This is a genomic window from Nitrospirota bacterium, from assembly GCA_030645475.1.
GTDB lineage: Bacteria > Nitrospirota > Nitrospiria > Nitrospirales > Nitrospiraceae > Palsa-1315.
Genome location: JAUSMA010000040.1, coordinates 1 through 42,662, shown reverse-complemented (window position 1 = coordinate 42,662; position 42,662 = coordinate 1). Strand labels below are relative to the sequence as shown.

General features: G+C 56.6%; 48 protein-coding genes. 29 read left to right on the top strand and 19 right to left on the bottom strand.

The window, feature by feature from the left end; genetic code table 11:
- Positions 1–1,860: 1,860 nt before the first annotated feature.
- The 3 genes from Q7U76_08700 (at position 1,861) to Q7U76_08690 (ending at position 4,861) form a co-directional block, all read left to right on the top strand.
- Entirely contained in the window at positions 1,861–2,418 is a 558-nt protein-coding gene (locus tag Q7U76_08700) for a hypothetical protein (protein MDO8356452.1), read from the top strand.
- 222 nt (positions 2,419–2,640) lie between these two features.
- Complete coding sequence (locus tag Q7U76_08695) at positions 2,641–3,063, top strand: hypothetical protein (GenBank protein MDO8356451.1); 423 nt, start codon at positions 2,641–2,643, stop codon at positions 3,061–3,063.
- A 796-nt stretch (positions 3,064–3,859) separates the two neighbouring features.
- Positions 3,860–4,861: a phytanoyl-CoA dioxygenase family protein gene (locus Q7U76_08690; GenBank protein ID MDO8356450.1), complete on the top strand. Its 1,002-nt coding sequence runs from the start codon at positions 3,860–3,862 to the stop codon at positions 4,859–4,861.
- A gap of 191 nt (positions 4,862–5,052) precedes the next feature.
- Here the strand turns inward: Q7U76_08690 and Q7U76_08685 are convergent, their stop codons facing one another.
- The 6 genes from Q7U76_08685 to Q7U76_08660 form a co-directional block, all read right to left on the bottom strand.
- Positions 5,053–5,301, bottom strand: a complete 249-nt coding sequence (locus Q7U76_08685) for a hypothetical protein (protein MDO8356449.1) — start codon at positions 5,299–5,301, stop codon at positions 5,053–5,055.
- Between the two features lie 269 nt (positions 5,302–5,570).
- Positions 5,571–6,452 (bottom strand): LysR family transcriptional regulator, encoded by an 882-nt coding sequence (locus tag Q7U76_08680; GenBank protein ID MDO8356448.1) that lies wholly within the window; start codon positions 6,450–6,452, stop codon positions 5,571–5,573.
- A 51-nt stretch (positions 6,453–6,503) separates the two neighbouring features.
- On the bottom strand, positions 6,504–7,013 hold the full coding sequence (locus tag Q7U76_08675) for a DUF2938 domain-containing protein (GenBank protein MDO8356447.1): 510 nt from the start codon (positions 7,011–7,013) through the stop codon (positions 6,504–6,506).
- Positions 7,014–7,081: 68 nt separating this feature from the next.
- Positions 7,082–7,312, bottom strand: a complete 231-nt coding sequence (locus tag Q7U76_08670; GenBank protein ID MDO8356446.1) for a DUF2798 domain-containing protein — start codon at positions 7,310–7,312, stop codon at positions 7,082–7,084.
- Positions 7,313–7,796: 484 nt separating this feature from the next.
- On the bottom strand, positions 7,797–8,147 hold the full coding sequence (locus Q7U76_08665; protein MDO8356445.1) for a carboxymuconolactone decarboxylase family protein: 351 nt from the start codon (positions 8,145–8,147) through the stop codon (positions 7,797–7,799).
- Positions 8,148–8,179: 32 nt separating this feature from the next.
- Positions 8,180–9,001, bottom strand: coding sequence for a class I SAM-dependent methyltransferase (locus Q7U76_08660; protein MDO8356444.1), 822 nt, complete (start codon positions 8,999–9,001; stop codon positions 8,180–8,182).
- Positions 9,002–9,203: 202 nt separating this feature from the next.
- Here Q7U76_08660 and Q7U76_08655 point away from each other — a divergent pair, with 202 nt between their 5' ends.
- From Q7U76_08655 to Q7U76_08645, 3 genes are all read left to right on the top strand, one after another.
- A complete protein-coding gene (locus tag Q7U76_08655) occupies positions 9,204–10,190 on the top strand; it encodes an AraC family transcriptional regulator (protein MDO8356443.1) in 987 nt (328 codons plus the stop codon).
- Positions 10,191–10,366: 176 nt separating this feature from the next.
- Entirely contained in the window at positions 10,367–10,954 is a 588-nt protein-coding gene (locus tag Q7U76_08650) for a methyltransferase domain-containing protein (GenBank protein ID MDO8356442.1), read from the top strand.
- Positions 10,955–11,262: 308 nt separating this feature from the next.
- Positions 11,263–11,838, top strand: a complete 576-nt coding sequence (locus Q7U76_08645) for a DUF3365 domain-containing protein (protein MDO8356441.1) — start codon at positions 11,263–11,265, stop codon at positions 11,836–11,838.
- Positions 11,839–12,126: 288 nt separating this feature from the next.
- Here Q7U76_08645 and Q7U76_08640 read toward each other — a convergent pair whose 3' ends face one another.
- A complete protein-coding gene (locus Q7U76_08640) occupies positions 12,127–12,888 on the bottom strand; it encodes a DUF3365 domain-containing protein (protein ID MDO8356440.1) in 762 nt (253 codons plus the stop codon).
- 342 nt (positions 12,889–13,230) lie between these two features.
- On the opposite strand from Q7U76_08640, the gene Q7U76_08635 reads away from it, so the two are divergent.
- From Q7U76_08635 to Q7U76_08610, 6 genes are all read left to right on the top strand, one after another.
- On the top strand, positions 13,231–14,226 hold the full coding sequence (locus tag Q7U76_08635; protein MDO8356439.1) for a hypothetical protein: 996 nt from the start codon (positions 13,231–13,233) through the stop codon (positions 14,224–14,226).
- Positions 14,227–14,948: 722 nt separating this feature from the next.
- Complete coding sequence (locus Q7U76_08630) at positions 14,949–15,407, top strand: rhodanese-like domain-containing protein (GenBank protein MDO8356438.1); 459 nt, start codon at positions 14,949–14,951, stop codon at positions 15,405–15,407.
- Positions 15,408–15,666: 259 nt separating this feature from the next.
- Positions 15,667–16,422 (top strand): GDSL-type esterase/lipase family protein, encoded by a 756-nt coding sequence (locus Q7U76_08625; GenBank protein MDO8356437.1) that lies wholly within the window; start codon positions 15,667–15,669, stop codon positions 16,420–16,422.
- Positions 16,423–16,741: 319 nt separating this feature from the next.
- Entirely contained in the window at positions 16,742–16,951 is a 210-nt protein-coding gene (locus tag Q7U76_08620; GenBank protein MDO8356436.1) for a hypothetical protein, read from the top strand.
- 137 nt (positions 16,952–17,088) lie between these two features.
- Positions 17,089–17,505 (top strand): DUF5069 domain-containing protein, encoded by a 417-nt coding sequence (locus tag Q7U76_08615; protein ID MDO8356435.1) that lies wholly within the window; start codon positions 17,089–17,091, stop codon positions 17,503–17,505.
- Positions 17,506–17,609: 104 nt separating this feature from the next.
- Positions 17,610–17,939: a YajD family HNH nuclease gene (locus Q7U76_08610; protein MDO8356434.1), complete on the top strand. Its 330-nt coding sequence runs from the start codon at positions 17,610–17,612 to the stop codon at positions 17,937–17,939.
- 82 nt (positions 17,940–18,021) lie between these two features.
- On the opposite strand, the gene Q7U76_08605 is transcribed toward Q7U76_08610, so the two are convergent.
- From Q7U76_08605 to Q7U76_08595, 3 genes are read right to left on the bottom strand one after another with little or no spacing between them, the layout of a single operon-like run.
- Positions 18,022–18,465: a group 1 truncated hemoglobin gene (locus Q7U76_08605; protein MDO8356433.1), complete on the bottom strand. Its 444-nt coding sequence runs from the start codon at positions 18,463–18,465 to the stop codon at positions 18,022–18,024.
- Between the two features lie 33 nt (positions 18,466–18,498).
- Positions 18,499–19,167 carry a MarR family winged helix-turn-helix transcriptional regulator gene (locus Q7U76_08600; protein MDO8356432.1) on the bottom strand — a complete coding sequence of 223 codons (669 nt, stop codon included), beginning with the start codon at positions 19,165–19,167 and terminating at the stop codon, positions 18,499–18,501.
- Between the two features lie 15 nt (positions 19,168–19,182).
- Positions 19,183–19,437 carry a DUF2024 family protein gene (locus Q7U76_08595; protein MDO8356431.1) on the bottom strand — a complete coding sequence of 85 codons (255 nt, stop codon included), beginning with the start codon at positions 19,435–19,437 and terminating at the stop codon, positions 19,183–19,185.
- A gap of 275 nt (positions 19,438–19,712) precedes the next feature.
- Here Q7U76_08595 and Q7U76_08590 point away from each other — a divergent pair, with 275 nt between their 5' ends.
- A complete protein-coding gene (locus tag Q7U76_08590) occupies positions 19,713–19,994 on the top strand; it encodes an antibiotic biosynthesis monooxygenase (GenBank protein ID MDO8356430.1) in 282 nt (93 codons plus the stop codon).
- 140 nt (positions 19,995–20,134) lie between these two features.
- Positions 20,135–20,320, top strand: coding sequence for a hypothetical protein (locus Q7U76_08585; protein MDO8356429.1), 186 nt, complete (start codon positions 20,135–20,137; stop codon positions 20,318–20,320).
- Between the two features lie 240 nt (positions 20,321–20,560).
- Here Q7U76_08585 and Q7U76_08580 read toward each other — a convergent pair whose 3' ends face one another.
- From Q7U76_08580 to Q7U76_08565, 4 genes are all read right to left on the bottom strand, one after another.
- The gene (locus Q7U76_08580) at positions 20,561–21,007 is read right to left on the bottom strand and encodes a hypothetical protein (protein MDO8356428.1); all 447 of its coding nucleotides are present in this window, start codon (positions 21,005–21,007) and stop codon (positions 20,561–20,563) included.
- Between the two features lie 495 nt (positions 21,008–21,502).
- Positions 21,503–21,904, bottom strand: coding sequence for a globin (locus Q7U76_08575; protein MDO8356427.1), 402 nt, complete (start codon positions 21,902–21,904; stop codon positions 21,503–21,505).
- Positions 21,905–22,241: 337 nt separating this feature from the next.
- Positions 22,242–23,363, bottom strand: coding sequence for a class I SAM-dependent methyltransferase (locus tag Q7U76_08570; GenBank protein MDO8356426.1), 1,122 nt, complete (start codon positions 23,361–23,363; stop codon positions 22,242–22,244).
- Between the two features lie 194 nt (positions 23,364–23,557).
- Positions 23,558–23,803: a DUF2630 family protein gene (locus Q7U76_08565; GenBank protein MDO8356425.1), complete on the bottom strand. Its 246-nt coding sequence runs from the start codon at positions 23,801–23,803 to the stop codon at positions 23,558–23,560.
- Between the two features lie 241 nt (positions 23,804–24,044).
- Between Q7U76_08565 and Q7U76_08560 the strand changes: the two genes are divergently transcribed.
- The 8 genes from Q7U76_08560 to Q7U76_08525 all read left to right on the top strand — a co-directional run bounded on the left by Q7U76_08560 (position 24,045) and on the right by Q7U76_08525 (position 28,911).
- Positions 24,045–24,686, top strand: coding sequence for a class II aldolase/adducin family protein (locus tag Q7U76_08560; protein ID MDO8356424.1), 642 nt, complete (start codon positions 24,045–24,047; stop codon positions 24,684–24,686).
- A 363-nt stretch (positions 24,687–25,049) separates the two neighbouring features.
- Complete coding sequence (gene ychF, locus Q7U76_08555; GenBank protein ID MDO8356423.1) at positions 25,050–26,141, top strand: redox-regulated ATPase YchF; 1,092 nt, start codon at positions 25,050–25,052, stop codon at positions 26,139–26,141.
- Between the two features lie 9 nt (positions 26,142–26,150).
- Entirely contained in the window at positions 26,151–26,384 is a 234-nt protein-coding gene (locus Q7U76_08550) for a VF530 family protein (GenBank protein MDO8356422.1), read from the top strand.
- A 59-nt stretch (positions 26,385–26,443) separates the two neighbouring features.
- Entirely contained in the window at positions 26,444–27,004 is a 561-nt protein-coding gene (locus Q7U76_08545) for a YaeQ family protein (GenBank protein MDO8356421.1), read from the top strand.
- A gap of 88 nt (positions 27,005–27,092) precedes the next feature.
- Positions 27,093–27,413, top strand: coding sequence for a translation initiation factor (locus Q7U76_08540; GenBank protein ID MDO8356420.1), 321 nt, complete (start codon positions 27,093–27,095; stop codon positions 27,411–27,413).
- Between the two features lie 122 nt (positions 27,414–27,535).
- Positions 27,536–27,712 (top strand): hypothetical protein, encoded by a 177-nt coding sequence (locus Q7U76_08535; GenBank protein MDO8356419.1) that lies wholly within the window; start codon positions 27,536–27,538, stop codon positions 27,710–27,712.
- 674 nt (positions 27,713–28,386) lie between these two features.
- A complete protein-coding gene (locus tag Q7U76_08530; protein MDO8356418.1) occupies positions 28,387–28,641 on the top strand; it encodes a prevent-host-death family protein in 255 nt (84 codons plus the stop codon).
- Between the two features lie 9 nt (positions 28,642–28,650).
- On the top strand, positions 28,651–28,911 hold the full coding sequence (locus Q7U76_08525; protein ID MDO8356417.1) for a type II toxin-antitoxin system RelE/ParE family toxin: 261 nt from the start codon (positions 28,651–28,653) through the stop codon (positions 28,909–28,911).
- Between the two features lie 83 nt (positions 28,912–28,994).
- Here Q7U76_08525 and Q7U76_08520 read toward each other — a convergent pair whose 3' ends face one another.
- The 3 genes from Q7U76_08520 to Q7U76_08510 all read right to left on the bottom strand — a co-directional run bounded on the left by Q7U76_08520 (position 28,995) and on the right by Q7U76_08510 (position 33,069).
- Positions 28,995–30,179 (bottom strand): class I SAM-dependent methyltransferase, encoded by a 1,185-nt coding sequence (locus Q7U76_08520; protein MDO8356416.1) that lies wholly within the window; start codon positions 30,177–30,179, stop codon positions 28,995–28,997.
- Between the two features lie 138 nt (positions 30,180–30,317).
- Positions 30,318–31,682 carry a glutamate-5-semialdehyde dehydrogenase gene (locus Q7U76_08515; GenBank protein ID MDO8356415.1) on the bottom strand — a complete coding sequence of 455 codons (1,365 nt, stop codon included), beginning with the start codon at positions 31,680–31,682 and terminating at the stop codon, positions 30,318–30,320.
- Between the two features lie 97 nt (positions 31,683–31,779).
- On the bottom strand, positions 31,780–33,069 hold the full coding sequence (locus tag Q7U76_08510) for an MFS transporter (GenBank protein MDO8356414.1): 1,290 nt from the start codon (positions 33,067–33,069) through the stop codon (positions 31,780–31,782).
- Between the two features lie 98 nt (positions 33,070–33,167).
- On the opposite strand from Q7U76_08510, the gene Q7U76_08505 reads away from it, so the two are divergent.
- The 5 genes from Q7U76_08505 (at position 33,168) to zwf (ending at position 37,874) form a co-directional block, all read left to right on the top strand.
- Positions 33,168–34,199, top strand: coding sequence for a GntG family PLP-dependent aldolase (locus Q7U76_08505; GenBank protein MDO8356413.1), 1,032 nt, complete (start codon positions 33,168–33,170; stop codon positions 34,197–34,199).
- Between the two features lie 62 nt (positions 34,200–34,261).
- Positions 34,262–34,489, top strand: coding sequence for a hypothetical protein (locus tag Q7U76_08500; GenBank protein MDO8356412.1), 228 nt, complete (start codon positions 34,262–34,264; stop codon positions 34,487–34,489).
- Positions 34,490–34,491: 2 nt separating this feature from the next.
- Positions 34,492–35,277, top strand: a complete 786-nt coding sequence (locus Q7U76_08495; protein ID MDO8356411.1) for a hypothetical protein — start codon at positions 34,492–34,494, stop codon at positions 35,275–35,277.
- A gap of 147 nt (positions 35,278–35,424) precedes the next feature.
- Entirely contained in the window at positions 35,425–36,318 is an 894-nt protein-coding gene (gene gnd / locus Q7U76_08490; GenBank protein ID MDO8356410.1) for a decarboxylating 6-phosphogluconate dehydrogenase, read from the top strand.
- Positions 36,319–36,329: 11 nt separating this feature from the next.
- The gene (zwf, locus tag Q7U76_08485; protein ID MDO8356409.1) at positions 36,330–37,874 is read left to right on the top strand and encodes a glucose-6-phosphate dehydrogenase; all 1,545 of its coding nucleotides are present in this window, start codon (positions 36,330–36,332) and stop codon (positions 37,872–37,874) included.
- Positions 37,875–37,883: 9 nt separating this feature from the next.
- On the opposite strand, the gene Q7U76_08480 is transcribed toward zwf, so the two are convergent.
- Positions 37,884–38,198, bottom strand: a complete 315-nt coding sequence (locus Q7U76_08480) for a thioredoxin domain-containing protein (protein MDO8356408.1) — start codon at positions 38,196–38,198, stop codon at positions 37,884–37,886.
- A 12-nt stretch (positions 38,199–38,210) separates the two neighbouring features.
- The gene (locus Q7U76_08475; protein ID MDO8356407.1) at positions 38,211–38,846 is read right to left on the bottom strand and encodes a GDSL-type esterase/lipase family protein; all 636 of its coding nucleotides are present in this window, start codon (positions 38,844–38,846) and stop codon (positions 38,211–38,213) included.
- Between the two features lie 160 nt (positions 38,847–39,006).
- Here Q7U76_08475 and Q7U76_08470 point away from each other — a divergent pair, with 160 nt between their 5' ends.
- Together Q7U76_08470 and Q7U76_08465 are read left to right on the top strand one after the other, a co-directional pair.
- A complete protein-coding gene (locus Q7U76_08470; protein MDO8356406.1) occupies positions 39,007–40,809 on the top strand; it encodes a HEAT repeat domain-containing protein in 1,803 nt (600 codons plus the stop codon).
- Between the two features lie 16 nt (positions 40,810–40,825).
- Positions 40,826–42,424 carry an HD domain-containing protein gene (locus Q7U76_08465; GenBank protein ID MDO8356405.1) on the top strand — a complete coding sequence of 533 codons (1,599 nt, stop codon included), beginning with the start codon at positions 40,826–40,828 and terminating at the stop codon, positions 42,422–42,424.
- Positions 42,425–42,662: the final 238 nt, after the last annotated feature.

The following is a 42,662-nucleotide window of genomic DNA, read 5'->3' as shown; positions in this document are numbered from 1 at the left end:
CACCCGGCGACGGTGGCGAGGGTCGAACGCCTGCTCAACCGTAGACCTAGAAAATCACTCGGATTTAAAACGCCCAACGAGGTCTTTCAGGCTCTGGTCAGACGCGGCTGAATGTTATGCACTGGGGAGTTGAATCTGCGGGGGACAAGAAAAGAGGACAAACAAGAAAAGGGGACAGGCTACTTTTCTAGCGGCTTCCTCGGCCTCCCCCGCTGCCGCGTCGTCGATTCCAACTCCACCGCCGCCGCAATCTTTGCTTGTCAGCCTTCCTACCGAATGGCTGCTGCCGCTTCGCACAGGCCCGAACGGTGGCCAGGCCATGATCAAACAGCGGGCTGACCGACCCAATTGAGTCTGGCTTCTCAATCCCCTCCTCGCCTTACACGGACGCTCGCCATTGTCATTCACCTCGAATGAAACCATAGACCCACCTGGTCAGAAAAAGTAAACTCTTCTTGCCAGAAGAAGATTCTCAAGAGACGGAGGCTTCATTTGCCAACAATATTGGACTGCTCAAATATTGATTCCACGACTTCCTCTCTAGAGTCAATCCTGGGTTTGAGCGGACAAGATATTCGAGAGATTGTTAGATCATTCAACTGCGACGCCTACTCAAGATCGCACCCAAATGATCACCGACATCTAAAAGAAATACTCCCAGACCTTCTACGTGATCAGGGGGCAACCGTACACAATCCAGATGAGGTTTACTGGTTTCATGGTACTCGCGTTCTAACCCCTGGCACTATCCGCGCTCTTGGCCTTCTGTCGCTCCACCAACGTATCGAACAGATTTGGAAAGATCTTTTCCTGCTAGCTCAGACTTGGGTCAGCATAGAAGAGTGGCAGAAGTTTCGCACACAGGTCGAGACAACTGACACACTTGAAAGCAGTGCTCGTCATCGACAGAGGATTGGCAACCCTGCTGATAGCGGCCCTCACGCGGTTCTTGTCCGCGATGCTATTGCAGACCATGAACGCTTTTGGGGAGTGGACTACCTTTCGGCACCGGAAACAATAGACGATCTGTGCGAGTCATTCCAAATACACTACCACCAAGACCTACTCAGTAAGTTCCAAAGAGAAAGCATTCCCTGCATTGTAAAGCTCTATGACAAGTGTCGCAGAGACGACCTTATAGGAGTGGCCCTCTCCTATCTATGGTGCACGTTTAACGAAGAACCTTGCGCCACATGTAACGCATGTCTTGAAGGCAACAGGAATTCAATTCCAACCAATGCAATTGTGGAGATACAGGAATTAACGCACAGAAGGTAGGCCATTTCCGACCGAGAACCGGGGTCAGGTCTTGCAATCCAACATTTACCGCGCGTGGCTGTCCGACTCCTTCCTTACGTGCCCCCACTTGCTTACTTCATTCGCCTCACATCGACACAATAGACCCGCCAGACCCAGTAACGTAAAATACTCCCGGAATTAAAATATTTCAGGAACCATTCAAGGCCATGCCAGACATCGGACAAGAAAAGGGGACAGGCTACTTTTCTACCGTCGTCCTTTAGGCACCATACCCTCCGGTCTATTTCCCCGCGCCACTTTATTTCATATAGGCTCTTCCACCTCGCCATAGACCAGCTCAGTCTGAACACGTAGAATGTCCCCGTTCTTTCCTCAAAACGGGAAAAGCTCACCATGCGAAGATGTATTTTTTGTGACGGTACCGCCTTAACTAAAGAGGACGTATGGCCACAATGGCTTATTAGACTCCTCAAAAGAAGTACAGATGAAATCGTTCCCATGCAGGCCAGGAGGAACAAAGACCCGTTGAGGAAGTGGTCTAAAATGGGTAATCGTGCGCTGGAGTTCAATGGGGTTTGCCAAACCTGCAACAATGGATGGATGAGCAAGCGCGAAAGCGAAACCGCGCCCATTCTGATTCCGATGATCACCAATCACCCAGCTACACTTGATTCCGTGCAGCAGCTACAAATCGCGCGATGGACAATGAAATGCGCGATGCTTTTTGAGTCAATGGATGGAGGGGGACGGTTCTATACTGACGAAGATCGGTCGAACTTTCGCGCAACATTAGCACCGCCAGGAGACTTTCTGGAGGTTTGGCTCGCTCATTATTCCGGCTCGGTCTTTAGAGCAGCCACTGATCACAAAGGTGTTGAAACTGTCGCGGCTAGCGGAACGCCCTATAGAGGTCACATAATGACCATGATATTCGGCAGCCTCGCCATTCAAGTACTTAACTTCAAATGCGTCACGGCGGATGATCCGACGCCCGGGATTAGAATAAAAGGTGACCGTGATTGGAGTAACTACATCGTGAGGGTGGACCCTGCCATTAAGGAGGTTCACTGGCCGCCGAAACTCAGTCTGGACGACGCTCACTATTCACTCCAGGAATTTTCTAAACGTTTTATTTCATCAAGAGCACTCGCTTCCTAAGAAACGACGAGTAACGTAGAATGGGTCAGGTCTTGCAATCCGACACCCCCAGCAGACGCCACGCCCTCCGGCACTGTTTCCCCGCGCGCGTCCTAACCTCCCCTCCTCTCTCCTCCTTCCCCCCAAATCGATGGATGCACCGAGCTGATTTCGCTATACTCTCACCGAATTATTCCAGCCAAATTGTTTTGAGCGAAGCGAGCAAGGCAAGATGAACCTCTGGTGATTTCGCTTGAGGTAATTACCTTCACCGACACAATGAAATTACCGGCACATTTCAGGAAGTTCGGACCATTGGCTCTGAGCCTATTTCTTCTTGGCGGCTGTGGAACGCTCAGCAACCGGTATGGCGCAGACCGAGTTGAGTCCTTCGACCTGACTGATGGGAAAAGCATGATTATCCTGTCCACCGGCGCAGCGGATCGGTACATTTCTTTCGCAACATTTCTGCGCCTCCTTCCTGAAGGCTCATCAGGTCTCTTTGAAACCGCGCTCTTAAGCGTTGACGCCTACACCATGAAAAGCGATTTTGACGATCATCACGGAAATTTGTATGTAGTCATGGTTGATCCTGGCAATTATTATTTATCACCTCACCGTGGTTTTCCAATCCTAGCTTTCGAGCCGCCAAAACTTTCACTCTGAATCTGTCGATCGCACCGGGAGAAATCGTGTACTTGGGAGGAAAGTACGGGGACATTCTGAGTTTCCCAATGCGTAGCCGTCACGGGAATTTTTCGCATCACCACTGAGGATTAAACTGGCAAACGGGCAACGTTCGTTTCCAGCTCTTGCACTCACCCCCCTCCTTTAGAGGCTCCATCAAATGGCATTTTCGAATTTCTTCCAACGCCTCGACAAACCAATACGTGCTCGATGCTTTCATTCCTGTGTTTCCCCTCACTTTGACGAAATAGGTCTGCCCCGCAACAAGATTTGGTACATGCTCGCTGTTTTCGTAGTGGCTCAGTGAAATGGTCACCTGCCCGGAAAGCGAAACAAATGAATACTACCCACCGTAGTCCAGCCGTGTGATGCGTGCGCCATTTACAGAAAACCCTTGGTAGGCATTAGATGAGTTAGTGCCATACGGGAAATAGACATACACGACGGATCGTTGCGGATCGACATTTTCCGCCGGCCTAAAGAGAGGGCCTGTGGCTTGACTGGGAACGCAGCCGAGCGAGCATGCCGTTGCTGCAGGATCCAGACTCCGGATTATGAGCAATAGTGAACAGACGATGAGGGAGGTGATTGATACTATAAACATGGCTGTTTGCAGCACCTCATGAGGTTAGGTTCATCACATTCTGGAGGGGAGGTCACACGTGAGCACAGTACTACTCGTTATTCTCATTCTGCAGCGCTCTCCTAAAACGCTTGCATGATGTGCCTGCGGTGCTACAGTTAGAATCCTGGACATATTTTACTGGGGAATCATATGTCGATTCGTACGGACCCTCTCGACTTGAACATCATCATTTCTGATCGAGAGCGTCGCAGCGGGACGCTCTCGATCGAGAACACCCAGCTGGGGATCATGCTGCTACATGCCCGGGGCTATGTCGTGCTCAAAGGCGCGGTACCTGAATCCCTGGTGACGGAGCTTCATGCACGCTTCAAGACCATGTACAAAGACAATGTGCAGCGACTTCATGCGGAGGGGCACCGCACTCGATACATCGGCGAAGGTGAAAATGGACACAGCGTGTTTTGGGAAAAGAATTCCCGCTTTCGGATTTTCCCAAAGCTCAGAGGCCCGTTTGCGAGCCCTCTCGTGGTCAGAAATTCGTTTGCGGAGTCTATTCTCGCGGAAACGTTGGGCGGAGACTATTATTGCAAATTTGTCTCGAGCGACACCTGTGCGAAAGGGGCGATTACGCAGGCGCCTCATCGCGATATCGACTTTTACGATGAGGACACTGTGCGCGGTTGTTATGTCAATATTGCACTCATGCATTGCGGACTTCATAACGGCCCGACCGAAGTATGGCCGGGCGGCAGTCACCTGTGGCGCAGCGAAAAGTTTTTCAAGTTCAACCTTCGCCCATTCGGTGAGGATACCACCAACCAGGCCTTGGAGGCGTTCGCAAGCCATCTTCCTTCCAAAAAGCTCACGCTCCAACCGGGCGATCTCCTGATCCGCGATCCTGGCATGTGGCACCGCGGGACTCCCAACCCGACCGATGAGCCACGCACAATGATGACCATTGGCTACTTTCGCAAGGATTACTACTTTGAATACGGCGATCCGTTTTTTAGTATCGATGAGGAGATCTACAAGGAGCTGGACTCCTCGGTGCAGGAGCTATTCGCGCCTTTTTTTAATAAGGGCGATTGGCGCTATTGGAAGCTGCGCCAGAATCGGGCCATGCGCCGCCTGACGGGGAATCGATATCTTGGAGCGCCCCTTCGCATCGGAATGCGCTGGTTGGCTGGGTGAAGGCCGAAACCTCTGAAGGGAAAAGAACGGGGTTGGGATGAGCTGCCCAAGCTTTTGTGAACACCAGGTTACGGCACTGCTCCGTCGCTCGAGCTCCAGCGGCATGAGACGGCCTAGACTCTGATGCAGCATCTGGCGACTGTGGAACTCTTCAATGAACGAAACGGTTTCCCGGTACGTGGCGGGATCGTTCACTCGATAGGCGTTAGCGTCGCGGGCGTCCGGCTGGGCTTTTTCCGCGTCTCAACGTCCTGATCAATCAGCTTCAAGACATTCAGTTGAGACTCTAACTCTTCAATACGCTTATCCCGCTCACGGAGTTGTCTGTGGAGAGACTGGCCGACGCTGGACTCACCGGCAGACGCATCGTTTCTGTGCACCGCCGCCACCGGGGCGGGGGGCACTGTGCCGCACGCGCTCAGGGCGATCGACAACAGCACGGCACCTCCCAGGCTGCCCCAGATTGTTCTGAATGCGCGATTCATCGTCTTAGGTTTCCCATTAGTCGCGACATCCCGCAAGGACATTCCTCTTCCTGACCGCACCCGTGAGGAAGACAACAGGGGGGCATTCTGAATGTCCCGGCGCGTGGCGGTCTAGCACCTTCCTCGCTGCCCCACCCTTCACCGCTCCCCCATCGCCTCAGGAAGCACGACGATAGGAGCCTGCCCCATGTTTTTTCTCCGATTCGAACCGAGATTCCCTCGGGTCACGAGCCAAGGATTTCTCGCACTGCAGCCGACACGGCCCCTATAAGAGGGTCATGCGCGCGCCCGCACAGGTTGGCAAAGAGCACCCGGACCTCTTGTTGCACACCGCCGAGTAACACAACCTCTCCTTTCGCCTCCGCCTCCCGGGCTGTCTCGGCATGCAACAGTCCTACGCCGACGCCCCCGGCGATCAGCGTTCGCGTCACATTCTCCTGATCGACGCTGACGAGCTTCTGCGGACGGAATCCGTTCCGCTCGAACAGACTCTCCGCCGCGCGCCCGCAGCATGTGTTCGACGCCGGGCAGATCCATGGCATGCGCGCCAGTTTCTGCCAGTCTGGGCGAACCACATCATCGATCCACCCCCGCGGGACGGCCAGGAAGACGCCGAACCGATCCACCTCGATGGTCTCCAGTTCTGCATCGGGATTGCCGTCATCGGTGTAGAAGCCCGCATCCAGCGTGCCACTGCGGATGGCGCGCACGATCTCGGCGGAGCGACCATACTCCAACGCCACTTCCATTTCGGGACATGTTTCGGAAAGCCTGGTCAACAGCTTTCCCAACACCTGCGCACTGGTACTGCGGTTCGACCCCAGACGGATCTTGCCGCTCACCCGGCCCTTGATACGCCGTGCCTCATCGATGAAGTCTCGCTGCATCACGATCATCTGCTCCGCCTTAGCCAGCAACTTCGCTCCGTTGCCTGACAGGCTCATGCCACGGGGCGTACGCTCGAACAATATCAGCCCGAGCTCATCCTCCATGGCTTTGATATGCGCGCTCACAGCTGGCTGACTGAGAAATAGGAGCTCCGAGGCACGCGTGATACTGCCTTCCCGTGCGACGGTCACAAACGTTCTCAGCTGGTAGATTTCCATCGCCCTGGCCTCCCCCTTGAAGACATCACTGTCGCTCTGGCACAGCCGCCCCTAGGCATACATGTGCATGACGTAACTCACTGGAAAGGCCGATAGATACAGCCCGACCCCAAAGACTGTGTGGGTGATCAAGCTTTTCAGTCTCGCGTGAGTTGGATTCGGCGTTTTGGCTGCCGCCATACCAAATCCCAAGGCCGGCTGCACAATGAAATACGGGATGGGCACGGTACCTATACCAACCAACAAGGCTGGTAATAGAGACGGACCTTCAAGCCAACTGCCGGATGTGAGAAGGACAAGCATAACAGCAAAGGTAATGCCGATCAGGTAGTGTGCGGTCCAGCCTATCGCGCATTCTACCGGCCTTTTCTGGGCAGCGGCAATGCTCGCGTGTTTGAAGGTGCCGGTCAGCATGTGGCTCAGCCAACGCCCAACCAAACAAAAATTGAGCGAGGAGATATTAAACGCACGTTGCAAAAAAAGGCTCCAGAGATCCATGATCAAGACCGCACCTATTCCGACTGCCACGGCACCACCAATGTAACTATTTTCGATACCCATCACACCACCTCCTTCTACGTGCTTACCTATGGCTATGGAGCGGCAACAACAGACACGTGTTCTGTACGTCATCTGTTGTCTTCGACCACAATAGACACCAACTTGCGAACCATCGGCGTAATCAGCGTCAGCGTCGGGAAGGCGATGACAAACGCGAGCGTCCAGGCTTTTAACCAGATGACGACGATTCCGTCGATCAGTCCCACGTTAAAAATCGAAATAATAGAAGACATAATGCTCGACATGAGCAGCGCCATAAAAAATGAAAAGACATACGCCGTATGTTTTTTGGGAATCATGGTAAAACCCTCCTTTGACAACTCGTGGCTCGCAGAGGAACCGTCCGGCGAATTCCGGACGCCCATCGATCTGACCCCGCCGCCATGGCGAGATCGTTATAGGCAACATACGGCCATTCCAGCGACTGGTCCAATTGAATATCCGGAGGACCGTCCTCAGCATTGCTGAGGACAATAAAACAAGGGGGAGGGAACCGGAGATATTCAGAATTTCCAGGCCTGTGGCGGTCCGGCACCTTCCTCGCCTATCCCACACATCGCGATAGATCAATCTAGTGCGAACACGGACACAGGAAAATGGAACAGGCTACGCTAGCGGCTTCCTCGGCCTCCCCCGCTTCCGCCTCGTCGATTCCAATCCCAGCGTCGCCGAATGCTCGCTTGCCAACTCTTTCCCCCGAGAAAGAAAAGGGGACAGCAACTGCCCCATTTTCTTTGCCTCGGCTTCACCGACCCGCTCCTCATGCTGGCCTGAGGGTGCCGTTCAGACTCCCTTCATGGCATGTGTACCGTGGGTGACCGCGGCTCCCGCACGCAAGGCCGCAGCGACAAGAACGGTCTCCGCCATCTCCCGCTCCGAACCGCCTAACTCTCGCGCCTTGCTCGAATGGAGTTCGATGCAATAAGGACATTGCGTCGTCAATGCGACCGCGAGTGCCATCAACTCCTTATACTTTCTTGAAATCGCTCCTTCAGCTAGAGCTGCCCTGTCGAATGCCACAAACGCAGCCATCGTTTCGGGCGCATGCACCCCCAGCATCCTAATCTTGTCGAGATTCTTCATATCGTACAGACCCGTTTCCCGTTGTAACTCCGTTGCTGTCGCATTTGTCATCGTCATTCTCCTTTGTGTGGACTCTTCAGGTTTTACGCACGCACGCCAATGACTTCCAGATATTCCCCCAGGACGGTCGTGCAATCCCTGCCTGCTCGGTTGTGAGAGGACCAGAGCGCTTCGAGTTCCTGGCGGAGCTGTTCTTGCCCCGCTCCGTCAAGAGATGCGAACGCCCGATTGGTTGGTCCGTAGTAGAGACGGAAGAGTTCCACCACTTCCGAGGGAGGAAAAGGGTAACTGAATATGTACTGACGCCGCACAAGACGGAGTTCGGACAGGCCCTTGCCGAGCCGTTCGCGAACCGTGGCTTCATCTCCCCACAGGACCGGCGAGGGCATGCCGGACGGCGCAATGAATTTCGAGACGGTCTTGAACATCTGACCGACAAACCCCTGCGGCGTCCAATTCCCCATGGCAATGGTTCCCCCGGGCACACAGACTCGCAGTAATTCCTTCGCCACCAAGTCCGGCCGCGAGGCAAACATCGCTCCGATCAAACTCGCCACCACGTCGAAGCTCGCCTCCTCGAAAGGCAACGCCTCTGCATCCGCTTCCTCGAAGCGGGCTCGCAAACCCTCTGCTTGCGCGCGCGCCCGTGCCCGTTCCACCCAATTGCTCGCAATATCCACACCGGTCACCTCCAGGCCATCCTTTGCGGCGATCAGCGCGAACTGCCCGGAGCCGCAGCCCACATCCAGCAACCGGCATCCGGGCGCGACCTGCAGGCGCTCGTAGAACTCTCGCGCACCGCTTTCCATGTACCGCGAGAATCGGTCGTAGTCGCCGGCCATCCAGATGGTCTTCAGTCGAGTCTTCAGATTCTCCACGTCGGGTGATACCGCGCTGATAGCCATGAGGTTCCTCCTTTGTGAGTGCTCTGATTTCTGATCGGTTCAGCACGCCGCTGAACCACATGGCGCACTGTAGTACGTGGCGGCGGAAATACTTTTATCCGGGAGTCTGGTTCTCTTAGCCGGAGCGTGCTAGTCTGCGCGTCTCTTGATCAGGCGTCCGGCTTCTTTTGCCGGCACGCTGTCGCTCCAGTGGGTGACCCGCATGGATGTCTTGTCGGAAGTGCTCAAGGCCGTCAAGCTCGACGGTGCCGTCTTCTACAACGGCGAGTTCTCCGCACCCTGGTGTGCGCACGAACCCGACTCACCGACGATGGCGTCGTACCTTTCTGTCGGCGCCAAACACGTGATTATTTTTCACCTCATCACCAAGGGTCGTGCCTACGCCCGGATAGATGGAGTCGAACGGCCGGTTTCGCTCACGGCCGGGGACATCGTGATCTTTCCCCGCGGCGATGCGCACATCATGGGCAACGGGTCGCCCGTTGCGCCGATGGATAACGCCGGCGAATTACAACGTGTGCTGTCGGAGGGAGTAACGGTCTCGCGCTGTGGGGGCGGCGGCGCGCTCACGAAAATCATCTGCGGCTATATGACCTGCGACCTGCACCTCAGCCACGTCTTCCTGAGCGGACTGCCGCCCATTCTGAAGGTCAACATCCGCAACGACGAGTCAGGCCAATGGCTGGAACAGTCAATGCGTCATTCGATCGATCGAACGGATGCCGGCAAACCCGGGGTTGAGGCTGTCCGTGCCAAGTTATCGGAAGTGTTGTTTATCGAAACGCTGCGGCGCTACATCGACCGGCTCCCGCCGAAGCAGACCGGATGGCTGGCCGGTGTCCGCGACCCTGACGTCGGAAAGGCCCTGGCGCTGCTGCATCGCCGGCCCGCCCACCCCTGGACGATCGCCGCTCTCGCGAACGAGGTCGGCACGTCGCGCTCCGTCCTGGCCGAACGATTCCGGCGGTATCTCTCGGAAACCCCCATCGCCTACCTGACCCGCTGGCGGCTCCAACTCGGCGCGCAGAAGCTTACCTCCACGAGCAATAGCGTGGCAGAAATCGCGGCCGAGGTTGGCTATGAGTCGGAGCCCGCCTTTAACCGCGCCTTCAAACGGGAGTTCGATCTACCGCCGGCCCGATTCCGCAGCCAATCGAAGAATCGAAAATCTGACAGGCTATTTTTCTAGCGGCTTCCTCGGCCTCCCACGCCTCCGCATCGTCGATTCCAATCCTAGCGTCGCGGCAATCTTCGCTTGCCACTCCTCTCCTCCTTCTCCACTGCGGTGCGTGAGCACCGCGCTCTCTGAAGAGAAGCTTACCCTCCGTGATTGACATCGCGCTGACGACAGGATAAATGAGGAACATGGACTGGGATGAGAAGTATCAAAAAGGCGAGGCGTTCTGGGATAAAGGCGCTCCAGCACCGGCGATGAAACAGTATCTGGAGCGTCATGCCGTGCGTGGGCGAACGCTGGTGCCTGGCTGCGGACGCGGACATGAGGTGGCGCTGGCGGTGGAGTACGGACTGGATGCGACGGGGCTGGACATCGCGCCGACGGGGGTGGCGGAGGCCCGCGCGAAGTATCCCCATCTATCGGAACGCTTCGTGACGGGAGATTTCTTTGACCCGCCGAACGCAATGTGCGATGCCTATGATGTCGTGCTGGAACATACCTGCATGAGCGGGCTGCCCCCGACGTTGCGTGCTGACTACCGGCGTGGCATCGACCTCACGCTACGGCGCGGAGGCTTGCTGATCGGGGTCTGGTTCATCGATCCGGCGCTCGGTCCGGGTGAGAACGGGCCGCCCTTCCCGTTCAACGTGGCGGATCTAACGGCGCTCTTTGCAGAGGGTTACGACATCGTCGAGGATTATGTGCCGGATGTGGCTTTTCCCGGTCGCGAGGGCCGGGAGCGGGTTCGCGTGCTGCGCCGCGTGACAGGGAGCTGAGGCCTCTAGGCTCTCTGGTTCATCTCGTCTATCTGGTCTTTCGAACGAGACCAGCCAGCCCCGCCGATTCCAGCTGGCTCTTGCTATCAGCCATCACCCATCCTCCCTGCGGCGAAGGTACAGACCCGCTAAGCGAAAACATATAGACCTCCCCGTCTCACCGCCCTCTCTTCGTCCGATTGCTTTGCTGCACGATTCCACACCCGAAGAGCGCTGCAGGAGATGGAATTCGGGTATTTGCCTACTCCTCGGCAGAGGACTATGCTATTACCTGAGGCTGGGTCCAACTTAAAAAATGAGGTACCGCTATGAGTAAGTTGCTCTGTACCGCAACCCTGATCCTCGTCGCAAGCTCACTCGTTCCTCGTATCTCGAACGCGTCAGACCTGCCCGGCATCCCGCCAGAGACCGTGGCTGACTACATCCACGCGATTATTGAAGCCGACCGAACCTTCTACACGATTCATGTCGTCGAGCGGCTGCAGAAGAGCGGGGGCACCACCGCAGCTGAGAACTGGCGCACGAGGAAGAATGTGCTGCCGCTACCCGCGCAGTTTCTCATGGAGTCCAGCGATCTGGCGATGAAGACCGGATTGAAGGTCCGCTACCGTCTGATCAGCCTCTGGCCTATTAATCCCAACAACGGGCCGTACAACGAAACTGAAAAGGATGGACTGGAAGCCGTACGCCAGCATCCCGAACGATCAGCGACGAACACCGTGACGGATGGCGATCAGACCTATTTTCAAGCTATCTATGCCGATCGCGCCGTCAGCCAGGCCTGCATCGGCTGCCACAACGCGCATCCCAAGAGCCCGAAGAAAACCTTCAAGATGAACGAGGTCATGGGCGGATTGGTGATCGAGATTCCACTGGTCCGATAGCGGACCAGACGCCGAGTCAGCAACTGTCTTAAAAATCACGTCAGCTGCCTACGGATCTGAAAGGTGTCAGAAACCATTTCCCGGCGCGTTGCGGGGAGCTGATTCGGCTGGTCTCTCCGGTTCATCTCGTCTGTCCGGTCTATCTCATCGGTGTGGTTCGATGAATGAGCGAAACCAGCCAGCCCCGCCGCTCCCCGCTTGCGCTGGCCATCCGCTATCAGCCATCCGCCATTCTCGCTTCTCTGCCCCTCCTTCACACAACGAGGGACCAGACCGACTCCGCCGGCGTCACGGCATGGGGAGCTTCACACTGATGGCACCGCCTAAGTCCCCTTCTTGCGCGCCCTCCCGCGGATAGCCAGTCACATCTCGCTCGCCTTTTGGCGTGCCATGGCATATCAAACAATCTTTTCCATAGAACAGCGGCAACAGCACCCGCACCGCCTTTCCATCCTCCGCCATGGCACTCACGACCTGCTCACCCTCCCGCGGGAAGGATGGCTCATTCATCTTTTTCATCTCGGCGGATTCAAACGCGTCGGGCTTATTCTTTGGATTGCGGACCAGGCTGTCAGGCGCCGTCTGTTTCATGTACACACCGGACCACGATTGGAATCGTGTCCCCGTTTCCGTGCCGAACGTGGCAGGGATGAGCCCCTTGTATTTGATCCCCGGCATATTGATCACCGTCTGGTAACTCGCCACCGTCTTCTTGCTCTCCTCCAAGAGCCTCGCCAGCAGGGGCTTCGCCATCTCCGGCACCGTGGCGGCGGATAGATTCGCCAGATCATGCCCCGTCCGGTCCTTAAATGCCGCGAGAGTCTGCTGCGCAAACACCTCGGACGTGAACCCCTTGTTTCCCTTGGTCGGATCATTGAGCAAGAGCTGATTATGTCCAATCACCACCCGTCCGACGTCGAGCAATAGCGCAAGCAGCCGTCCCGTTTCTCGAACCGTCGATTCATTCTCCGCAACAGCCGGCGTTATCGCCGCGCATAACATCGCCATGCAGGCCACAGATACAACCCGAACCACCCAACGCGTACACATGAATCCTTCTCCTCTTTGTCTGTTATGCCCCCACAGGCAGGCATCTCTTCCCTGTCCCTTGCGCCAGAAGACTAGAGCCCCAGACCAGGACCTGTCAAACAAGCACCCAGATCAGACCTTGCAATCACACGTATCGCGGCGCGCGGCGCGCGGCGCACCTACCAGGTTCGTCGCTCGTCTCTGGCAATTCGTCCCTACTGTAGGTCTGATCAAATGCGAGAGACGTATCATAAGAGAGGGTCTTTCTTTCTCGCCATTTACCACGCACTTATCTTCATAACGACTGATTCCCTCGGTTGCATAACCCCTATGTGATAGGGTCACGTACCACGGGATGACTCTATGACCACTTCTTTCCGCTGGATGCGCATTCTCTTCCTCTTGTCGATCACCGCACTGCCTATCAATGGGTTAGTAGATTCCCACGCCGAGGTTCCAGCTATTCGAAATCTTGATTTAAATCACGTTCGGCTCGTGATGGAGGCTGCACCGGAATTCAAAGCGAGGCTCTATGATCGAACCATGGATCTCTTTGCGAAAGCCGGCCTTCCCCTGCCTCACCCGGATCAGCCGCACTCACCACCCACTGCCATGCTAAAACTCACGCTGAACCCCACACCGCTGGGAGATACGTGTCCGGGCAACGTCCTCTACGAGCCTTCCTTGGCCCTCATCGAACCGGTCATCGTCCCAAGAAACTCGGAAGTCATACATGACATCACCTGGTCGATTGGCGCAGCCGTTCAAGCAAGGGCACCGGTTAGCATCGAAGAGCTTGAGTCGGACTTGGATGGGTTTGTCCACCGTTTCATCACGAACTACAAACTCGGGAACCCTGAATGGCAATCAGAGGATACGCGTCACGGCCGGATGACCTCGGCGAGTCCTCTTGCTGATCAAAAGCCGGTAAACCCTGTCGCGTCAGCGATACCCGTCGCAAGCATAGGCGTCAGCTTAAGAGGTCTAGATATCAATACATTGCACGTTTCTGTGTTGGCAGGCCGGGCAAGTACAACACTTGCGGCCCGAGCGCTTCAGCAACTGACTGACGCGGGGCTCCCCGTCTCTCTCAACCCACACACCAACGACGCCACGACACTGTCGCTTGAATTGATCCAACGACCCGTCGAAGGCCAATGCCCTGGCAAAGTTTTGTATGAATCGGGGCTCTTCCTCGTCGAAAAAGTCCGAATCGAACGAAACCCGCAGATACTCATATGGAGCGACACCTGGATCCGGGAGACGCTGCAGGTCGTATCATCGTTATCCTTACGGCAGCTGGAGTTGGACCAGGAAGCCCTACTGAAGCAATTCATCCATTTATTTCAAACAAGATGACACGATTCACGAAACCGTTTCGCACGACTGCTTCAGCCACCGGTCAAACCAGCCCTGGTCCTGCTCGTTCGAATCGATCTTGCCAAGAATCTCCATCCAATACCCAAGGAGCTGAGGGCAACGAATCTGCCACCAATCCTGGGCGCTCTCGAGTCCAACGACAAGCGAAAGAATCTCTTCATACTCCGCCCCAGGCTCCGGCGCGGGACTTCGGTAAATAGTTACACGGTGCTGTAGGACCCGAGCCGCAGGCTCGAGATGATCAACCGAGCGTCTTATTTCTGAGCGCTGTTGGTAGGTCTACGGATGGCTACAGCCAACTCCCCACCCTATGCTTCCTAAGAGTGCAAACATGCCGACGATGGAACGTCCTGATGGTGTATGCCGAACAACCTGTTCTCTGACAGTCATCTTCACGCCTCCAGACCTGATCATATTTGAAGTCGCCGGGAGAAGGGGAAATGTATCGGCTGCCTTTCTAACGGCTTCCATAGAGAAAAGGAAGGATCATAACTTGACCTTGCACAAGGATCGGCTGGCGCGATCAGCCGAACGACCATTTCCAGGCATGTGACCGGCGGACTGCTTCTCGCTAACTCCCCCTCACGACACTCCGCTGTGCCTTGAGCCCTTCACAAGAACGGCGTAGACTCCTTTGCTGTCATGATCATGATGGCGCAGGTGCGCGCCTTGCCCTCATGTCCCACAAAGAGGAAATACACATGAACCAGTTGTTCACGTCATTCATGGCCCTCGTGATCGTTGCAATGCTGACAGTCCCTCCCATGGCTCTCTCCCAGAGCTTTCCGCCGGTGGTGACACAAAAGATTCAGGCTGCACAGAAGCAGGTCAAGACAATCGGTATGGAGGAGTATCGGAAGATCGTTGAGCGTCCTGGCGATGCCCTGATCGTTGATGTGCGTGAGCCCCATGAGTATGCCGCGGGCCATATACCGGGCGCGATCAACGTTCCCCGTGGTGTCCTCGAATTCCAAATCTGGAAACATGTAGGCTTTCCGACTAACACGGAAATGGGCAAGACCCTGTACCTGCAATGTCAAAGCGGCAACCGTGCCTCGCTCGCGGCACAATCTCTTGCGGAGCTGGGCTTCACACAGACTACCGCCGTGGTCATGAACCTCGAAGAATGGCAAAAGGCAGGCAATCCTTTCGCGAAGTAAACACAACGGAACGGAGGAAACGAGGGATCTTGCGATCGAACATTTCTCGGCGCGTGGCGGAAAGCTGAGGCCTCTCGTCTGTCCGGTTCATCTCACCTCTCTGGCTTTTCTGGTTTATGTGGCTCGACGAACAAACGAGACTGCCAGCCCCACGCACCACGTAGTTCGCCGCCACGCCCCTTCTTACCCAATAGATCGGACCAGCTTAAACACGTACAATCTCTGTGCCCCCATTCATCTATATTACGGTCGACGAAGAATGAGTTTCAGAAACCGACGTACGCCACCCATCCGCTATCTCCTGCCTCTCCTCGTCATCTTGGGAATCACGCTTGCCCTATCACCCCTCTCACTGATCCGCGATCGCACACCCGCTTCGATAGCTCCCATCCCACAGACCGACGCCTGGTGGATAACCCAACATGAGCATGCACTCGCACGCATCCGTCAGGCTAACATCGACCTTGTCATGATCGGAGACTCCATTACCCAGGGATGGGGCAATGAGGGACGCCGCGTTTGGAACACCTATTATGGGCATCGCCGTGCCGTGAACTTGGGATTTAATGGTGATCGCACCGAGCATGTGTTGTGGCGGCTCGACCATGGCGAGATCGATGGGATTAGCCCCAAGCTGGTGGTCGTGATGATCGGGACCAACAACACCGGCGCGCATCATGATCCTCCAGAGGAGACCGCCGCTGGCATCCATGCGATTCTCACAACCCTGCGCACCCGCCTTCCAGCAGCCAAGATTCTCTTGCTCGGCTTGTTTCCGCGTACGGCCTCAGCCGATGACCCGATCCGTCTCATCAATGGGGCGGTCAATGACCACCTCCGCACCTACGCCGACAACCAGCATATATTTTTCATGGACCTCAGCCTGCACTTCCTCGACGTCAGAGGACACCTTTCTCAAGACCTCATGCCGGATTTCGTGCACCCAAATGAGCATGGGTACCAGATGTGGGCTGACGGAATGGAGGATATGATCAAGCGACTACTGGGCGAGTGATCGTGATAGACCGATCAGAAAAGACGCGGGGCTAGGCCTTACACCCCACCATGATGCGGCGCATGGTGGGAGCCGGCTCAGCTGAGTTCCGTCGCCTGTTTTCTTCGACGACACAAATGCGCATGAATACGGCTGCTTGACGCGCGGTCTTTTCGCTCGTAGCATGAATCCAGGCGTTTCAACCATGCCGACTGTCTCATCCCTCGCGCTTCCTGGCCCTTCCTTACGCGATCGATTCTCCAGTCTCCGCCGTTCCACCGCCGATATCGCTATGCGCATGGCTCTGCCAACGCGCACAGCGGAACAAGGAGCAATCCAGATGGCAGGACAAAAGCCCATTACCGACCGTATTTTCGAATGCCTGCAAGGCGCTGAGGAATGCGAGTTCGAGGCCCTCGTGGCTCGCTACCCGCAGTTCACCTGGAATGAGCTCTTTCAAGAGGTGTCTCGCTTGAATCGAACCGGGCAGGTGATCATTACAAGGAATGTGGGAATCTTTACCCTGAGGCAGGCTCCAGTGATGAAATAAACACCGGCCAGGAAACATAACCAGCCCCCTTCTGCAACGGGAGACGGAGAACTGGTTCGCCTAAGCTATATGGACCAGACCAATCTGAGCCAGTACAATGCTCCCAGGTCTTGTTTCTTTTGCGTATTCTTCCCACGATGATACTGCCACGCCCGATAGATCAGCTCGCAGGCTGTTGCTGGCTACCTCGCTTCGCCGCAAAAGTCCGTGCATCCCGTTCCAAGCAGTTGCCATTTGTGTACCGCCTGGCCTTGGGACATTCGCTCGGCATCGATGGAAGTTTCCTGCGCCAGTTCAAGATTTCTCACCGACAGTTTATCCACGCAATCGAGCAGGCACCCGGCAACGAGGCCTTGGCTCAATGGTTTCTGACTTTGCCGGCGGTGACTGACATCTCGATCAAGAGCTGGAACCGTCATGCTCCCCTACTAGGATCGAAAGGCCACCAAGGATATCTCATTCGCCATCTGATCAAATGGGTGTTGTACCCAAAGTCGGTGACACATCCTGTGGGGAGCCTGTTCGAAGCCATAGAGCAGGATGAACGACCATGAAGACAGGAACGATACCTGCTTCACTTCGCAGCCGGTGGCAAGCATTCGTCCAACACTTCCTGTAGAATCTCTCCGTAACAAGTATCTATCCTACCGGAGCTTGCATGACACGGGGCAACCAGTCTCATCAGGACCAGAGCTATCGAGAGCAGGCGCTCAAACTGTTTCCCTGGATCTGTGCGCATTGCGGCCGCGAATTCGACGGCAAAAAACTCCACCAGCTCACGGTCCATCACAAAGACCATAACCACGACAACAATCCGCCGGATGGGAGCAACTGGGAATTGCTCTGTCTCTACTGCCACGACAATGAGCACCAGCGGTATCGCGTGACTGAGACAGCTGAAGCCGCGCCCACGAGCCATGAGCAGGATCGGCCTGAGACCTTCACGCCCTTCTCCAACCTCAAGGACTTGCTCAAACACAAATCATAGTGGCACCAATAGGCGGGAGTGAAAAGACAGTTCGACATGAGTGCGAGGGATACCCGATAGGGTTCCCCCGCAACTCCAGACCTCACTTCTTCTCGACGATATCGCTCTTCATCGGGCCGAGCACACTCAGGAGTTCATCCTTCTCTGTCTTGCCGACCTTGTGGTGATCCAACGCGACCACTAGGTCTTCGACCAGCGCGCCAAATGCCGCGTCATGCACCCCCATCCCGGCGTGCGTCTGCTTCATCGTCCGCCCGGTGTACTTGCAGGGCCCACCGCTTGCCTCGCAAATCTGGTTGACGAGATGCATCTTCAGTTTCGTAAGATCCGTACTCCCGAAAAATCCATTGATGCGCGCATCGCCTCCGACATTGCCAACGAACGTCTCCACCACTGCGGTGATTGCGCCCTTACCGCCCAACCGGTCATACAACGACTTTCCCTTGGCTCCATCGGCCGCCTGCACCGATCCAGCCATCAGCACCAGACTCATGATCATCAGGCTCGCCACATTCCGCTGCTTCATCACCGTCCTCCTTATATTGATAATAAATAGGGCTTAGCGCCCCTCCCCACTTCCCAGAAACCTCTCCCATCGACGCGTCTGTTCGATCTCAGCCCCTGGTATAAATTCCGGACAATCGAGCCGCAACTGGCCTTCACCGATCGCCTTGTTCATCAACCCGCAATGATGAGGTTTCGCGGCATCAATGTGGATATGGGGCTGAAAATAGGTGCAGCCGGCGCACATCCGCACGACTGAGATCGCCCCCTGTTCTTGTAGCGAGTGAATCACCTTGGTGAGCCCCCGTAACAACACCGCTTGCTCGTCAGACGTGAGACTCTTCACGCCGGCTTGAACAACCTGTGTCCAACCCGTGACGCGCTGGGCTTCTCGTCTGCCGGCTGCCGTGAGCGTGATGACGAGTGCCCGCTGATCTTCCGCCGATCGGGCTTTGTGAACGAACTTCTTCTCAACGAGGGTCATGACCGCTTCGCTGGCCGTAGCCGCCGTCAAACACAACTCTGTCGCGACGTCATTCAGCCGAACGGGTTGGGCCCCGCGATCAGCCAGAAACCCAAGGATTTGCCCTTGCGTCGGCGTGAGCTTTCGCGCCGTACCGCCTTCCCAGGCTTGGCTTCGTAAGGCCGTCGCGATCTTGGTCAGTCCGACTGTAATATGATCGACGGTCGACTTCTCCCCCTGCAGGGGTAGCTGCTTGCCCATCTCTCGCCCCCTCTCCTATGCCGATAACGGCACGATGAATCCCCCCAACTGTCGATACGCTCGCTGCTGATGCTCCGTGAACATGGCCAGCGGCTCCTGGTGACACAACCGGCATTCCTCCGCCGTCACGGAGACTGCCGCATGCCCCTGCGCCTGCACATACTCACTGGCCAACCTAAGCGCAGTTATTTGATCGCTGGTCATGACATCAAAATGCAGGGTCTTTCCCGGCACCTCCACCCACACATCGAACACCTTCACCGTCTCCATCCCGGCCTCCCTCTGACATCGTGAATTATTTATTATTCAGGAGTCCACATCTTATAGATAGGAACACTTCCTGTCAAGCGCCACCTTCGCAGCAACGGAGAACGCTCGACACCCTACCGGCCGGGACGGCGCATCTCCTATTGCGAGATGCGTACGTCTTCTGCTTTGATGTAGACTGACGATTCTGAGACGGAGACTCCCCGTCCCTATTACCAAGGCAATCTCCGACGAACCTCTTGACGGGACTCCCCCTACCACCAATACTTGGAGCATACATGCCACATGTCTTGATCATTCATGAAGTCGAAGCCTATCCGGCATGGAAAGCCGTATTCGACCAAGCCGCAGACATCAGAAAACTCGCAGGGGAGATCAGCTATCAATTACTTCGCTACGACAACGAGACCAACCGCATCGTCCACTTCTCAGCCTGGTCTTCGCTGGACAATGCCCGTCGTTTCTTCGAGTCCCCGGAGCTCATTGCGATCAGAAAACAGGCCGGCGTGAAAGCGCCAGAGTTCATCTATCTGCACGAGATAGAACGCGGCCTGCTCTAGCCTTCAGATGGCACGCCCATTTCCCACCTTGACTCAGGCTTGCTAGCCGAATATTTTCACGCTGACAGGTCGCACAGAAGCGAGACGGTTCGGCCTCTCGAACACAGACAATCTTTACAATTACCAAGGAGGTGCGCGTGATGAGGTTCGTAAAAGTGCAGGATGAAGAACGGAGCGGTGAAGTGGCGATCAATCTTGATCTTGTCCGAGAGGCTCACTTTGGAGGGGGATTACTACACCTCTACTTCGAGCGCAGTCCTACAACACAGGATGACATGACATTTACCGGTGAGAACGCCCAGAAAATCTGGGCTGCGATGGGATAACACGGATTGGGACTGAACTGGGATGGAGGCAACGATCGACGAAAACCCCGCGCGGGGTTTCTGTGTGAGCTTATACCTCGACCTCAACCGTCGGATGGACGCGCCCCCGACGCCGCACCTCATCACAGGCGCGATGAACCATGCGGAAGTCCGGCGTATTGCGAGAGGCTCTTGCTAGAGGGCGTGCAAGATGGAAGGATCTACGGGACGAGTGCAGTCACGTTTCGAGGAACCTACACGTCAGCCAACCTCGATCGTCAGATTGTGTAAGTGCTCCATGCCAAAGCACATCAGCGTGCAATAAATCTTGTAGCTCTGTGCCCCCTTGTCTCCGGCAATGAAATCAAGGATTGCCTGTCTATTCTTGAGACTGAGCTCCTTCGTTTCCGCAACGATTTCCTTGCCATTATGCAGGGCAAATGCATGCACAAATCCACGCTGTTCCTCAGCGGCGCGCATGAGATCGCGCAAGACTTCAGAGGTCTTCTCGTCAAAAATAAATGTTACGCGCACGGATTCGCCCTTCTTCACATGGAAAGGCACGTCAATGAGACGTCCATTAGAGTCACTGAAACCGTCTTTATTGACCTTGATCTTGAACTCAACATCGGGATTTCCCGCCCCCGCATCAAGCGCGCAGACAACTGAAATAAATACCGCGATACACAGAACTAACGCTCGCTTCACAATCTGATCCTCCGTTACACATTCAACACAACACAGCCGCGAGATACGCAACACCCCCGTCGCCGACTCTCTCCCCTCACTTCATTTCTCTCGAAGTTGACGTCCACTGGCTCCTGGTGCAGAGGACAGAACGGCTCGGCTATAACGAAATCATTCACGGCAACCTAATATCTTACCTACCCTCATATGTGGCTGATGAAGATTGGAAGCGAGAGACTCGTTTTTCACCTTAGCAGGACGAAGCTTTTCTCACAAACGTTTTTGACGCGGTGGGCCCGAGGCGTTCTATGCGCGGAATCTCACAGACGATATGTGTGCATCCATTGTTGATGGCTCAGACTTGGCGGTCGATCTACCCCGGTGACATGAGCCCTCGATAGGGGGCTCAACAAGCAGGCATTCATACTGTCCCATCGGCAATGCCGCAAGAATGCGCGGCACAGGTCACTGGGAGTGGTGGCGAGCCACTCCCAGCCGTCATCCTAATTCATCAGCTCACTTGTTATACTGCGACGCGATCCGGTCGACACCACTCCGTAATGTTTTTCTCCAATCCGTCTCAAGCTCAGGCGTCATCTTCGCATCGCATGCCTTAACGGCCTTTACCAGAGAATTGATCCAGTAGTCATAGAGGTTGGGATCGATATTCATCTTCTTCTTGCTGTGACTCTCGGCGATGCGATCAATGCCCGTTTTCCCCACACCATTCCCGCCCAGATCCATGAACATCATCGAGACGCCCTGGCGCAAGAGCGACTTCTGTTTAGCCATATCCGTCTTGGCAAACATCGGCGCGATCGTGGGATGACTCGCCAGAAAGTTCTCATAGAAGAGATCAAAAAACTTGGGATTGACGCAACAGCGGCTATAACTTTCTTTCACTTCAGCGAGGGCCATCGTAACTCCTTGCTAGAGAACGGCATGATCTCCAGCTGTGCTCAACAAGGACGAAACCATAGACATTGGGAAGCACGAGCCAATGCCTACGGCTGGACCGGCCATCCGTACAATCTCTTTCGGTCCAGTCAGGCAAGACTTAACCGTCTAAGAGATTGGACAGTGCTGCCAAAATTTGACCCGAACAACGGAATGGATTGATACCGGCAGAAACGATGACGCGCGGGCGGGAAATGTTCTTTGGATCGTAAAATTCGAGCCAGTCAATTCATGCGATATCGACAGCAATAATGTGCCGCCAGTCATGATGTTCACTTTCGCCAAACGGAGCCACACCTTAGCGAACTCCGAGGCGCCAGAGGGACGTGAGTTCCGCCGCACGAGCGGCATGGAGCGGGTCCGTTTGGTCGGAGACACGGGGGTGATTCGGCCTGGCATCGATCTTACCGATCACCCTGAGCCCCGCGCTCTCAAAAACCGCGAGTAACTCTACCCGCGTCCTCAGTTCCAGATGCTCGGCAAGATCCGAGAGCAAGAGCCAGCCTTCCCCTCCCGGCTCCAGATGCGACGCTAGACCATTGAGGAATCCGTGCAGCATGCGGCTTTCGAAATCATAGATCGCCTGTTCGATGGGAGAGCTAGGCCGTGCCGGAACCCAAGGAGGATTACACAGGATGAGCTGAGCCCGGCCCTCCGGAAAGAGATCAGCCTGCACCACCTCCACTCGGTCAGTACAACCCAGTCGCGCAAGATTCTCACGCGCACAAATCAGGGCGCGAGAATCTTGATCGGTCGCGACAATATGCGGCAGGCCACGTCGGGCCAGCACCGCAGCCAACACACCCGTCCCTGTCCCGATATCAAACGCCCGCGTACAGGGTGGCAAGGGCGCCTCGGCGACCAGGCCCACATACTCGCCGCGAGTCGGCGAGAACACGCCATAGTGGGGGTGGATGCGGTCACCGAGTGCAGGAATCTCTATGCCTTTCTTCCGCCACTCATGCGCACCAATCAACCCGAGCAACTCGCGCAGAGACACCAAGGTCAGTCCTTCACTTGGGCCGTACGCTTCAGTGCAAGCTAAGACCAGGTCTGGAGCACGACGCAGGCGAATCTCGTAACCCTCGTCGAGCGCCACCAGCAACATGCCCAATGTACGGGCGCGCTGAGACTGAGCCTGCCGATGTAAATGGAAGCCTTCAGCCGGCGACGAGCCAGGCTTGGGGGGATTGCGGTCGACTCGACGCGCCATCGCATTCAGCAACTGTCGTGCATTCTGGAAGTCGCCCCTCCAGAGCAGCGCGGTCCCCTCGCAGGCCAGCCGATAGGCGGCGTCGGCGGTCATGCTGTCGTTGGCGGTGACCACGCGTGCAGGAGGTGGGGATCCCCATTCCGATCGCCAGCGCGCAGAGCAAGTCTGGCCGGCCTCGATCCAGCTCACCAACGGTGGCCCGGTCATGCCCGCACCTTACAGGCACGTATTGTATGTAGGCGGACAATCTCTGCGTTCATGTTGCATCTATGGAGGAAACCCCAGGACCACCGGGCAGGTAGGTCGTTGTTCTGGCATGTGCCCTGGTGGCAGACAGGTCAGTCAATCACATCTGAGGAGTGGCACACAGAGACTCTCGTCCACGCGCTGTCGACGAATCCCTACTGCTCATAATTCTCGACGACTTGCGGCGGACGCACCTCTGCTTCGTCCGGATCAAGCCCGACGTCGCGCAGGGCACGCCGCTGGCGCAAGAGGTCCCAGCATTGATCCAACTCCACCTGGACGTTCGCGAGGCGCTTCCGATCGGCTTTGGGGAGTGCCCCTTGCTCGTATAGCCGATGCTCCTCTGCGACAAGGTGCTGAATATGATTAAGGACCGGCTGATCTTCAACGTGATTCTCCACGAGAGCCTCCTCCCATGCGGATGTGATGGAACGGTCGGCTATGATGGTACGCCTCCCTGAAACTGTGGTCAATCGATGCATTGGCCAACGTGATGGTCTCGCGTAGGGTAACTGCTCATGCTGTTCCCCTCTGCTATCAGCCATACGCCACTCGCGCGCATTCTTCATCCTCAGCAATACTCAAGAACAGGACAGAATAGACCGATACCTTCTTATAGAGACACCTACCTATGGAGCAACCATGCTGACAGCAATCGGCGACGTCATGCGACGCGTGTATGAGCGGGGCTGGATTACGACGAGAGACGGAAATATTAGTATGCGGAAGCGTGAAGGGAAGTATCTCTACATTACCCCCTCGGGATGGCGGAAGACCATTGTGCATCCGGAGCATGTCGTGCGGATTGCAATCGTGCCCGATCCGCTGACGGGCACACTGATTCCCAAGGTCCAAGAAGGGCAGCAACCATCCGGTGAACTCTGGATGCACTGGAACTTACAACGCGACACGAAAAACACTCGGACCGTTGTGCATGTCCATGCCACGCACATCGTGGCGGCCATCTATGCCGGCTGCGACCTACAGGCGATCAGCGCCGAGTTCCCTGAAATCTCGCGCTACACCAGAGTAGGGCCAACGGTGCCTGCCTTGCCGGCCCTGTCGCGTGAATTGGCAGACGTGACGGCTGAATGCTTCGACATCGGGAAGGACGGGGCTCTGGCGTTCGATATCGTGGGACAAGCCAACCATGGCGTCTGTGCGGTGGCGACTGATCCCTGGGCCGCCTACGAACATATCGAGCGTCTCGATCACATTTGCGAAATTGTGCTCAAGAGCGGTGTGCACCGCACAATGCGTGCGAATACATCAGTTGCAGCCTAAGGAGCCTACCTCTTAATTCGTCGTTCTTTTCTCGTCCGAGGAAAAGACCCTGTAGCGCATAGCTTCTGGCCGATACCATCGCCATGGGAAACGAATTGAACTGTCGTTGTCCCTGCTACAGGCCATGCGCTCTTCGCCCCACCCTCCCACGATAGACCCTTCAGACTTCACGAACAACGCCGCCCGCTCTTGCCCTACGCGATCAGGCATCAGCTCATCTCGTCATACTGGCCAGGAGGGCTGGACCAGACCGCCTCTGAAACAGTAGAATGCACGATCCGCTTTTCCTTCCCCCCTAGCCTTACAGGCTCGTTGGAAACGGTACGACTCGAACAGCATCGCCCTTAACGTGAAGGAATTATCATGAGTGTGAAATGCGGAATCGTCGGACTACCCAACGTGGGCAAGTCGACCCTATTCAATGCGCTGACTAAGTCGGGAATCGCAGCAGAGAACTACCCCTTCTGCACCATCGAGCCGAACGTCGGCATTGTGGAAGTGCCGGATGCGCGGATGCAGGCGCTCGCCGACATCGTCACCCCCCAGAGAATGCAATATGCCACCACTGAGTTTGTCGACATCGCGGGCCTGGTCGCCGGAGCCTCGAAGGGTGAAGGCTTGGGTAACCAGTTCCTCGCCAACATTCGTGAAACCGACGGGATCGTAAACGTCGTGCGCTGTTTCGAGGACGATAACGTGGTGCATGTGGCCGGCAAGGTCGATCCGATTTCCGACATTGCGACCATCATTACGGAGTTAGCACTGGCAGACCTCACCACCGTGGAGAAATCCCAGGAACGCAACCTCAAGCTCATACGAGCCGGGAATAAAGATGCGGTGAAGCTGGGCGAAATCCTGGAACAAGTCGCGATCTGCTTGAACCAGGGCAAACCGGCCCGCACGATGAAACTGGATGCGGCTCAGATGGCCTTGCTGAAACCCCTCTGCCTCCTCACCATCAAGCCCGTCATGTACGTGGCCAACGTAGCGGAAAAGGGATTCGCCAATAATCCCCTCCTCACCCGTATGGAAGAATTCGCCGTGCGCGAAGGGGCGCCGGTCGTCGCCATTTGCGCCGCACTGGAGTCGGAAATCTCCGGACTGTCGGACGAAGAGAAGCTGGAATTCCTGACCGATGCCGGCATGGCCGAGCCGGGACTCAACCGTCTGATTCGCGCGGCCTACCAATTGTTGGGCCTGCAAACCTACTTTACCGCCGGCGTGAAAGAAGTCCGTGCCTGGACCATTCATATCGGCGATACGGCCCCACAAGCCGCCGGCGTCATCCACGGCGATTTCGAGAAAGGCTTCATCCGAGCGGAAGTGATCGGCTACGACGACTTCATCGCCTGCAAGGGCGAAGCGGGTGCGAAGGAAAAAGGGAAGATGCGGCTGGAAGGCAAGGAATACGTGGTCCAGAATGGCGATGTCATGCACTTCCGCTTCAATGTCTAACCTTCGCCCATGAGCCAGCCACCCCCTATTACTCATCCTCGCGATCCCTTGCACGGGATCACGCTAGAAACCATCATTACGGAATTGGTCGAGAAGTATGGCTGGGCCGAGATGGGAAAACGCGTCCCGATCCGCTGTTTCCTCCACGACCCTAGCGTGAAATCCAGCCTCACCTTTCTCCGAAAAACGCCCTGGGCACGGGAACGGGTTGAAGGCTGGTATATCGCGTATAAAGATATGTGAACGACTGCTGCCGACTCCGTCGACTTGCATCATTCAACAGACACAGGATCCACCACTCCATGGCCTCGAACGCGACCATCTACAAGGCAACGCTGCAGATCTCCGATATGGACCGCCAGTACTATGAGGACCATTCGCTGACCCTGGCGCGCCATCCATCCGAAACCGACGAGCGCATGATGGTACGCCTGCTCGCCTTTGTCCTCCATGGGCATGAGGCCTTGTCGTTTGGCCGGGGGGTGAGCACCGAAGAGGAGCCAGCACTCTGGCTCAAGGATTTGACTGGCGCCATCGACCTCTGGATTGAAGTGGGCCAGCCGGATGAAAAATCCATTCGCCAGGCTTGCGGCCGCGCAAAACAGGTCTACCTCTATACCTATGGCGGTCGTGGCGCCGATCAATGGTGGGAGAAAAATCTGGCCACACTTGAGCGGTTGACGAATCTGACCGTGATGAATCTTCCGCTCGACGGGAGCCGAGCCTTAGCTCAACTAGCCATGCCCAGCATGCAACTGCAATGCACCATTCAAGAAGGGCAGATCTGGATGGCGAATGGAGAGCATACTGTGCAACTGGAATTGACCCTGTTAAAACAGCCGGCCACTCCATCTGGACGATAATGCGGGTGTCGCGATGAAAGACAAGAAACGCGTGCCTACCAGTGGTGAGCCCATCCTCTGGAAGAGTCCGTTTGCAACCCTAAAGAGCATGAACCTCCCTCTGGCTCCAGAAGGCAAGACCTCTGTCACAACAAGCGACGCAGCGCGGCCCTCAACGAAAAAAAGCCGTGGGCGGGTGGATATCATTCGCCAAACCGCGCACCGAGGCGGGAAGACCGTGACGGTCGTCACCGGCTTCACCGGCATCAGTCTGGCCGAGAAAGAGACCCTTGCGAAAGACATGCAGAAAGCCTGTGGCGCCGGAGGCACGGTGAAGGAGGGCCGGATCGAAGTGCAGGGGGATCAACGGGACACCGTCTTCCGCATCTTAACCAATGCCGGATTTCGACCGGTGTTTGCGGGAGGATGAACGTCGGACGAGAACTGCCTGCGGCGCGTCAGGATTGACTTCCTCCCCCGTCCACGGTACAGGATGCACCATTATTCTGACAGCGCGTACTCACGCTTCATCCATCACTGAAAGGCCACCGCATGAAAAACGTTGAGATGACCATTGCAGGGACCATATTGACCATCAAAGTCGACCTATCCAAAGAGTTCGGGCCCTCGGCTTCGGGGAAGACGATTATCATTGCCTCAACAGAGGGAAATGTGACCATTCAGGACCGCGAAGAAAAAGTCGGACTGAACGTCTACCGGAAAAAGTAATCGGGGCATCGACTCGCACAGACCTCCCAGAACATTCGGCCCAATAGTCACCCCTCTATACCCACTCATCGGGCACGACCGCCTCCTCTATTCAGACGGCGAAAGTCCTCGACATAATCTTCATGACAGCTGACGCCTCGCCTGGTGCGGACTTGAAGACAGGATTCTGCACAGAAGGAATGATGACCAGCGTGCGATGATCGGTACGGCAAGCCGATGGGGTGAGCGAACGCGATCACGGCAACACATGCGAGGCACAGGCTGGACAGCAACGGCCCCAGCGCGCAACCATCGACGTGCGCGGCATGCAGCTAACGCACGCCGATGGACGCAGCGGGTGTGGCTTCGGCCAGGACGGCCGAAACGCAGACGGTCTTACTTCTTCTTGGCAACCTTGGCGGCGCGCTTTTCCTTCACCGTCGTGGCAGGTTTCTTCTTGGTATTTTTCTTCTGTGTCATGCCCTTAGCCATGGAGTCTCTCCTCTGATATGTGAATGAGTCATGTGGGACCGCGATGCAATCGCCACCCCCCACTTCATACCCCAATTACAAAAAAAATGGAATAGGGCCGGCGACCGGCTCTCGTCGGTTGACTTCGCTTCCTGCCCCCTGTACAGCTTGCATCATTCGAAGAGTCTGTCCATCCGACAGCAGGATGCATCAGGAGGAGCGTGATGGGTAATCCAGAGGGCAATAAAGAGCGTGAGGCGTTTGCCGATGCGATCAACCGTGCCGCATTCAGCAGCGAACGTGTGCTGTTGCGCCGACGCGGCCGAGCGGTCGCCGCGGTCGTGCCCATCGAGGATCTGCGACTCCTGGAGGCGCTCGAAAACCGTATCGATCTTGTCGATGCCCGAGCCGCGTTAGCCCAGGCCAACAAGAAAGGCGCTCAGTCGCTCGATGCGATTCTGAAAGAATTGGGGCTCTGATATTTTCCGATGATCTCCACCATTCTCCTTGCCCCACCAGCCGAACAACAACTCAGAGCCGTTGAGAAGCCGCTTCGGAAGGCCCTCGTGAAATGGCTCAATGCCATCAGGAATCATCCGCGCCCCCCAGGCGTCACAACGCTCGAAGGCGAGGACCATCTCTATCGAGTCCGCGATGGCGACTATCGGATTATCTACGCAATTCGGGACAACAATCTCATCGTGCTCGCCATCAAGCATAGCATTCGGACACCGGTCCCTCTATCCTGAACGACTCTGGCTCACTCTCATGCGAACATTCCAGAGGATGCTTTCGAGGTGAGAACGCCGCTGGCGGACTTTTTCAGCATCCGCTAGGGCTCGCCGCTGGCAATCTCTCGATAGTACGACTCCAGCATGGCCCTGCTGGTTGGCTCAACAAGCACCAACTGGCGTTGATCCAAGGTGTTGGCACAATAGAGATAGATTCCCTCCGCTGCCTGCCCAAGCTCGACATGCAGTTGACGTCCATCCGGCTCCTGCCTCGTCGTCTCGTGAAGAACCTTCTTGTCGCGCAATTGTTCCCAGACGATCTGTGCAGAAGGCCAATGGTTCTCATAGAGCGGCGCGCCAGGATCGACTGAACCTGGTTCCAGCTTCGTTCGATCGAACGGACAACCTTCGTCTGGCTCTGGTGATTCATCCCAATGAAGGGGATGCGATATTCCCCTCCCCAACAGATACAGGGGGCCATCGTCGGCAACTTCTTCGACGAGCCGGTAGCGAATTAATTCCGGCTGCTCGATTAGATCAAACCCTCGTGCAGCCACAGCCCGTTGCAACGGGACTCGTCGTGCCAACTGACGGGTTTTCTCAAATAGGATCACACGCCCCTCGGAAGAAAGCAGGTTACTCAGGCGATCGAGCCTGATGCCGATCCCCGTTCGCCGCTCAAAGTCTGCTTGCTGCTGACTCTCTCTGACACGCTCGAAGGTGTTCCAACTACAACTGGGAAGACCAGGGTCCTGTTCAGCTTGCACCAGGGCATGCGTGGCAAGGATTAGATCATAAGAGGGATTGGACGCGAGGTGCTCGAAATCGAGACAGTCAAACCGCACATTGGTCAGGCCCAGCGCCTGAGCTCGTTCTTGCGCGCGTACAATCGAAACAGGCGAGCGATCGATTCCGACGAAGGTCTTATCAGGGTACTGCTCCGCATAGAACGTCGTGAGGATGCCGACCCCACAGCCCACATCCAATATGGATCGGGCCACACCGATGCGATCCGCGACCCGAAGGCCGATGGCAAGATAATAGTCGTACCGTTGACTATACAGAATCGGCAGGATATTCGGATGGGCCGTGACATCGTAGAATGCGATCTCGTCAGCAGCAGAACCGCGACGCTTCTGCTCCACCTGCCGATGTAATGTTGTGAGGTCTTCGAAAGAGAGCGTTTCCCGCTGCCACTGGAAATAGGCCTCGTCCGACGTGAACTGCCGGAGACCCCACCAAGCCAGATGTGAATGGAGCGATGGCAACCGTGAGTCGTTGGTCATGAATGCAGCCTCGGCCCGCCAGCTCAACAGGTTTTCCCACGAGGCCGCAGGTGAGTCGAAACCGGAGGCGTACCCTTGGGGTACGTTGAGGATTTCGATGAGCCGAGAACGAAGCTGGGGAGCCTGTTCAGCAGACGCCTACGGCCTTTTGAGCATGATGGCGTCAAAATACGTCTCCGGCACCGGGTGTGGGAAACGCAACTGACCTGAGCCGAACGACACATACTTTTCGCACGTCAATTGCTCAAGCCCAATCGGCCCCTTGGCATGGAGACGCGAGCCACTGAGCCCGATATCGGCGCCCATCCCGTAGCTGTCGCCGGCATTGAGCCGGGACGACGCATTCACGAAGACGGCGCTGGCATCCACTTCGCGCGTGAACCGCATGGCCGACTCATAACTCGTCGTCGCGATCACGGCAGTGAGACAGGGGCCATGCGCCACGATATGCGCCAAAGCCTCATCCAGGTTCGCCACCATTTTGACCGCCAGAACAGGCCCCTGGAATTGGGTCTGCCAATCTTCCTCCTTGGCCGGGATGATGGAGGCATGTCCGGTCATCGCCATTTGCCCCATCAAGGCCATCGTCTTGGGACAGGCTCGGACCTCGACCTTGAACTCTTCGAGCATGCGGTTGATCAGTGGAGGCAAAAACTGTCGCCCGATGACCTGTTGCACCAGCAGCGTGTCCATCGAGTTCGACGCAATCGCCTTCTGCACTTTGGAACTAATCGCCACGTTCTGCGCCATCGGCATATCGGTGTCGGCATCCACGTACATATACGTGAGCCCGCCATCGTTGCAAAGCACCGGCATCTTGGCCTGTTCGACCACGGCTTTGCGGAGGCCGGCTCCGCCACGCGGGATAATCGCATCGAGACTCTTGCCGGACCGGATCAGCTCGACCGCCACCTCTTTTTCAGGACGGTCGATGATGATCCATGCGCCGGCCGGCACCCCGTTCGCTTCCGCAGCTTCGCGCAGTCCCGTCCCGATCGCCTGTTGCGTCAGACCCCATTCCGGCGCGCCACGAAATACACAGAGATTGCCCGATTTGAAACAGAGCGCAATCGACTCCACCGTAATGAGCGGGCTCAGTTCTGAGATGACACCGATCACCCCAATCGGGACGCGCACACGGCTGACTTGTAGTCCGTCCGGTCGTTCCCAGCGAGACGTCACGGCACCGACCGGGTCCGGCAGGTCCGCAATCATGCGGAGACGCTCAACCATTTCTTTGATATCGTCCGTCGTCATACGCAAGCGGGCGACAGCCGCTTTCATCCGATCTTTCATGACGTCGGCTTCAAATGACTTCCCGACCGCATCCACATCTTTTTCGTTTGCCGCCAGAATGATGTCTTCGTCAGCCGCCAATCGATCCGCCATTGCCCGTAGCGCCTTCTCTTTCACAGGGCCAGAGAGCAGCGCAAGCGAACGAACAGCATTGCGACATTCTTTCAATATCTTATCTATATAAAGCTTAACTGGAACTTCTGGCATTTTGAACCTCGTGAGACGTAAAACGTGACCCAACACGATCCATGCGGTCGAACGAACGGGAGACTATAACATGCGTTTTTTCTGACAGTAAACAGGACTACGCTGAACCGCCCGAGATCTTCAGAAGTCTTAGCCGCTCTTCTTCACGGGCGACGCGCCAGCCGACCCATCCCCAGAACAGAGCCAGAGGGACCAGAACCCAAGCTATCTGCCCCGCCGTGACACCCAAAGCTTTCACCCCGCTCACCATCCACCCCGTCGTCGCATCGCCTCCGCGCGAGACCGCGGTATCGATAAAGTTCTTGGCCTTATACTTCTCCTCCCGACTCACCACGGTAAACAGCACCTCGCGTGCGGGCTTGGCGATGGCATATTCCCCCACTCGCCGCACGATCGTAAAGAGCACAAAGGTGACGAGGAACGGCGTGACGGCAATCAGACTAAACCCCAGGGCGCTCGCAACGGGAAGCACAACAAGCGCCGATACCAACCCAAATCGACTGATCATACGGCTCGTGACGGTCATCTGAACGAGGAACGTCAGCACGTTCACAACCAAATCGATGAGCGCAAACAAGCGAGTGCGCCCTTGCGGGGAGGGAATCTGCTCACTCACCAGCCGCATTTGCTCCAGATACAAGAACGTCGCGGTCGTCGTCAGGAAAAACAGATAGAGACAGATGCCCAGAAGATAGGGCGACGAGAGCGCCAACCGGACCCCCGCCCAGATACTCCCGCCAATCGGTTCACCCTGCCGACTGATCTGACCCGAAGGTCGCGCCATCGCCCATCGATCCAGCCGATAGATACAGAACCCGCAGGCCACTAGAAATCCTACCGAGATGAGCAGTAATGCGGGAACCGGGACGACATAGGTGAGTCCGGTCGTGAGTAGCGGACCGACCATCGCACCGATACTGCCGCCGGCAGCGATCACGCCGAACAGCCTGACGCCCTGCATCGGCGTAAACAGATCGGCCATGAAACTCCAGAACACCGACACGACAAACAGATTGAAGACGGACAACCAGACGAAGAATGTGCGGGCGGCCCACTGGGGAGAGAGGTGGCTCGTCATCGCCACAAAAAACAGGATCAAGTTGAGGCCGAAAAATGCGTACACCGTCAGCAACAACCGATATCGCGGGACACGGGCGGAGAGCCATCCGAACAGAGGCGTCACCAATAGGAGAGTGACGAAGGTGGCGGTCATCATCCACGGCAGATGCTGCACACCACCCTGGATCGCCATCTCATCGCGTACAGGCCGCAGGATGTAGTACCCGCAGAGGAGGCAGAAGAAATAGAGGAATGCCCAGCCTACCGGGACGGCTTCGTCCGGTTCTGCATCGGTCACCGAGGGGAGCACCTTTCGAAGCCACGCCATAGGACCGGCATCCTGCCGTGACAACCTCTCCCGCGCAAGGAGAAAATTTGCTAGAATGCGCGCGGCTCACAATCTTACGACACACATACGGACATCGAATGATTGACCTGCGCAGCGATACCGTCACCAAACCCACCGACGCCATGCGAAAAGCCATGGCCGCTGCAGAGGTAGGAGACGACGTCTACGGAGAAGATCCCACCGTCAATCGCCTCCAGGACATGGCAGCCGCGATGTTCGGAAAAAAGGCCGCGCTCTTCGTGCCGTCCGGCACCATGGGCAATCAACTCGCCATTCGCCTCCACACGCAACCGGGCCAAGAAGTCATCGTGGAGCAGACCGCACATATCGTCCGTTACGAGCAGGGCGCCGCCGGAGCGCTAGCAGGCGTCCAACTCCATTGGGTCGCGGGAACTCGAGGTCTCATCTCAGCGGAGCAGGTTGAGGCGGCCATCCGCCCCATAGACCCGCATACCATTCAAACAGGGCTGATCTGCCTGGAAAACACCCATAACAGCGGCGGCGGAACGATTTACCCGCTGGCGACGATTGAACGTATTCGCGCTGTGGCGGCTACCCATGGCATCCCGATGCATTTGGATGGTGCACGGTTGTTCAACGCCATCGCGGCCACCACCCTGCCACCAGCCTCCTATGCCCAGCACTTTGATACCCTGTCGGTCTGTCTCTCGAAAGGCTTGGGTGCGCCGGCCGGCTCACTGCTCATGATGAACGATCTCGCCCTCTTCGAACGGGCGAAACGGCTGCGCCGGATGTATGGCGGTGCGATGCGGCAGTCCGGTATCCTGGCCGCTGCAGGTATCTATGCGCTGGAGCACCATGTCGCACGGTTGAAAACGGACCATGTTCACGCCAAGCAATTAGCTCGACGACTGCAACGGATTCCGACGGTCAAGGTCAACCCTCAGGATGTCGAGACGAATATCGTCATGTTCGAGGTCATCGGCCACCGCCTCACGCCCCCTGCGATCGTCGCCGCATTGAAAGAGGAAGAGCTCTTGATCAATTCGGTCGGTGGCACAAAGTTTCGGGCCGTCACCCATCTGGGTATCTCCACCGCCATGACCGAACAGGCCGGCGAAATCGTGGCCCGCCTGTTGGGAGAGTGACTCGCTCGCTCATTGACTCCTCTCCCACCGAAATCTAGAATGCCGCAGATCATGGAGTACCAATGCCATTAGAAGTTGTGTCGTTCAAACAAATCGGCCGGATCCTTGAAGTCACCGACTCGCTCGGCCTGAATCGCGAATGGGTTGAAATCCCGTTGTCCCCGGAAAGCCCAGGTGTTGTCCGGCGATTGACCAATGGCAAATTGGAAATCATCGTCGATGCGGACGAACCGTTCGAGGACTGGCTGGGATCGCTCCCGAAACATATTCAGCTCGCACAGAAAGTCTAATCATGGATAGCCCCGTTACCCATCCCACGCCGACGTCAGAAGAGTTGAACGCCGAACTGCTGGCCATGCCGGAACCGCCGGAACAACCGGACCCCATCACCGAACCGGGATTCGAAGAGCTCGTCACGGTGGCCTTGCGCCATGTCCGCGGCCGCCGCGGAGGCGATCTCGTCAGTGTGATCCTCGTGGGGTCCAGCGTGCGGCGCGCCATTACGACTCACAGCGACATCGATCTCATCGCGCTCGTGAAAGGACAGGCCGACGGCCACGAGATCGTCCGTGTCGCCGATCGTCTGGCCGACATCCGTTATCGCGGACATCATGAGCTTGAAGAGGATCTCCTCTACTCCCCGCGCCTCCCCTCTCTGCTACGAAAAGCCCGCATCCTCTTCGATCACGAGGGCATCGGCGCCAAACTCCTCGAACGAGCCAACCAGCGCTTCCGGCAAGGCCCCCCAGCCGTCAGCATCAATGAACAGATTCGCATGAAGGCAGAATGTTTCCATTGGCTGGGAAAAGCGCGAGATTTGGCCGATAAGCCGGCAACCGCGCAATATATCCTCTCGTTATTTTTCGAAGACATCATTAACGCGTTTTTCAGACTTCGGGGCTTCTGGTTGACCGCGCCGGTCGAGGCGCCAAAGTTCATCGCCTCCCGCGATGCCACACTGGGCGACCTGGCTGGTCGGTTTCTCACAGCCTCGACTCTGCCCGAGCGGCTCAACTTAGGCCGCGATCTAGCCGATATCCTCTTTAAGGACGTCCCAAATCCTGCCAGAATCGACTGACAGGCTCCGGATCGATCATCAGACTGCCGCCTGACGAGGCTCGTCAGCTATTCATCCATCATGCAGGCCTGATGGAACAGAGGCTTCGCATGAGGCCCGTGATCTGCGTAACGCCGTCCTGTCATGACCGCACCAGAAGGAGTCATTATGGAAATCGGATTTATCGGGCTCGGGAAAATGGGCATGAACATGGTCACCCGGTTGCAGCGCGACCGGCACCGGGTCGTCGTCTACGATCGATCGGCGGATTTGATCAAACAGGCCGTAGGAGTTGGCTGTGTCGGTGCCTCCTCGTTAGTCGATCTAGTCGGCCAAATCAAGGCTCCACGCGCGGTCTGGATCATGGTCCCCTCCGGCGCCCCGACAGAAGAAACCGTACAGGCCGTCGCAGCGCTGCTCCAGCCAGGCGACACGGTCATCGACGGCGGTAACACCAGGTTTCACGACGATGTACGACGGGCCGCGGATCTCAAGAAAAAACAGCTGCACTATGTCGATGCCGGGACCAGCGGAGGCGTCTGGGGATTGAAAATCGGCTACTGCCTGATGGTCGGTGGCGATGAGGCGCCGGTGAAACAGCTCGCGCCGATCTTTACGACATTGGCACCGGAACAGGGCTGGTCTCACGTCGGTGGAGTGGGCGCCGGGCATTATGTGAAAATGGTCCATAACGGCATCGAGTACAGCATGATGCAGGGTTATGCAGAAGGCTTCGAGCTCATGGCGAAAAGTGACTACAAGCTCAACCTCGCCAACATCGCAGACCTCTGGATGCATGGGAGCGTCGTCCGCTCCTGGCTCTTGGAACTGGCAGCGGGCGCCTTGAAAGAGGATCCACGGCTGGAACAGTTAAAGGGGTACGTGCAGGATTCCGGCGAGGGCCGTTGGATGATCGCCGATGCGATTGAGAAGGATGTCCCAGTCCCGACCCTCGCGACGGCTTTGTTCACGCGATTCCGATCGCGACAGAGCGAATCCTTTGCAGAAAAGATGCTGGCGGCCTTGCGAAATGCCTTCGGCGGCCATGCCGTTCGCCGATAGCCAGGAGCCCTATGCCACCGACTAGCCCACGTATCGATATCAGCCCCTCCAAGGAAACGATCCCTCCGGTCGAGCCCTGTACGCTCGTCATCTTCGGCGGATCCGGCGATCTGGCACGCCGGCGGCTGATTCCCGCCCTCTATAACTTGCTCCTCGACGGGCTCCTTCCATCGAACTATGCCGTGATCGGGTTAGGCCGCAAGTCAATGACGGACGAAGAATTCCGTGCCACGGTTCGCGAGGGCGTGCTCACACATTCCCGGCAGGCCCTGGCAGAGGACACATGGAAGGACTTCGCGCAACATCTCTTCTTCGTATCGGGTGAAAATGAGGACCCGAACACCTATGCCAGACTGAAGTCACGGGCAGAAGACATCGAGCGAAACCTCACGTTGCCCGGCAACCGGATTTTCTACCTGAGCATCCCTCCGAGTTCGTTTTCATCTGTGTGCGAGGGGCTCGAGCAAGCCGGATTGGCCACGAAGCCGGAAGCACAGGCCCCCTACGCCCGCATCATCGTCGAGAAACCGGTCGGACGCGACTTAACCTCCGCCAAGGCCATCAACCAGGTGACCGGACGCGTGTTCGACGAATCGCAGATCTTTCGCATCGATCACTACCTGGGGAAAGAGACCGTTCAGAATTTGATGGTCGTCCGGTTCGCCAACAGCATCTTCGAACCGATTTGGAATCACAAATACATTGACCATGTGCAGATCACGGTGAGTGAAGCAGAAGGCGTCGGAACCAGAGCCAGCTACTATGAAGAAGCCGGTGCCCTGCGCGATATGGTGCAGAACCACATGCTGCAGCTACTCTGCCTGGTCGCGATGGAGCCCCCCTACTCGCTCGATCCGGATGTCGTACGCAACGCGAAGATGGAAGTCCTCCGTTGCCTCAGGCCTATTACCGATCAGGATGTCGAACAGGTCACCGTCCGTGCCCAGTATAGTGAAGGCACCGCCCATGGATCGCCCATTCCGGGATATCGCCGCGAGAACGGCATTCATCCTGACTCCAAAACGGAAACCTATGTCGCGCTCAAATGCTTCGTGGAGAACTGGCGCTGGGACGGCGTGCCCTTTTATCTGCGCACTGGGAAAGCACTCCCTCACCGGGCCAGCGAGATCGCCGTCCAATTCAAAGACATCCCGCACATCCTGTTCAACGCCAACGCACAGCAGCGACAACCGCCGAACGTGCTGGCGTTGCGTATCCAGCCTGAAGAAGGGCTCTCGCTCCGCATCGTCTCGCGCGTGCCGGGCACCCGCGCACAGACCCACCCGGTAGAAATGGACTTTCAATACAGCGACGTCTTCGGCCGCCCGTCGCCGGAAGCCTATGAGCGGTTACTCCTGGACGTGATGGCCGGCGATGCCTCACGATTCATGCGGCGCGACGCCGTCGAAGCGTCCTGGGCCTGGGTCACTAAGATTCTGGAAGGATGGCAAAAGCAAGGGTTGCGCTGGTTGCCTGAATATCAGGCCGGCACGAGCGGACCGGTCGAGGCCGATCGCCTCATTGAACAGGATGGACGGACCTGGCGGACCTTGTAGCGACTCCTCTCACGTCAACCGCAGCTGTTTAAAAATCTCCTCTTTAGTCCCCAGCCCACCGATAAAACGCTCGAATGTTCCCTGACGATAGAGCGCGAGCACCGGTAACGAGTGGACCTCCAGCTCCGCTGGGATTTGGAAATTCTCCTCCACGTTCATGGTCAGGATCAGCACTTTGCTTGTGACATCGGGCTCCAGTTTTTCGAGTTCCCGCATCAGCGCGCGGCAACCCCCGCAGCCTGGTTTCCAGAACTCCACCAACACCGGTACCCCTGCCTGTTCCACGACCTGATCAAAGTCCCGATCGGTCACCTCACGCATCATGATTGCCGCTCGTCACGATAGGCTCCCGGGTGTTGCCGCAAATATCTCCTTGTACAAACGCTCAGCCAATAGCCGATATCCGGCGGTGGTCAGATGCAGACCGTCGTTGGAGTACTGCGCCGCAAGTTGCTGTGTCTCGGGCTCCGCCGTGGCAGTGAAAAGATCGAAGGCCGCCAGCCGCTTCGATTCGGCGTAGCGGAGAATCAACCCGTTGAGCCAGCGCCGCCGATCAAGATGTTCCGCGCACCACTGCCGCCCCTCTTCACTATGCAGATCGTCACCCACCCTGATTGATGGCACAGTGACCGGCACCGGCGTAATCCCCGCCGCGGAAGCCAGCTCATACATCTTCAGCAGATTGCGCATGATGTCCGCCGGTGCGGCATTCCACCCAAGATCGTTCGTCCCGCCGAGGATCACCACATGTGTCGGTTGATGGCTCAGCACAGCCGATCGAAATCGCATCGCCATTTCACCGGTCAGCTCACCACAGATGCCGCTGACTGATACGCGCACGGAAGGTCCGGTCAATTCTTGAAGGAATCGCCCATAGGGCGTCTCCGCCCCTTGAGGATTGTCCACAGTGGGCGACTGAAACCCTGCCGTAAGGCTGTCTCCAAAACAGACAATGTGGCTGGACGTATTCATCACGGTGAACCGGATTCTACCGACTGCACCACGGGGTTCACAATGCCCTTGTGCAGGGACTGAAAGAAGGAGGAATCCCTCAGTAATTCCTGGGGGCGCAGTTGGTGAAGAGCGGCTATTTCCTTGACGATTCAGCACCTCCAGGATACGACTACTCACTATGGACGAACTCACGACAGAGGGCCGCGCACTCCCCATCGCGCCCGTAAAAGAGCCGCCGAATCCCGAGTTATCATCAGTCAAGCGGCTCCTGACACTCTTGGACAAAACCGCGAAGTCCAGTCGGACATACGGGGCCGCAAACCCTGTGGCGCAGAAGTTCTTCCAACAATTATTCGAAGGACTCACGACCCACCTCGCCACCTACTCCAAATTGGCGTTTCTTGTGCAACGCTCTGAGTTGTACTTCAACGGAGAAGTCGTCTATCAAGCCGAGCAAGGCTCGAGTACGGAAAGTGTCGCGTTCAAACTCTACTCGGATGGCATCAGGGAGCTGACATTTCTCGAAGGGCTTCCCGCTGAAGACCTCTCATTCTTGCTCGACTCCCTGTGGGGCAGCCTCAATCCGAATGAAGAAAACGATGACGATATCGTGACTCGCTTATGGGCGAAGAACCTCTCGACCATCACTGTAGTCACAGCCGAAGAGATCGCCAAGGCCTCGACCGGTGGCGATGTCTTTGCACTCCCTATGGCTGGAACCATGGAGGCGCCGGAGTCGAGCCTCAGAGACCTTCTTGACCGGGAACAGGCCAAAGCCAGGAAAGAGAAGGGACCTGGAGTCGATGGCGGCAATGTCTCGGGGAACAAGTCGGCGGGAGGGGCGAGCCGATTCCAGTCCGGTCACGTAGGTTATGACGTGACCGAAACGGAATTAGCCGAACTGGCAAAGGAGATCGAGGCCGAGAGCACCAGGGATAACACCACCTATCTCTTGGACATGCTCACCGCGATCCTGGCATCGGAAAAATCTGCGGCGATTCTGACCAAGCTACTCGATCTTTGGGGAAACGTCCTCGACTCATTGGCAGCCCAAGGAAAATGGGTCGTGCTGGATAGCGTGCTTGGACTCTTACATGTCACCGCTGAGGTCAGACCGGATCTCGGCGAAGATCAGAAAACGCAACTGGCAGCATTGCTCGACAGCCTTGGCCGCCCCGAACGCATGAAGATGATCGAGGCCTATTTGAACAGGACCCCCGGCGCCACCACGGAAGGATTACCGGCGGTGCTGCTGTCGATGACGTCAGCAGCCGTCCCTGCCTTATGCACCCTCTTGGGAAACCTGGAAACACCTGTCCATCAAGCGATCGCGGCAGAAGCCCTTGAGGCACTCGCAAAAGATCAACCGGATCACCTGCTTAGAGGATTGTCAGACCGCCGCCCACGTTATGTGAAGAACCTGCTCACGATCCTGCTCAAATGGAACGATCCACGATTTGCAGACGCGATTGAAAAACTGGTGCGCTATCCGGATATCCAGGTACGGAAGGAAGTCATCCGAGCGATCGGGATCTTCCGTCCCAACGGTAACGGCATGAAACTGATTGCGTTCATGCACGATGCCGAGGAGTCGGTGCGGTTCGCGGCGCTCAAGCTGCTCATGACCGGTCAATATAAGGCATCCTACTCCGCTTGGTCCCCCCTCATCTCGACGGACACATTCATGGATCGAACCCTAAGTGAAAAACGCGCGGTGTTCCTCGCCATGCGCGCCACCAGTGGCGATGAGGTCATCCCCTACTTTGAAAATTTGTTCACGGAATGGTCCTGGACCAATCGCAAGAAAAAGGAAGAGCTCGCCGCCCTCGCCGCCGAAGCATTGGGGAAACTGGCCAGCCCGACCGCTCTCATTGCTCTTGAGTTGGGGCAGAAAAAAGGCGGCGCCTCTGTGCGGCAAGCCTGCACCGCGGCACTCGCCCAAGCTCAACGACAGCAGCAGCTCAAACAGGCTGCATCATAAGTAAGGAGCCGTTGCCGTGAGTGACTTCAAAATCAAAGAGACCCCAGCCGCGGACGAACAGGCCCAACCGATCCTCACCCACGAAAAATCCCTGTCTCAGAAAATCGCCCGTGGCTCGGAGGCCGGGGACATTCTGGACCAGCAGATGGTCATGCTGGGCATTCAGCTGGTCACGCAGCTGAACGTCTTGCTCAAGAGCTCCCGCATCTATGACCGCACCAACTCCGCGTTGGATAAACCCGTCGACACGATGCTGACCTTGATTAAAACCATGGCGCACGATCAACCGGTCACCCTCCGTCTGCAAAACGACTTCTTGTTTCTCGGAGACAGCCACTTAAAGGTGAACGCCCAACAGATGGCCGTGGCCACCAGTATCATCGACGTCTTGAACCTGTGGAAGATCGGCGGAATCACCTTCTCGATGACCGCGGAGTCGAAAGATCTTCGTGAGTTTGCTGCGCTGTTTGTCAGCCTTGATTCGCACACCTCAACCATCGACGACCTTCAAAAAGCATTTACCGCACGGGGCATCACCGGCATCGAATTAGAAGAGCAACGGCAACTGCGAGTCCGAGAAGCAGCCGAAGTGAATGGAGGCAACGGAACCGGAACGGCGGAAAGCAAGGGATCGGACGGCACAGAAAACGCCGACCCCAAAATGCAGCGGAAGGTAAACGCCAAGAACGGCTATGCCAAAGTCGCAGGATCGGTCGGCACACTGACGCAATCAGTCCGTGATGGCGGAACGGTCAGCTTTAAACAAGCGAAGCGGGCGATCCAAAACATCGTCGATCTCATGCTGGACGACGAAGCGACGGTTCTCGGGCTTACGACCCTTCGTTGTCATGATGAATACACCCATAATCACTCGGTCAATGTCTCTCTGCTGTCCATTGCGCTGGCCAATCGCGCCGGCTATCCCAAAGTGGAACTGGCCGACCTCGGCCTTGCGGCACTGTTCCACGACATGGGCAAATCCACCATTCCCATGGAGGTCCTGAACAAACCGGGCGAGTTTACCGATGAGGACTGGGTGGCCATGCGCAATCATCCTACGGAGGGAGTCCTGAGTCTGTCGAAACTGAGAGGCATCACCAATCTCCCGGGCCGCATGGCCGCGGCCTCCTTCGAGCACCACATGAACCTGGACTTCTCCGGCTATCCAAAGCTGACCGTGCCCTGGACCGTCTCACTGACCGGTCGCATCCTCACGATCGCAGACTGTTATGACGCTATGACCTCTTCCCGCGTCTATCGTCGGGAGCCCATGTCCCCCTCGAAAGTCTTGAATATGATGTTCTCAAAGTCCGGCAAGGCCTTTGACTCAGTACTGCTCAAACTGTTCGTCAACTGTGTCGGCATCATCCCCATCGGCAGCCTGGTCATGTTGGACACGAGTGAACTAGCCGTCGTGCTCAAGCCAGCCGTCGATAAAGCGAACGCCGAACGGCCGTTCGTCAAGGTCATCACCGATCCTCAGGGGGACCCCGTCGAGCACGGACGGGAGATCGACCTCACAGAGAAAGATGAGATCGGAGATTTCCGCCATAATATTATTCGTTTGATCGACAATACGGAGTATAAGTTCGATACCAGCCGCTACTTCCTATAGCAGGATGTTGAAAAAGTCCGCCAGCTTCGTTCTCGCATCGTTCAGACCCTCAACGTACCCTACGGGTACGCCTCGGCCCTTCACTCGCTGCGGCCTTGCTGAACGAACTTTTTGAACATCCTGCCTCCGCCGATCTCTTGACAGCGCCTCCCCCCCCAGTTATTCTCGCAACCGTTCTATTGATCGCAGTTTTCACCAACAAGGAGCGCGCGTTATGCATACAACGGGAATTCTCTTG

What these genes read in the sequence shown, in the direction of transcription:
- Q7U76_08700 (MDO8356452.1), top strand. Translation starts at nt 1,861, where the DNA reads ATGAGCAAGCGCGAAAGCGAAACCGCGCCCATTCTGATTCCGATGATC.
- Q7U76_08690 (MDO8356450.1), top strand. Translation starts at nt 3,860, where the DNA reads ATGTCGATTCGTACGGACCCTCTCGACTTGAACATCATCATTTCTGAT.
- Q7U76_08680 (MDO8356448.1), bottom strand. Translation starts at nt 6,452, where the DNA reads ATGGAAATCTACCAGCTGAGAACGTTTGTGACCGTCGCACGGGAAGGC.
- Q7U76_08675 (MDO8356447.1), bottom strand. Translation starts at nt 7,013, where the DNA reads ATGGGTATCGAAAATAGTTACATTGGTGGTGCCGTGGCAGTCGGAATA.
- Q7U76_08670 (MDO8356446.1), bottom strand. Translation starts at nt 7,312, where the DNA reads ATGATTCCCAAAAAACATACGGCGTATGTCTTTTCATTTTTTATGGCG.
- Q7U76_08665 (MDO8356445.1), bottom strand. Translation starts at nt 8,147, where the DNA reads ATGACAAATGCGACAGCAACGGAGTTACAACGGGAAACGGGTCTGTAC.
- Q7U76_08660 (MDO8356444.1), bottom strand. Translation starts at nt 9,001, where the DNA reads ATGGCTATCAGCGCGGTATCACCCGACGTGGAGAATCTGAAGACTCGA.
- Q7U76_08655 (MDO8356443.1), top strand. Translation starts at nt 9,204, where the DNA reads ATGGATGTCTTGTCGGAAGTGCTCAAGGCCGTCAAGCTCGACGGTGCC.
- Q7U76_08650 (MDO8356442.1), top strand. Translation starts at nt 10,367, where the DNA reads ATGGACTGGGATGAGAAGTATCAAAAAGGCGAGGCGTTCTGGGATAAA.
- Q7U76_08645 (MDO8356441.1), top strand. Translation starts at nt 11,263, where the DNA reads ATGAGTAAGTTGCTCTGTACCGCAACCCTGATCCTCGTCGCAAGCTCA.
- Q7U76_08640 (MDO8356440.1), bottom strand. Translation starts at nt 12,888, where the DNA reads ATGTGTACGCGTTGGGTGGTTCGGGTTGTATCTGTGGCCTGCATGGCG.
- Q7U76_08635 (MDO8356439.1), top strand. Translation starts at nt 13,231, where the DNA reads ATGACCACTTCTTTCCGCTGGATGCGCATTCTCTTCCTCTTGTCGATC.
- Q7U76_08630 (MDO8356438.1), top strand. Translation starts at nt 14,949, where the DNA reads ATGAACCAGTTGTTCACGTCATTCATGGCCCTCGTGATCGTTGCAATG.
- Q7U76_08625 (MDO8356437.1), top strand. Translation starts at nt 15,667, where the DNA reads ATGAGTTTCAGAAACCGACGTACGCCACCCATCCGCTATCTCCTGCCT.
- Q7U76_08620 (MDO8356436.1), top strand. Translation starts at nt 16,742, where the DNA reads ATGGCAGGACAAAAGCCCATTACCGACCGTATTTTCGAATGCCTGCAA.
- Q7U76_08615 (MDO8356435.1), top strand. Translation starts at nt 17,089, where the DNA reads ATGATACTGCCACGCCCGATAGATCAGCTCGCAGGCTGTTGCTGGCTA.
- Q7U76_08610 (MDO8356434.1), top strand. Translation starts at nt 17,610, where the DNA reads ATGACACGGGGCAACCAGTCTCATCAGGACCAGAGCTATCGAGAGCAG.
- Q7U76_08605 (MDO8356433.1), bottom strand. Translation starts at nt 18,465, where the DNA reads ATGAAGCAGCGGAATGTGGCGAGCCTGATGATCATGAGTCTGGTGCTG.
- Q7U76_08600 (MDO8356432.1), bottom strand. Translation starts at nt 19,167, where the DNA reads ATGGGCAAGCAGCTACCCCTGCAGGGGGAGAAGTCGACCGTCGATCAT.
- Q7U76_08595 (MDO8356431.1), bottom strand. Translation starts at nt 19,437, where the DNA reads ATGGAGACGGTGAAGGTGTTCGATGTGTGGGTGGAGGTGCCGGGAAAG.
- Q7U76_08590 (MDO8356430.1), top strand. Translation starts at nt 19,713, where the DNA reads ATGCCACATGTCTTGATCATTCATGAAGTCGAAGCCTATCCGGCATGG.
- Q7U76_08585 (MDO8356429.1), top strand. Translation starts at nt 20,135, where the DNA reads ATGAGGTTCGTAAAAGTGCAGGATGAAGAACGGAGCGGTGAAGTGGCG.
- Q7U76_08575 (MDO8356427.1), bottom strand. Translation starts at nt 21,904, where the DNA reads ATGGCCCTCGCTGAAGTGAAAGAAAGTTATAGCCGCTGTTGCGTCAAT.
- Q7U76_08570 (MDO8356426.1), bottom strand. Translation starts at nt 23,363, where the DNA reads ATGACCGGGCCACCGTTGGTGAGCTGGATCGAGGCCGGCCAGACTTGC.
- Q7U76_08560 (MDO8356424.1), top strand. Translation starts at nt 24,045, where the DNA reads ATGCTGACAGCAATCGGCGACGTCATGCGACGCGTGTATGAGCGGGGC.
- ychF (MDO8356423.1), top strand. Translation starts at nt 25,050, where the DNA reads ATGAGTGTGAAATGCGGAATCGTCGGACTACCCAACGTGGGCAAGTCG.
- Q7U76_08550 (MDO8356422.1), top strand. Translation starts at nt 26,151, where the DNA reads ATGAGCCAGCCACCCCCTATTACTCATCCTCGCGATCCCTTGCACGGG.
- Q7U76_08545 (MDO8356421.1), top strand. Translation starts at nt 26,444, where the DNA reads ATGGCCTCGAACGCGACCATCTACAAGGCAACGCTGCAGATCTCCGAT.
- Q7U76_08540 (MDO8356420.1), top strand. Translation starts at nt 27,093, where the DNA reads ATGAACCTCCCTCTGGCTCCAGAAGGCAAGACCTCTGTCACAACAAGC.
- Q7U76_08535 (MDO8356419.1), top strand. Translation starts at nt 27,536, where the DNA reads ATGAAAAACGTTGAGATGACCATTGCAGGGACCATATTGACCATCAAA.
- Q7U76_08530 (MDO8356418.1), top strand. Translation starts at nt 28,387, where the DNA reads ATGGGTAATCCAGAGGGCAATAAAGAGCGTGAGGCGTTTGCCGATGCG.
- Q7U76_08525 (MDO8356417.1), top strand. Translation starts at nt 28,651, where the DNA reads ATGATCTCCACCATTCTCCTTGCCCCACCAGCCGAACAACAACTCAGA.
- Q7U76_08520 (MDO8356416.1), bottom strand. Translation starts at nt 30,179, where the DNA reads ATGACCAACGACTCACGGTTGCCATCGCTCCATTCACATCTGGCTTGG.
- Q7U76_08515 (MDO8356415.1), bottom strand. Translation starts at nt 31,682, where the DNA reads ATGCCAGAAGTTCCAGTTAAGCTTTATATAGATAAGATATTGAAAGAA.
- Q7U76_08510 (MDO8356414.1), bottom strand. Translation starts at nt 33,069, where the DNA reads ATGGCGTGGCTTCGAAAGGTGCTCCCCTCGGTGACCGATGCAGAACCG.
- Q7U76_08505 (MDO8356413.1), top strand. Translation starts at nt 33,168, where the DNA reads ATGATTGACCTGCGCAGCGATACCGTCACCAAACCCACCGACGCCATG.
- Q7U76_08500 (MDO8356412.1), top strand. Translation starts at nt 34,262, where the DNA reads ATGCCATTAGAAGTTGTGTCGTTCAAACAAATCGGCCGGATCCTTGAA.
- Q7U76_08495 (MDO8356411.1), top strand. Translation starts at nt 34,492, where the DNA reads ATGGATAGCCCCGTTACCCATCCCACGCCGACGTCAGAAGAGTTGAAC.
- gnd (MDO8356410.1), top strand. Translation starts at nt 35,425, where the DNA reads ATGGAAATCGGATTTATCGGGCTCGGGAAAATGGGCATGAACATGGTC.
- zwf (MDO8356409.1), top strand. Translation starts at nt 36,330, where the DNA reads ATGCCACCGACTAGCCCACGTATCGATATCAGCCCCTCCAAGGAAACG.
- Q7U76_08480 (MDO8356408.1), bottom strand. Translation starts at nt 38,198, where the DNA reads ATGATGCGTGAGGTGACCGATCGGGACTTTGATCAGGTCGTGGAACAG.
- Q7U76_08475 (MDO8356407.1), bottom strand. Translation starts at nt 38,846, where the DNA reads ATGAATACGTCCAGCCACATTGTCTGTTTTGGAGACAGCCTTACGGCA.
- Q7U76_08470 (MDO8356406.1), top strand. Translation starts at nt 39,007, where the DNA reads ATGGACGAACTCACGACAGAGGGCCGCGCACTCCCCATCGCGCCCGTA.